Origin of the sequence: Pseudomonas sp. Irchel s3h14 (assembly GCF_900187425.1) — a bacterium.
Lineage (GTDB): Bacteria > Pseudomonadota > Gammaproteobacteria > Pseudomonadales > Pseudomonadaceae > Aquipseudomonas.
In genome coordinates this window covers 1-57,671 of sequence record NZ_FYDJ01000018.1, presented here as the reverse complement: position 1 = coordinate 57,671, position 57,671 = coordinate 1, and the positions used below count along the sequence as shown (strand labels likewise).

The 57,671-nt window shown below is 56.6% G+C and carries 52 protein-coding genes and 1 tRNA gene (1 of these 53 running past the window's edge); 31 read left to right on the top strand and 22 right to left on the bottom strand.

What is annotated here, in order from left to right; translation table 11 throughout:
- From iscU to trmJ, 5 genes are all read right to left on the bottom strand, one after another.
- Window positions 1-11, bottom strand: the 5' end (the start) of a protein-coding gene (gene iscU, locus CKW16_RS25205) for a Fe-S cluster assembly scaffold IscU (RefSeq protein ID WP_003443374.1). It extends 376 nt beyond the left edge of the window; only the first 11 of its 387 coding nucleotides appear in the window; the start codon lies at window positions 9-11; its stop codon lies off the left edge, out of view.
- Between the two features lie 84 nt (window positions 12-95).
- The gene (locus CKW16_RS25200; RefSeq protein ID WP_046046030.1) at window positions 96-1,310 is read right to left on the bottom strand and encodes an IscS subfamily cysteine desulfurase; all 1,215 of its coding nucleotides are present in this window, start codon (window positions 1,308-1,310) and stop codon (window positions 96-98) included.
- A gap of 50 nt (window positions 1,311-1,360) precedes the next feature.
- Window positions 1,361-1,852 carry a Fe-S cluster assembly transcriptional regulator IscR gene (gene iscR, locus CKW16_RS25195; RefSeq protein ID WP_007903581.1) on the bottom strand — a complete coding sequence of 164 codons (492 nt, stop codon included), beginning with the start codon at window positions 1,850-1,852 and terminating at the stop codon, window positions 1,361-1,363.
- A 264-nt stretch (window positions 1,853-2,116) separates the two neighbouring features.
- Window positions 2,117-2,893 (bottom strand): serine O-acetyltransferase, encoded by a 777-nt coding sequence (gene cysE, locus CKW16_RS25190; RefSeq protein ID WP_095131562.1) that lies wholly within the window; start codon window positions 2,891-2,893, stop codon window positions 2,117-2,119.
- A gap of 2 nt (window positions 2,894-2,895) precedes the next feature.
- The gene (gene trmJ, locus CKW16_RS25185) at window positions 2,896-3,666 is read right to left on the bottom strand and encodes a tRNA (cytosine(32)/uridine(32)-2'-O)-methyltransferase TrmJ (protein WP_046046028.1); all 771 of its coding nucleotides are present in this window, start codon (window positions 3,664-3,666) and stop codon (window positions 2,896-2,898) included.
- A gap of 145 nt (window positions 3,667-3,811) precedes the next feature.
- Here trmJ and suhB point away from each other — a divergent pair, with 145 nt between their 5' ends.
- Window positions 3,812-4,627 carry an inositol-phosphate phosphatase gene (suhB, locus tag CKW16_RS25180; protein WP_033061458.1) on the top strand — a complete coding sequence of 272 codons (816 nt, stop codon included), beginning with the start codon at window positions 3,812-3,814 and terminating at the stop codon, window positions 4,625-4,627.
- A 235-nt stretch (window positions 4,628-4,862) separates the two neighbouring features.
- On the opposite strand, the gene CKW16_RS25175 is transcribed toward suhB, so the two are convergent.
- From CKW16_RS25175 to queA, 6 genes are all read right to left on the bottom strand, one after another.
- Window positions 4,863-5,414 (bottom strand): glycine zipper 2TM domain-containing protein, encoded by a 552-nt coding sequence (locus CKW16_RS25175; RefSeq protein WP_095131560.1) that lies wholly within the window; start codon window positions 5,412-5,414, stop codon window positions 4,863-4,865.
- A 120-nt stretch (window positions 5,415-5,534) separates the two neighbouring features.
- The gene (secF, locus tag CKW16_RS25170; RefSeq protein WP_095131558.1) at window positions 5,535-6,449 is read right to left on the bottom strand and encodes a protein translocase subunit SecF; all 915 of its coding nucleotides are present in this window, start codon (window positions 6,447-6,449) and stop codon (window positions 5,535-5,537) included.
- Between the two features lie 9 nt (window positions 6,450-6,458).
- Entirely contained in the window at window positions 6,459-8,327 is a 1,869-nt protein-coding gene (gene secD / locus CKW16_RS25165; protein ID WP_095131556.1) for a protein translocase subunit SecD, read from the bottom strand.
- A gap of 63 nt (window positions 8,328-8,390) precedes the next feature.
- Complete coding sequence (yajC, locus tag CKW16_RS25160; RefSeq protein WP_008147715.1) at window positions 8,391-8,726, bottom strand: preprotein translocase subunit YajC; 336 nt, start codon at window positions 8,724-8,726, stop codon at window positions 8,391-8,393.
- Between the two features lie 43 nt (window positions 8,727-8,769).
- Entirely contained in the window at window positions 8,770-9,885 is a 1,116-nt protein-coding gene (tgt, locus tag CKW16_RS25155; RefSeq protein ID WP_161990833.1) for a tRNA guanosine(34) transglycosylase Tgt, read from the bottom strand.
- 14 nt (window positions 9,886-9,899) lie between these two features.
- On the bottom strand, window positions 9,900-10,949 hold the full coding sequence (queA, locus tag CKW16_RS25150) for a tRNA preQ1(34) S-adenosylmethionine ribosyltransferase-isomerase QueA (RefSeq protein WP_046046021.1): 1,050 nt from the start codon (window positions 10,947-10,949) through the stop codon (window positions 9,900-9,902).
- A gap of 107 nt (window positions 10,950-11,056) precedes the next feature.
- Between queA and CKW16_RS25145 the strand changes: the two genes are divergently transcribed.
- The 13 genes from CKW16_RS25145 to CKW16_RS25075 all read left to right on the top strand — a co-directional run bounded on the left by CKW16_RS25145 (window position 11,057) and on the right by CKW16_RS25075 (window position 28,632).
- Window positions 11,057-11,141 (top strand) — tRNA-Leu (locus CKW16_RS25145).
- 163 nt (window positions 11,142-11,304) lie between these two features.
- A complete protein-coding gene (locus tag CKW16_RS25140; RefSeq protein ID WP_095131554.1) occupies window positions 11,305-12,624 on the top strand; it encodes an integrase arm-type DNA-binding domain-containing protein in 1,320 nt (439 codons plus the stop codon).
- Between the two features lie 908 nt (window positions 12,625-13,532).
- Complete coding sequence (locus CKW16_RS25130) at window positions 13,533-14,513, top strand: integrase domain-containing protein (protein ID WP_095131550.1); 981 nt, start codon at window positions 13,533-13,535, stop codon at window positions 14,511-14,513.
- Window positions 14,510-14,785, top strand: a complete 276-nt coding sequence (locus CKW16_RS25125) for a hypothetical protein (protein ID WP_080932528.1) — start codon at window positions 14,510-14,512, stop codon at window positions 14,783-14,785. The genes CKW16_RS25130 and CKW16_RS25125 overlap by 4 nt, the downstream gene beginning before the upstream one ends.
- Window positions 14,786-14,982: 197 nt before the next feature.
- Entirely contained in the window at window positions 14,983-17,355 is a 2,373-nt protein-coding gene (locus tag CKW16_RS25120) for a DEAD/DEAH box helicase family protein (protein ID WP_095131548.1), read from the top strand.
- 681 nt (window positions 17,356-18,036) lie between these two features.
- Window positions 18,037-19,827: a MotA/TolQ/ExbB proton channel family protein gene (locus CKW16_RS25110; RefSeq protein WP_095131546.1), complete on the top strand. Its 1,791-nt coding sequence runs from the start codon at window positions 18,037-18,039 to the stop codon at window positions 19,825-19,827.
- 2 nt (window positions 19,828-19,829) lie between these two features.
- Window positions 19,830-20,537, top strand: a complete 708-nt coding sequence (locus CKW16_RS25105; RefSeq protein WP_176471600.1) for an OmpA family protein — start codon at window positions 19,830-19,832, stop codon at window positions 20,535-20,537.
- 2 nt (window positions 20,538-20,539) lie between these two features.
- Window positions 20,540-21,622, top strand: a complete 1,083-nt coding sequence (locus CKW16_RS25100; RefSeq protein ID WP_095131544.1) for an HNH endonuclease — start codon at window positions 20,540-20,542, stop codon at window positions 21,620-21,622.
- A gap of 62 nt (window positions 21,623-21,684) precedes the next feature.
- Window positions 21,685-23,835 carry a 3'-5' exonuclease gene (locus CKW16_RS25095; protein WP_095131542.1) on the top strand — a complete coding sequence of 717 codons (2,151 nt, stop codon included), beginning with the start codon at window positions 21,685-21,687 and terminating at the stop codon, window positions 23,833-23,835.
- Between the two features lie 500 nt (window positions 23,836-24,335).
- Entirely contained in the window at window positions 24,336-24,665 is a 330-nt protein-coding gene (locus CKW16_RS25090; protein WP_095131540.1) for a hypothetical protein, read from the top strand.
- Window positions 24,666-25,160: 495 nt separating this feature from the next.
- On the top strand, window positions 25,161-26,357 hold the full coding sequence (locus tag CKW16_RS25085) for a hypothetical protein (RefSeq protein WP_095131538.1): 1,197 nt from the start codon (window positions 25,161-25,163) through the stop codon (window positions 26,355-26,357).
- Entirely contained in the window at window positions 26,354-26,809 is a 456-nt protein-coding gene (locus CKW16_RS25080) for a hypothetical protein (RefSeq protein WP_095131537.1), read from the top strand. The genes CKW16_RS25085 and CKW16_RS25080 overlap by 4 nt, the downstream gene beginning before the upstream one ends.
- Window positions 26,806-28,632, top strand: a complete 1,827-nt coding sequence (locus tag CKW16_RS25075; RefSeq protein WP_095131535.1) for a DUF3732 domain-containing protein — start codon at window positions 26,806-26,808, stop codon at window positions 28,630-28,632. The genes CKW16_RS25080 and CKW16_RS25075 overlap by 4 nt, the downstream gene beginning before the upstream one ends.
- 172 nt (window positions 28,633-28,804) lie before the next feature.
- Here CKW16_RS25075 and ltrA read toward each other — a convergent pair whose 3' ends face one another.
- Window positions 28,805-30,355 carry a group II intron reverse transcriptase/maturase gene (gene ltrA, locus CKW16_RS25070; RefSeq protein WP_371918053.1) on the bottom strand — a complete coding sequence of 517 codons (1,551 nt, stop codon included), beginning with the start codon at window positions 30,353-30,355 and terminating at the stop codon, window positions 28,805-28,807.
- A 388-nt stretch (window positions 30,356-30,743) separates the two neighbouring features.
- Between ltrA and tnpB the strand changes: the two genes are divergently transcribed.
- The 3 genes from tnpB (at window position 30,744) to CKW16_RS25050 (ending at window position 33,510) form a co-directional block, all read left to right on the top strand.
- The gene (gene tnpB / locus CKW16_RS25065) at window positions 30,744-31,103 is read left to right on the top strand and encodes an IS66 family insertion sequence element accessory protein TnpB (RefSeq protein ID WP_256580545.1); all 360 of its coding nucleotides are present in this window, start codon (window positions 30,744-30,746) and stop codon (window positions 31,101-31,103) included.
- 18 nt (window positions 31,104-31,121) lie between these two features.
- Complete coding sequence (locus tag CKW16_RS25060) at window positions 31,122-32,654, top strand: IS66 family transposase (RefSeq protein ID WP_095131531.1); 1,533 nt, start codon at window positions 31,122-31,124, stop codon at window positions 32,652-32,654.
- Between the two features lie 544 nt (window positions 32,655-33,198).
- Window positions 33,199-33,510: a DUF3077 domain-containing protein gene (locus CKW16_RS25050; protein ID WP_095131529.1), complete on the top strand. Its 312-nt coding sequence runs from the start codon at window positions 33,199-33,201 to the stop codon at window positions 33,508-33,510.
- Window positions 33,511-33,674: 164 nt separating this feature from the next.
- Here CKW16_RS25050 and CKW16_RS32725 read toward each other — a convergent pair whose 3' ends face one another.
- From CKW16_RS32725 to CKW16_RS25040, 4 genes are all read right to left on the bottom strand, one after another.
- The gene (locus CKW16_RS32725) at window positions 33,675-34,001 is read right to left on the bottom strand and encodes an integrase core domain-containing protein (protein WP_256580544.1); all 327 of its coding nucleotides are present in this window, start codon (window positions 33,999-34,001) and stop codon (window positions 33,675-33,677) included.
- A 48-nt stretch (window positions 34,002-34,049) separates the two neighbouring features.
- Window positions 34,050-34,499 carry an IS3 family transposase gene (locus CKW16_RS32720; RefSeq protein WP_256580543.1) on the bottom strand — a complete coding sequence of 150 codons (450 nt, stop codon included), beginning with the start codon at window positions 34,497-34,499 and terminating at the stop codon, window positions 34,050-34,052.
- Between the two features lie 8 nt (window positions 34,500-34,507).
- Entirely contained in the window at window positions 34,508-34,810 is a 303-nt protein-coding gene (locus tag CKW16_RS32715; protein ID WP_252193898.1) for a transposase, read from the bottom strand.
- A gap of 327 nt (window positions 34,811-35,137) precedes the next feature.
- The gene (locus CKW16_RS25040; RefSeq protein ID WP_095131527.1) at window positions 35,138-35,497 is read right to left on the bottom strand and encodes a potassium channel family protein; all 360 of its coding nucleotides are present in this window, start codon (window positions 35,495-35,497) and stop codon (window positions 35,138-35,140) included.
- Window positions 35,498-35,931: 434 nt separating this feature from the next.
- On the opposite strand from CKW16_RS25040, the gene CKW16_RS25035 reads away from it, so the two are divergent.
- The 4 genes from CKW16_RS25035 to CKW16_RS25020 are packed head-to-tail and all read left to right on the top strand — an operon-like array spanning window position 35,932 to window position 41,058.
- Window positions 35,932-36,408, top strand: a complete 477-nt coding sequence (locus CKW16_RS25035; RefSeq protein ID WP_095131525.1) for a formate dehydrogenase subunit gamma — start codon at window positions 35,932-35,934, stop codon at window positions 36,406-36,408.
- Window positions 36,405-37,961, top strand: a complete 1,557-nt coding sequence (locus tag CKW16_RS25030) for an NADH-quinone oxidoreductase subunit NuoF (RefSeq protein ID WP_176471599.1) — start codon at window positions 36,405-36,407, stop codon at window positions 37,959-37,961. The genes CKW16_RS25035 and CKW16_RS25030 overlap by 4 nt, the downstream gene beginning before the upstream one ends.
- Window positions 37,958-40,840: a formate dehydrogenase subunit alpha gene (fdhF, locus tag CKW16_RS25025; protein WP_095131523.1), complete on the top strand. Its 2,883-nt coding sequence runs from the start codon at window positions 37,958-37,960 to the stop codon at window positions 40,838-40,840. The genes CKW16_RS25030 and fdhF overlap by 4 nt, the downstream gene beginning before the upstream one ends.
- Entirely contained in the window at window positions 40,837-41,058 is a 222-nt protein-coding gene (locus tag CKW16_RS25020) for a formate dehydrogenase subunit delta (RefSeq protein WP_095131521.1), read from the top strand. The genes fdhF and CKW16_RS25020 overlap by 4 nt, the downstream gene beginning before the upstream one ends.
- Before the next feature lie 186 nt (window positions 41,059-41,244).
- Here the strand turns inward: CKW16_RS25020 and CKW16_RS25015 are convergent, their stop codons facing one another.
- Window positions 41,245-42,615, bottom strand: a complete 1,371-nt coding sequence (locus CKW16_RS25015) for an ATP-binding protein (RefSeq protein ID WP_095131519.1) — start codon at window positions 42,613-42,615, stop codon at window positions 41,245-41,247.
- The gene (locus CKW16_RS25010; RefSeq protein ID WP_095131517.1) at window positions 42,612-43,322 is read right to left on the bottom strand and encodes a response regulator; all 711 of its coding nucleotides are present in this window, start codon (window positions 43,320-43,322) and stop codon (window positions 42,612-42,614) included. Before CKW16_RS25010 ends, CKW16_RS25015 begins: the two co-directional genes overlap by 4 nt.
- 147 nt (window positions 43,323-43,469) lie before the next feature.
- Between CKW16_RS25010 and CKW16_RS25005 the strand changes: the two genes are divergently transcribed.
- The 4 genes from CKW16_RS25005 to CKW16_RS24985 all read left to right on the top strand — a co-directional run bounded on the left by CKW16_RS25005 (window position 43,470) and on the right by CKW16_RS24985 (window position 47,184).
- Complete coding sequence (locus CKW16_RS25005) at window positions 43,470-44,261, top strand: VacJ family lipoprotein (protein ID WP_095131515.1); 792 nt, start codon at window positions 43,470-43,472, stop codon at window positions 44,259-44,261.
- Entirely contained in the window at window positions 44,251-44,514 is a 264-nt protein-coding gene (locus CKW16_RS25000) for a hypothetical protein (RefSeq protein WP_095131513.1), read from the top strand. Before CKW16_RS25005 ends, CKW16_RS25000 begins: the two co-directional genes overlap by 11 nt.
- 78 nt (window positions 44,515-44,592) lie before the next feature.
- The gene (locus CKW16_RS24995) at window positions 44,593-46,515 is read left to right on the top strand and encodes an alkaline phosphatase D family protein (protein WP_095131511.1); all 1,923 of its coding nucleotides are present in this window, start codon (window positions 44,593-44,595) and stop codon (window positions 46,513-46,515) included.
- Between the two features lie 165 nt (window positions 46,516-46,680).
- Entirely contained in the window at window positions 46,681-47,184 is a 504-nt protein-coding gene (locus tag CKW16_RS24985) for an adenylate kinase (protein WP_095131507.1), read from the top strand.
- 133 nt (window positions 47,185-47,317) lie between these two features.
- Here the strand turns inward: CKW16_RS24985 and CKW16_RS24980 are convergent, their stop codons facing one another.
- Window positions 47,318-48,493, bottom strand: coding sequence for an aspartate aminotransferase family protein (locus CKW16_RS24980; protein WP_095131505.1), 1,176 nt, complete (start codon window positions 48,491-48,493; stop codon window positions 47,318-47,320).
- A gap of 102 nt (window positions 48,494-48,595) precedes the next feature.
- Here CKW16_RS24980 and CKW16_RS24975 point away from each other — a divergent pair, with 102 nt between their 5' ends.
- Window positions 48,596-49,501 carry a LysR family transcriptional regulator gene (locus tag CKW16_RS24975; protein WP_095131503.1) on the top strand — a complete coding sequence of 302 codons (906 nt, stop codon included), beginning with the start codon at window positions 48,596-48,598 and terminating at the stop codon, window positions 49,499-49,501.
- 75 nt (window positions 49,502-49,576) lie between these two features.
- Window positions 49,577-50,590 carry a sensor domain-containing diguanylate cyclase gene (locus CKW16_RS24970; RefSeq protein WP_095131501.1) on the top strand — a complete coding sequence of 338 codons (1,014 nt, stop codon included), beginning with the start codon at window positions 49,577-49,579 and terminating at the stop codon, window positions 50,588-50,590.
- A gap of 19 nt (window positions 50,591-50,609) precedes the next feature.
- Here CKW16_RS24970 and msrA read toward each other — a convergent pair whose 3' ends face one another.
- From msrA to msrB, 3 genes are read right to left on the bottom strand one after another with little or no spacing between them, the layout of a single operon-like run.
- Entirely contained in the window at window positions 50,610-51,317 is a 708-nt protein-coding gene (gene msrA, locus CKW16_RS24965; protein ID WP_095131499.1) for a peptide-methionine (S)-S-oxide reductase MsrA, read from the bottom strand.
- 31 nt (window positions 51,318-51,348) lie between these two features.
- Entirely contained in the window at window positions 51,349-53,124 is a 1,776-nt protein-coding gene (locus tag CKW16_RS24960; RefSeq protein WP_095131617.1) for a cytochrome c biogenesis protein DipZ, read from the bottom strand.
- Window positions 53,125-53,167: 43 nt separating this feature from the next.
- Entirely contained in the window at window positions 53,168-53,686 is a 519-nt protein-coding gene (gene msrB / locus CKW16_RS24955) for a peptide-methionine (R)-S-oxide reductase MsrB (protein ID WP_095131497.1), read from the bottom strand.
- A 151-nt stretch (window positions 53,687-53,837) separates the two neighbouring features.
- On the opposite strand from msrB, the gene CKW16_RS24950 reads away from it, so the two are divergent.
- From CKW16_RS24950 to CKW16_RS24935, 4 genes are all read left to right on the top strand, one after another.
- On the top strand, window positions 53,838-54,554 hold the full coding sequence (locus CKW16_RS24950) for a response regulator transcription factor (RefSeq protein WP_095131495.1): 717 nt from the start codon (window positions 53,838-53,840) through the stop codon (window positions 54,552-54,554).
- Window positions 54,551-56,068 carry a HAMP domain-containing sensor histidine kinase gene (locus CKW16_RS24945; protein WP_095131493.1) on the top strand — a complete coding sequence of 506 codons (1,518 nt, stop codon included), beginning with the start codon at window positions 54,551-54,553 and terminating at the stop codon, window positions 56,066-56,068. Before CKW16_RS24950 ends, CKW16_RS24945 begins: the two co-directional genes overlap by 4 nt.
- A gap of 64 nt (window positions 56,069-56,132) precedes the next feature.
- Window positions 56,133-56,648, top strand: coding sequence for a hypothetical protein (locus CKW16_RS24940; protein WP_095131491.1), 516 nt, complete (start codon window positions 56,133-56,135; stop codon window positions 56,646-56,648).
- A 137-nt stretch (window positions 56,649-56,785) separates the two neighbouring features.
- Window positions 56,786-57,490, top strand: a complete 705-nt coding sequence (locus CKW16_RS24935; RefSeq protein WP_095131489.1) for a hypothetical protein — start codon at window positions 56,786-56,788, stop codon at window positions 57,488-57,490.
- Window positions 57,491-57,671: the final 181 nt, after the last annotated feature.

The window sequence follows — 57,671 nt, the reverse complement described above, 5'->3', positions numbered from 1 at the left end:
CTGTAAGCCATGATTCTTAATCCTCACTCATCAGAGAGTCGCTCTTAAGCCCTGAAAACCTGCGTTTTACAGGGCCGGGTTGCGGCGACTTGAAATCAGTGTGCCGCCCACTCGATTTTCGAAATGTCGACACCGTCTTTGTACATGTCCCACAGCGGCGACAGAGTGCGCAGCTTGGTAACGGCCTCGCAGACTTTCTGCGCGGCGTAGTCGATTTCTTCTTCGGTGGTGAAACGGCCGAAGGTGAAGCGAATCGAGCTGTGTGCCAATTCGTCGTTGCGGCCCAGGGCGCGCAGTACGTACGAAGGCTCAAGGGAAGCCGAGGTGCAGGCCGAACCGGACGAAACCGCCAGATCCTTGAGCGCCATGATCAGCGACTCGCCTTCAACGTAGTTGAAGCTCAGGTTCAGGTTGTGTGGAACGCGGGCGGTCATGCTGCCGTTGATGTACAGCTCTTCCAGGCCTTCGACCTGCTTGAAGAAACGGTCGCTCAAGGCCTTGATGCGGATGTTCTCGGCAACCATGTCTTCCTTGGCTACGCGGAAGGCTTCGCCCATGCCGACGATCTGGTGGGTCGCCAGGGTGCCCGAACGCATACCACGTTCGTGACCGCCGCCGTGCATGGTCGCTTCGATGCGAACACGCGGCTTGCGGCTCACGTACAGTGCGCCGATGCCTTTAGGGCCGTAGGTTTTGTGTGCAGAGAACGACATCATGTCGACTTTCAGCTTCGACAGGTCGATATCGACCTTGCCGGTGGACTGAGCAGCGTCAACGTGGAACAGGATGCCCTTGGAACGGGTCAGTTCGCCGATGGCCTCGATGTCGTTGATGGTGCCGATTTCGTTGTTCACGTGCATGACCGAAACCAGGATGGTGTCGTCGCGCAGGGCAGCTTCGATCATCTCTGGAGTGACCAGACCATCAGTGCGAGGCTCGATGTAGGTGACTTCGAAGCCTTCACGCTCCAGTTGGCGCATGGTGTCGAGGACAGCCTTGTGCTCAATCTTGGTGGTGATCAGGTGTTTGCCTTTGGTGGCATAGAAATGCGCCGCACCCTTGATTGCCAGGTTGTCGGACTCGGTGGCACCGGAGGTCCAGACGATTTCACGCGGGTCGGCGTTGACCAGGTCAGCGACCTGACGACGAGCGTTTTCGACGGACTCTTCAGCTTTCCAGCCGAACACGTGGGAACGGGACGCCGGGTTACCGAAGTTTCCGTCAACCAGCAGGCACTCACTCATCTTTTGCGCTACACGCGGATCAACCGGGGTGGTCGCAGAGTAATCAAGGTAAATCGGCAATTTCATGGACTATCTCCTAAATCAGGCTGGCTGGCGTGCCGCTAGCTCTTTGGCTGTCATTCGACGGCGGACGCTTCAATCTTGTCCAGGCGTGGCGCTTTGCTATTGCAACGGCGCTGATCCTGACGCTGGGCTACTTCTTGTACCTCACGGCGAGTGACAAGGTCAGCCAAGCTGATACCGCTGAGAAACTCGTGAATCTGCAGGCTCAGATCGCACCACAAGTGGTGGGTCAGACAGGTGTCGCCTTGATGGCAATCACCTTGGCCCTGGCATTTGGTGGCATCGACCGATTCGTTCACCGCATCGATCACCTGGGCGACCTGGATACCCTGCATGTCGCGCGACAGCTGATAGCCGCCGCCTGGACCACGGACGCTGGACACCAGATTGCTGCGGCGCAATTTGGCGAAGAGCTGTTCGAGGTAGGACAGGGAGATGCCTTGGCGCTCGGAGATATCGGCCAGGGACACCGGCCCGTGCTGCGCGTGCAACGCCAGGTCAAGCATGGCAGTCACGGCGTATCGGCCTTTTGTAGTCAGTCGCATGGACAATTACCACGGAGTTCGGAATGGGGCGAGTATGCAATTCCCGAGTATTTAAGTCAACTATAAGACCTAGTACTTTAGTCAGGATTACCCGCGAAAGAGCGGCCGCATCATAGCAAAGGCTGGCCATATACAGCCAGTAGTACCGCGCTATCGTTCTTCGCGAGCAAGCCCGCTCCCACAGGGATTTTCGGTGTCCACACAATTTGTGCATCACCCAAGACCTTGTGGGAGCGGGCTTGCTCGCGAAGGGAGCGACTCTGTTTAACTGGCCTGGCTCTGATCCTTGTCCTTCACACAGGCGAAGTCTTCTTCGCGCAGCTCAGGCAGATCTTTTGCACAGTAATTGCTGCCCAGATCCTTCAGCGCCCCGCACATACCCTCCAGACGCCCATCAACTGCCTGCAGATGATCGAGCAACTGATTGATGGCCCGCGCCACCGGGTCCGGCATGTCTTCGCCAACACCGTAGGCGTCAAAACCGATTTTCTCGGCCATGGCCTTGCGTTTGGCGTCCTGCTCTTCATCGGGCTTGACGATGATCCGACCAGGAATGCCGACCACCGTCGCACCCGCCGGAACCGCCTTGGTGACCACGGCATTGGAACCGACCTTGGCTCCGGCGCCGACGGTAAACGGACCCAGCACCTTGGCGCCCGCCCCGACCACCACGCCATCTTCAAGCGTCGGGTGACGCTTGCCCTTGTTCCAGCTGGTGCCACCCAGGGTCACGCCCTGATAAAGGGTGACGTCATTGCCGATCTCAGCGGTTTCACCGATGACGATGCCCATGCCATGGTCAATAAAGAAGCGACGACCGACCTTGGCGCCCGGATGGATCTCGATCCCGGTCAACCAGCGACCGAAGTTCGACACCAGCCGCGCCAGCCACTTCCAGCCCATGCCCCACAGGGCCGACGACAAGCGGTGGATCCAGATGGCGTGCATGCCCGGGTAGCACGTCAGAACTTCAAAGGCGTTGCGCGCTGCCGGATCACGATGGAAAACACTCTGGATATCTTCACGCAAACGCTCGAACATTTTTAATCCTTCCGCTTAAGAAGCTCACCACGGGCCGCTTTCTGGGTTTCCGTGAGGATGCCACGCAATATATTCATTTCCGCCCGGCTGACCGAGCTGCGTCCGTACAACCGGCGCAGGCGCGCCATCAAGTGCCGTGGTTTTTCCGGATCGAGGAATTCAATGGCCACCAGGGTTTGCTCCAGGTGTTCATAGAATCGCTCCAGCTCATCCATGGTCGCCAGCTCACCACTTTTGGTGGACGCCACTTCATCCTTCTCGACCTTGCTCGGCTGACCTTGGGCCGCGAGCCAGGACATACGCACTTCATAGCTCAACACCTGCACCGCCGCCCCAAGGTTCAGCGAGCTGAACTCAGGGTCTGATGGGATGTGCACGTGATAATGACATCGCTGCAGCTCTTCATTGGTCAGGCCGGAATCTTCACGACCAAAGACCAAGGCGATTTCAGCGCCCTGCGTTGCTTCCTCGACCACTTTTACACCGCATTCGCGGGGATCGAGCAACGGCCAGGGAATGCGACGGTCACGGGCGCTGGTACCGAGCACCAGATTGCAGCCAACCAAGGCATCTTCCAAGGTGGCGACGACTTGCGCGTTTTCAAGGATGTCACCGGCACCGGAAGCACGAGCATCGGCTTCGTGATGCGGGAACAACCGCGGTTCGACCAGCACCAGCCGCGACAGGCCCATGTTCTTCATGGCACGCGCAGCCCCGCCGATATTCCCGGGATGGCTGGTATTGACCAGGACGACACGAATGTTTTGCAGCAAGGGAGGCGCTCTCGAACACTTTAATGGGAGCAGAATCTTACAGCTCAACCTACCGTTAAGCTATGAAAGCGAACACCAACCTTCACCTGTAGAAAAGTTCTGATAGAATGCCCGGCTTTCTTTAACAACCTTAGGTGACACATCCATGCAGCCCATGCTGAATATCGCGCTGCGCGCCGCCCGCAGCGCCAGTGAATTGATCTTCCGCTCCATCGAGCGCCTGGATACCATCAAGGTCGACGAAAAAGACGCCAAGGATTACGTATCCGAGGTGGATCGCGCCGCCGAACAGAAAATCATCGACGCGCTGCGCAAGGCCTACCCTACCCACGGCATTCTCGGCGAAGAAACCGGTATGCACCCGGGTAGCGGCGAAGGCGAAGACTACCTGTGGATCATCGACCCACTGGACGGCACCACCAACTTCCTGCGCGGCATTCCTCACTTCGCCGTCAGCATTGCCTGCAAATACCGCGGTCGCCTGGAACACGCTGTTGTTCTGGACCCGGTTCGCCAGGAAGAATTCACCGCCAGCCGTGGTCGCGGCGCCCAACTGAACGGTCGTCGTCTGCGCGTCAGCGGCCGCACCAGCCTGGACGGCGCCCTGCTGGGTACCGGCTTCCCGTTCCGCGATGACCAAATGGACAACCTCGACAACTACCTGGGCATGTTCCGCGCCCTGGTTGGCCAGACTGCCGGCATCCGCCGCGCTGGCTCGGCGAGCCTGGACCTGGCTTACGTAGCAGCCGGTCGTTTCGACGCATTCTGGGAGTCGGGCCTGTCCGAGTGGGACATGGCTGCAGGCGCCCTGCTGATCCAGGAAGCAGGCGGCCTGGTGAGCGACTTCACCGGCGGTCACGACTTCCTTGAGAAAGGCCACGTCGTTGCCGGTAACACCAAATGCTTCAAAGCAGTACTGACGGCCATCCAGCCGCACCTGCCGGCCTCGCTGAAACGCTAAGCGAGCAGCCACAAAAAAGCACCCTTCGGGGTGCTTTTTTTATGCCCTCAATTCCGGAACCTACCCCCTGTAGGAGCAAAGCTTGCTCGCGATTGCATCACCGCAACCTGGCTGAAAAAACGCGCTGCCTGCATCGCGGGCAAGCCTTGCTCCTACAGGAGTCTATGAGCGCAAATCGCGGGCACAAAAAAAGCACCCCGAAGGATGCTTCTTTTTGAATCTCAAACCTGAGTATTTAGCGATTCTCTTCGTTCTGCCCCAGGATCAGCTTGCCTTCCTTGTCGACCGGAATCTGGTTGCCCGGGTCGCGATCCATCCGCACTTTGCCTTCCTTGCCGTCCAGCGAATAACGGACGTCGTAACCTACGACCTTGTCACTGATGTCATTCACGGTGTTACACCGCGTCTGAGTCGTGGTGTAGGTGTCGCGCTCCTGCATGCCTTCCTGAACCTTGTTGCCCGCGTAACCACCGCCAACTGCACCTGCTACTGTGGCAATCTTCTTGCCGGTGCCGCCACCGACCTGATTACCGAGCAAACCACCCGCCACGGCACCCAATACGGTACCGGCGATCTGGTGTTGATCTTTCACCGGCGCTTGCCGGGTTACTGCAACATCCTTGCATACTTCACGTGGCGTCTTGATTTGTGTCTTGACCGGTTCAACGGCCAGAACTTGCGCATACTCAGGGCCGCTTTTTTTGACCAGGCTGTAGGTGGCAACAGCACCCCCGGCCGTCACACCAACAGCACCCAATACTGCACCAACCAGCATCGACTTGTTCACATGAACCTCCTGACCATCACATGCGGGACATGCCCGCGCTTCTCCTAGCCTTGGAGCATAAAAAAAGGCGCGAGTTCAACACTCGCGCCTTTTCGGCTGACAGCTGGAAAACGATAGCCGTTATGGGCGGTCGTCGACTTCCTTATCGGTAGCCACTGTAGGAATCAGATCCTCAGTGCTCAGGTTCAGCCAGATCAGCACGACGTTGGCGATGTAGATCGACGAGTACGTACCCGCCAACACACCGATAAACAGCGCGATGGAGAAGCCGAACAGGTTGTCGCCACCAAAGAACAACAGGGCCGCGATCGCCAGCAACGTGGAGATCGACGTTGCCATGGTCCGCAGCAGGGTCTGGGTAGTCGAGATGTTGATGTTCTCGATCAAGGATGCCTTGCGCAGCACACGGAAGTTCTCACGAACCCGGTCGAATACCACGATGGTGTCGTTGAGCGAGTAACCAATAATCGCCAGTACCGCCGCCAGCACCGTCAGGTCGAAGGTGATCTGGAAGAACGACAGGATACCGATGGTCACGATCACGTCGTGGATCAGCGAAACGATCGCACCGACCGCAAACTTCCACTGAAAGCGGAAAGCCAGGTAGATCAGAATGCCACCCAGCGCCATCAGCATGCCGAGGCCACCCTGGTCGCGCAGCTCTTCACCCACCTGCGGGCCGACGAACTCGACGCGCTTGACCGTCGCCGGGTTGTCGCCGCCGACTTTCAGCAGCGCTTCTGCCACTTGATGACCCAGCTGCGGGTCTTCACCCGGCATGCGCACCAGCAAATCGGTAGTCGCACCGAAGCTCTGCACGATTGCCTCGTGATAACCCGATGTAACCAGCTGCTCACGCACCTTGGTGACATCGGCCGGACGCTCGTAGGTCAGCTCGATGAGCGTACCGCCGGTGAAGTCCAGGCCCCAGTTCATGCCCTTGGTGGCGACGCTGAACAAAGCCAGCACGGTAAGGAACAATGTGACGCCGAACGCAACGTTGCGAACGCCCATGAAGTTGATTGTACGTAACATGGCAGCCCCTTAAATCCACAACTTCTTGAAGTCACGACCGCCGAAGATCAGGTTGACCATCGCGCGGGTCACCATGATGGCCGTGAACATCGAGGTAAAGATCCCGAGGGACATGGTCACTGCGAAACCTTTGACAGGGCCGGTGCCCATCGCAAAGAGAATCCCGCCGACCAACAAGGTTGTCAGGTTGGCGTCGAGAATCGCGGTGAATGCCCGGCCGAAGCCTTCGTTGATTGCCCGCTGTACACTCATGCCCGCCGCGATCTCTTCACGTATCCGCGAGAAGATCAGAACGTTGGCGTCGACAGCCATACCCATGGTCAACACGATACCGGCGATACCCGGCAGGGTCAGCGTTGCACCCAGCAGCGACATCAGAGCCAGCAGCAGCACCATGTTCACCGCCAGAGCGACGGTGGCGATGATGCCGAAGAAGCGGTAGATGGCGATGATAAACAGCGAGACAAACAGCATGCCCCACAGCGATGCATCGACACCTTTGATGATGTTGTCGGCACCCAGGCTTGGACCAATGGTACGTTCTTCAGCGAAGTACATCGGTGCAGCCAGACCACCGGCACGCAGCAGCAGAGCCAGTTCGGACGACTCGCCCTGACCGTTCAGGCCTGTAATGCGGAACTGAGCACCCAGCGGCGACTGAATGGTCGCGAGGCTGATGATCTTCTTCTCTTCCTTGAACGTCTGGACCGGCACGTCTTTCTCAACGCCATTGACCACTTGCTTGACGTAAGTGGTAACCGGACGTTGCTCGATAAAGATCACTGCCATGCTGCGACCGACGTTGCTGCGAGTCGCACGACTCATCAGCTCGCCACCGTGACCATCCAGACGGATGTTCACTTCTGGCGTGCCTTGCTCGCCGAAGCCAGCCTTGGCGTCAGTCACCTGGTCGCCAGTGATGATCAAGCCACGCTCAATCTGTGCCGGAGGACGATTGCCTTCACGGAACTCGAAGGTTTCGGAAGTGGCTTTCGAAGCGCCTGGCTCAGCAGCCAGACGGAATTCAAGGTTGGCCGTCTTGCCGAGGATACGCTTGGCTTCGGCAGTGTCCTGCACGCCCGGCAGCTCAACCACGATGCGGTTGGCGCCCTGACGCTGAACGATCGGTTCAGCAACACCCAGCTCGTTGACGCGGTTACGTACCGTGGTCAAGTTCTGCTTGATGGAGTATTCGCGGATTTCCGCCAGCTTGGCCGGGGTCATCGCCAGACGCAGTACCGGTTGGCCATTGAGGTCGGCCGGAACAATGTCGAAATCGTTGAAGCTCTTGCGGATCAGCGTACGGGCTTGTTCGCGGGCTGCTTCATCAGTGAAACCCAGCTGAATGGCACCGTTGAGTTGCGGCAGGCTGCGATAGCGCAGTTTCTCTTTACGCAACAGGCTCTTGACGTCGCCTTCGTAGACTTTCAGGCGCGCATCGAGCGCTTTGTCCATGTCCACTTCGAGCAGGAAGTGCACACCACCGGACAAGTCCAGACCCAGCTTCATCGGGTGCGCGGCCAGGCTGCGCAGCCATTGCGGGGTGGTTTGTGCCAGGTTCAGTGCAACGACGTAGTCATCACCCAATGCCTTGCGCACGACGTCTTTGGCAGGTAGCTGATCTTCAGCCTTGGTCAGACGAATCAAACCGCCCTTGCCGTTTGCTGCCAGGGTGGCAGCCTTGACGTTGATCCCGGATTCCTTGAGCGCTGCGCCCACACGGTCCAGATCAGCCTGAGTGACCTGCAGCGAAGTGCTTGCACCGCTGACCTGAATGGCCGGGTCATCAGGATATAGATTGGGAGCGGAATAAATCAGACCGACCGCTAGCACCGCCAGGATCAGAATGTATTTCCACAGAGGGTATTTGTTCAGCATCACGCCGCCCGCTTATGACGCGGGGCGCCTTGCGCGCCCCGTCGATTGAGTAGAAGTTGAAACTTAGATCGCTTTCAGCGTGCCTTTTGGCAGCGTGGCGGCGATGGCGCCTTTCTGGAATTTCATTTCGATGGTGTCGGAAACTTCCAGAACAACGAAGTCGTCTGCCACTTTAGTGATCTTGCCGGCGATACCACCGGTGGTCACAACTTCGTCGCCTTTCTGCAGGCTGCTCAGCAGGTTTTTCTGCTCTTTGGCGCGCTTGGCCTGTGGACGCCAGATCATCAGGTAGAAGATGACCAGGAAACCGACCAGGAAAATCCACTCAAAACCGCCACCCATTGGGCCTGCAGCAGGTGCAGCAGCGTCAGCCATGGCATTAGAGATAAAAAAGCTCATTTAGCACTCCAGTTGCAAATGTTGAATCTTGGGGTCAGGAAACTCAGTCCAAAGGCGGAACAGGAAGCCCGCGTTTGGCGTAGAAGGCATCGACAAAGGCGGCCAATGTACCCTGTTGAATAGCCTCGCGCAAACCAGCCATAAGCACCTGGTAATGGCGCAAATTGTGGATGGTATTCAACATGCTACCCAGCATTTCGCCGCACTTGTCCAGATGGTGCAGATAAGCACGGGAGAAGTTCTGGCAGGTGTAGCAATCGCAGGTCGGATCCAGCGGCGAATCATCATGGCGATGGAACGCGTTACGGATCTTCAGCACGCCTGTATCAATGAACAGATGCCCATTGCGGGCATTACGGGTTGGCATCACGCAATCGAACATGTCCACACCGCGGCGCACACCCTCAACCAGATCTTCCGGTTTGCCAACGCCCATAAGGTAACGAGGTTTGTCAGCCGGCATCTGACCCGGCAGGTAGTCGAGCACCTTGATCATCTCGTGTTTCGGCTCGCCCACCGACAGACCGCCGATGGCCAGGCCATCAAAGCCGATGTTGTCGAGACCTTCCAGGGAACGCATGCGCAGATCCTGATGCATACCGCCCTGAACAATGCCGAACAGCGCCGCCGTGTTGTCGCCATGGGCTTCTTTCGAACGCTTGGCCCAACGCAACGACAGCTCCATCGAGACCCGCGCGACGTCTTCGTCAGCCGGGTAAGGCGTGCATTCGTCGAAAATCATCACGATGTCCGAGCCCAGATCGCGCTGGACCTGCATCGACTCTTCCGGGCCCATGAACACTTTGGCGCCATCAACCGGAGAAGCGAAGGTCACGCCCTCCTCCTTGATCTTGCGCATCGCGCCCAGGCTGAACACCTGAAAACCGCCGGAGTCGGTCAGAATCGGGCCTTTCCACTGCATGAAATCGTGCAGGTCGCCGTGCTTCTTGATCACTTCGGTGCCAGGACGCAGCCACAAGTGGAAGGTGTTACCCAGAATGATTTCCGCGCCCGTGGCGGTGATATCCCGCGGCAACATGCCCTTGACCGTGCCATACGTGCCCACCGGCATGAACGCCGGGGTCTCGACGGTACCGCGCGGGAAGGTCAAACGACCGCGACGAGCCTTGCCGTCGGTGGCAAGAAGCTCAAAAGACATGCGACTGGTGCGACTCATTCTGTTTCCTCAGGGCCACGTGGTGCGGGATTACGGGTGATAAACATCGCATCACCGTAGCTGAAAAAGCGGTAACCATGCTCAACGGCGGCTTTATAAGCGGCCATGGCTTCGGGATAACCGGCGAACGCCGAAACCAGCATCAACAGCGTGGATTCGGGCAAATGGAAGTTGGTGACCAGGGCATCGACCACATGAAACGGCCGGCCCGGGTAGATAAAAATGTCGGTATCGCCACTGAACGGCTTGAGCACGCCATCGCGCGCGGCACTTTCCAGGGAACGCACACTGGTGGTCCCCACCGCCACCACGCGACCACCGCGAGCGCGGCAGGCTTCGACGGCATCGACCACGTCCTGACCGACTTCCAGCCACTCGCTATGCATGTGGTGGTCTTCGATCTTCTCGACGCGCACCGGCTGGAACGTGCCAGCGCCGACGTGCAAGGTCACGAACGCAGTCTCGACGCCCTTGGCGGCAATCGCCTCCATCAGCGGCTGATCGAAATGCAGCCCCGCCGTCGGCGCCGCCACCGCGCCCAAACGCTCGGCGTAGACCGTCTGATAACGCTCACGGTCCGAGCCTTCATCCGGGCGGTCTATATAAGGAGGCAACGGCATGTGCCCGACGCGATCGAGCAGCGGCAACACCTCTTCGGCGAACCCCAGTTCAAACAGCGCATCGTGACGCGCCAGCATCTCGGCTTCGCCACCGCCGTCGATCAGGATCTTCGAACCCGGCTTCGGCGACTTGCTGGACCGTACATGGGCCAGCACGCGATGACTGTCGAGCACCCGCTCCACCAGAATTTCCAGCTTGCCGCCGGAAGCCTTCTGACCAAACAGTCGCGCCGGAATCACCCGGGTATTGTTGAACACCATCAAATCGCCCGGGCGCAAATGCTCGAGCAAATCAGTGAATTGACGGTGCGCCAGGGCGCCGCTGACCCCATCAAGGGTCAACAGACGACTGTTGCGACGCTCAGCCAAAGGATGGCGAGCGATCAGCGAATCAGGGAGTTCGAAAGTAAAGTCAGCAACGCGCATGATGGGGTTCGTCTAGCAGGGGCCGGAAGTCTAGCCGAAATAGTGAAAATTCTCTATGTACCTGATTGACCGACGGTAATCTCATCTCTATACTTCGCCGCCATTGAGCCCTGATGGCGGAATTGGTAGACGCGGCGGATTCAAAATCCGTTTTCGCAAGAAGTGGGAGTTCGAGTCTCCCTCGGGGCACCATTTGCAGTACATAGACGACTACCAGCGTCTACGCAACACCCCTAGAGCCCGCCAACTGCGGGCTTTTTGGTCTCTGGGGTTCCATCCCCGTCCCTTGCAAGCTAGCCTCTTTTTGGTACATTTTCTGTACAGATTCCAGTTCGAGAACCGGAGGTGTACAGCCATGCCCCTCACCGCCTTGCAAGTCAAAGCGTCCAAGCCTGCCGACAAGCAATACACGCTGAGTGATAGTTCGGGTCTTGCCCTTCTAGTCCAGCCGAACGGCCACAAGTACTGGCATTTCCGCTATTCGTATCATGGTCGCCCGGCGCGCATGTCATTGGGCGTCTACCCGAGCATCTCCTTGCAGGAAGCTCGTGAACGGGCTGCTGAATGCCGGAAGCTGCTCAAGGACGACATCAACCCTGGCGCCAAGCGGCGGGATGACAAGCAGCAGCAACGGGAGGCTGGGCTCAACACCTTCAGGCGAGCGACGGAGTACTGGTATCAGTTCAAGGCCGACTCCGGCCGCAGCCATGCGACGCTAAAGAAGATTCGCGACTACCTCGACAAGGATCTGCTACCGGCACTCGGCGAGATGCAGCTGGAGCACATTACTCGCGCCGACTGCGCGAAGTTGCAGGCCAGCATCGAAAAGCGCGGGGCGTTCAATGTGGCAGACAAGGCTCGGACCTGGCTCAAGCAGATTTTCAGTCAGGCGATTGCGCGGGGGTTGTGCGAACACAATCCAGCTTCAGAACTTCATGCCATCGCGTTGGCGCCGCCTTCCCCTGAGCACTATCCGCATTTGCGTGAAAGCGAGCTGCCGGAATTTCTTCAGGCGCTGAGCAAGACCACCAGCCGGTTGCCGTCGAGGATTGCTTCGTGGATGGCAATACTGACGGCGAGCCGACCCGGCATGGTTCGGTATGCGACGTGGGATGAAATCGATTTTGAAGAGGGGACGTGGACCATACCGGCTGAACGCATGAAGATGCGCCGGGACTATGTCAGTCCCCTGCCCCATCAACTGATCGCGATGCTGATCAAGCTGCACCAATGCACTGGACGCAGCCGCTACCTGTTTCCGGGTAGTGGTGAGAAACGGCCCGTCATCAGCGAGAACACGATCAATCTGGTGTTTGCCAAGATTGGCTATAAAGGGCGGATGGTGAGCCATGGCGTTCGCCACACCGCGAGCACGCTGCTGCGCGAACATGGGTGGCTGAAGGATCATGTTGAAAGTCAACTGGCGCATGTCGAGGGTGGCATTGCTGGGGAGTACAACCAGGCGCTGTACCTGACGCAACGGCGGATCATGATGCAGTGGTATGCCGATTATCTCGATGCGCTCAGGGTTGGGATTACGGCGAGCCTGCGGGATCAGTTTGATACGCGGGTTAATCAGTTTCTGTCGCGTAAGTCTTCGGAGCTTCTCGGGGTCAACGCGGTCGGTGGCGGCATCAGCACCTTGGAAGATGAGCGTGGCGCATTCCAGCACTAACACGTCAGTGAAATCTCCACAGCTTTGCCTTCCACGCGGGCCCTTCCAAGCGGGGCTGCAAGCCGCCCTGCTTGGAAGGACCTCACTTGAAAAATCTAAAAATCAGCGTAACCGTCTTCTAGAAACCAAGGATTTCCATAGACAGCTTATGTCATTCGCAGCCGCAGAATTCTCAAAAAATCGAGCCTTGACCCTGTCTATCGGCGAGCGTAGAAAAGATCGGGCAAAGCGCTGTCGTTGACAGCAACCCAGGTAGCCAGAACCTTCAAGGCTACGCCACTCCGTGGTGGTTCTCCCCAAGTGCGATTAGCGTCCGGCGGCTCGCACGGTCACAGCGATGTGATGGATGCCTACTTCTATCAGAGCGCCTACTGCGGCAACTCATTCCCTTTCATAGCTGCCCTGCAGCAACCTATCCGCTTGGTCATTTCATTGCGCCAACCTGCGCCCGTCTCTTTCTCCCGGAAAGAGACGGGCGCTCCTACCGCTGCTGCAGCCCAACTCGTACAAGGCTTTGCGGCACTTCCCCTCGCGACAATCGGCGTGACAAACACCGAAGTCACCAGCAACAGCGATGCAGATGATGGTGCCGCAGCCCAAGGAATGGACTGCACCTGACTGACAGTCAGGCATGTCCCGGTCATCGCATCACTGCCTTCACCCGACTCAGGATCTCGCGGCACTGGTCTCGTCAGCCAGTGCAGCCTCCACCCGCCCACTTCTTTGGAAGTGCTCAGGAGGCCAGATCATGAGATGCCCAAGCTCTCGGTCGTAAAGAGCCGCTAGTCCCGCGTGAGTGGACAACCCTCACAGGTCGCAGGGGCCTTGATCCCTGATAACACTCAACATTCGTGGCGGGATGACGTGGGGAAGATTTCAAAGGTTTTGGCTTCGAGAGGAGTTTGATCATGGCACTGGTGGGCAGGCGAGATGGGCGCAATTTTGGCTATGGTCGGCAACTGAGTTATGCCGGGCCGCAGGCATTGCGCGATCTGTTTGACGGCGGACATTACGGCACGGTCAAAGCGCACAGTGATCGCTGGCAGGCATTTGTACGTTGGTGCCGCTCGAAGGATGGGTCGGGGTTTAACGATGCGCGACAGATTGATCGGCAGACCTTGCTGGACTACGCCGGACATCTGCGCCAACAAGTTGAACGAGGTGAGCTGGCCCTCGCCACTGCGCAAAACCGGTTGTCCAGTGTGAATCGGACCATGGCTGCGCTTCGCGGTAATCAGTATGTGAAGGTCGTGAGTCCGAGCAAGGCCTTGGGAATGCGGCGCACCAGTGTTCGTCGCTCGGTACCGCAAGGCCAAGACCGCGAACAAGTGAAGCGGATCGTCGACGTGCTTTGCGAACATCAGTACCCGCGCGCCGCCGCCATCGCACAATTGGCACGTGCCACTGGCATGCGTTTACGCGAGGCGATTTTGGCCGACCTTCCTCGACTGCAACGCGAAGCCGAGCAACTCGGCAGGATCAACATCCAGGATGGCACCAAAGGTGGCCGCTCGGGAGCCTCGGCCCCTCTGTGGATCACGGTAGATGAGCACATCCGCGACACACTGGCATTCGCCCTTCAAGTCTCGCCTTTCGGTAGCCGCAACCTGCTGGCACCGAACGAGAGCTACCTCGATTTCCAACGGGAAATCGTCCGCCCCGCCCGAGATATCCTCCATACGCACAACCTCAAAGGCTTCCACGAACTGCGCGCGGCTTATGCGTGCGAACGCTATGAGCAGATCACCCATCACCTAGCGCCCATCAACGGTGGCACGTGCAGGCGCCTCGATCCACGCCTTGATCAAGAGGCACGCTTACAAATCAGCTATGAGCTGGGACACGGTCGAATCGACGTGGTATCGGCGTACATCGGTGGTCGGGTATGAATAAACCATTCGATATGGAGATCTTCTTGGCTGGGGCACTGACTGGAGCACATGCCACACGCGAACGTCACATCCGCCAGGCCAAGACTATTCAAGCAGCGATTTCTGAACGCTGGAACCGAGATAATCCATGGACATGGCAAAGAAAGCATCTCGTTTGGTTTTTGAACCACCACATGAACTCAAACTCGAAATCGACGCGCTACTACTACCTGCTGACCACAAGCCTGATCACTCTGCGCCTAGGAAAATCCTGGAATTTTCAACGTTAGCCGAATGCCAGCAAACTGCGCGCTCTGTATCCCTCACCGGCAGATTGAGCCAGCCAACGATTTGATTGGGATTAGGGCGGGCCTCTTGAGCCCCTGAACCTAACCTCTGTTGTTTGATAACCTCTATGTTTTACTGATGGACTGAGGGTTGTAGCTCGAGGCTACAGGCTTCACCTGAGACGTAGAGGCTGAAGGCGGTGATAGACACTAGTCTGGTGGCGAAGCTAAGGGCTGAGAATGCAAGATTGGTTGCCTTGCTGGATGCTCATGGCATCGAATGGCGCCCGCCTGCTGAGCCAGTCAAGATAGCGATTGTCCAAGCAGAACAATCACAGCAACTCGATACTGATGGAAAGCTTGCCCTATTCCGAAGCTTGTTTCGTGGTAGGACGGACGTTTATCCCAGCCGCTGGGAAAGCAAGGCAGGCAAATCAGGATACGCACCCGCTTGCGCAAACGAATGGAGGCCTGGCGTTTGTGAGAAGCCCCGAATTAAATGTGGCGACTGCGGTAACCGTCAGCTGCTTCCGCTGACTGATGAGGTGGTCTATCGCCATCTGGCGGGCGAAGTGGTCGTTGGTATCTACCCCCTACTCTCTGATGACACTTGTTATTTTTTGGCGGTCGACTTCGATGAGGCCGAATGGCGTGATGATTCCAAAGCTTTTGTGCAGTCATGCCATGAGCTGAACGTCCCGGTGGCGCTGGAAATATCGCGCTCAGGCCAAGGGGCTCATGGCTGGATTTTCTTTGAGCGTAATGTTCCTGCCTGCGATGCGCGCCGCCTCGGTGCCGCAATCATCAGTCATGCCTGTGAGCGCACCCGGCAGTTGGCGCTCAGCTCCTATGATCGACTGTTTCCAAACCAGGACTATATGCCCAAAGGCGGCTTTGGAAATCTCATCGCGCTCCCTTTACAAAAGCGGGCCAGGGCCCAAAACAATAGCGTTTTTGTAGACGACTCGCTTGAGCCTCATCCTGATCAATGGGCTTTCCTGGCATCGATTCAGCGCATGAGTCCAGAAGATATCCAGCCCGTTATTATCCAGGCGATGGGTAATCGGGACCCTCTAGGGGTCGCCTATGTCGATGACGAAGGTGATGCAGAACCTTGGAAAGGTCGTGAATCGAGATCACGTAAATTGACATGCCCGTTACCTGCTGCTGTCAACATCACGCTGGCTAACTTAATTTACTTTGAAAAGTCGGAATTGCCACAGTCATTGGCAAACCAGCTTGTCCGGCTCGCTGCCTTTCAAAATCCCGAGTTCTACAAAGCTCAGGCCATGCGCATGTCAGTGTGGAACAAGCCAAGAATTATCGGCTGTGCCCAGAACTTCCACAAACATATTGCGTTACCACGTGGCTGTTTGGATGCTGCGCTGGAGCTTTTAGGGGAAAACGGGGTTACCCCTATTCTTAAAGACGAACGCTTCGCGGGCGACCCCATCGACGTAAGTTTTCTCGGGACCCTGCGTTCTGACCAAGAGGCTGCTGTCAGCGCAATGCTAAGTCATGACACCGGTATCCTCTGCGCACCGACTGCTTTCGGTAAAACGGTGAGTGCTGCTGCGTTGATTGCCGCACGTGGCATTAACACGTTGGTGCTTGTGCATCGGACGGAACTGTTAAGGCAGTGGCAAGAGCGCTTGCAGGCGTTTTTGGGAGTCGGGAATGGTGTCGTTGGTACTCTTGGGAGCGGAAAAGCGAAGCTTACCGGCATCATCGACATTGCCGTAATGCAGTCGTTATCGCGAAAAGGCGAGATCAGCGATCAGGTAAAAAACTACGGCCAGATCATTGTTGATGAGTGTCATCACCTATCAGCAGTGTCATTCGAGGCACTACTGAGGAGCGCGACCGCGCGGTACGTGCTGGGACTCACGGCAACCCCAGTGCGCCGAGATGGGCAGCAGCCTATTATTTTCATGCAGTGTGGACCGATCCGACATTCTGCTGCTCGACCAGCGAGTGCGCCTCATGACCTATCTGTCGTGCCTCGATTGCTATCCAAACCAATAGTGGTCCCCGACGGCTTTGGGATTCAGGACGTTTTTCGGCATCTAGCCGACGACTCTGAGCGGACAGCCAAAATCGTCTCGGAGATTGAGCTGGCGTACAGCGAGGGTAGAAAAATTCTAGTGCTAACGGAGCGGACTGAACATGTAGATGCCCTTGAATTAGAATTGAAACAGCGCGTGCATAACCTTTTCACGCTTCATGGGCGAGTGCCTAAGAAACAGCGCATTTCCCGTATGCATGAGCTTGAGTCCCTTCCCCCTGATGCTCCACGAGTGCTGTTGGCAACAGGAAAACTAGTAGGTGAAGGCTTCGATCACCCGCCGTTGGACACGCTGGTGCTGGCAATGCCCATCTCATGGAAGGGAATCCTTCAGCAATATGCGGGGCGGTTGCATCGATCGCACGCCGATAAGGCCAACGTGCGAGTGATCGACTTCGTTGACGGGGGGAATGTCGCACTGCTGAGGATGTGGGATAAGCGCCAGGCGGGTTACAAAGCGATGGGCTACCGTATGGCTGATTCCATGGTCACCATGGACCTACTCTAACGTGGTTGACAGTTGACATTAACGCGGCGGTTTGCGAACAGATTGAGCACTCAGTGCGGCTTTGCCGCACCGAACACCGCCATGACTCGCGACAGCGCCGTGTCGGTGCCGGCGCACATGTCCATGGGCTCGATGGCGAGCCAGATGGAATCGATGCGAATCATCGCATCAGTCCGCGAACGAACTGGGCACAACCCTTGGGATCGGTAGCAGGCCATTTCACCGTCAGCGTTTTTTGCCCGGACGGCACCTCGATGCTGACTGACCTCTCTGCCTGACTTTTCGGTTCTACTTTCAACGGGATAAAAGCGGGCAAGTTTGCGAGCTGCTGCTCGCGGAAAAGTGGCAATCATTTGCGCACGACATTGGCGTTGATGCCGTGGTTCAGAGCGACTCTGGCTACAGAGGCTAAAAATGTGTCCACTTAAATTTAAGTGGACACCATCGCCTTAAGCGACGGCGTCAGGAAGGTGTGTTCCCGCCGGTGACTCTGTAATGCCCCCTCGCTTACTAAGACTTTACAGCTACGCTTCTCAGACTCCACCTCGATTGAGGCGCTTAGGAGTTTTGCTGAGCTGAAAAAGGCCTTCAAGGGCTAAAGAGAATGGGTTGTAGCTTGTGCTGCAATATGGGCCAGGTCACAACGAAAAACGAGTCGATGATTCCACGCTGGGGCATTCCATGGTTACGCAAGAGTTTGAGCGGTGGTTGACCACGTTATCCAGTAGTTCTGTGACGGAGATGTTTCTTTGGGTCACCATCGGGGTATTGGTCATCTCCCTCTTACAGGGAGCCAAGGGGCGTCACTCGCAGTTTCTTGAGTATGCCCCGACGTTGATGACGTCATTGGGCATACTCGGCACCTTTATCGGCGTGGTTATCGGACTTCTGCATTTCGATACGCAAAACATCGACCAGAGCATCCCTAAGCTGCTTGATGGGCTTAAAACGGCCTTTATCACCAGTATCGTGGGGATGTTGGCAGCTATGATTTTTAACGCGATGGACGCTTGGAAGTTTGCACCCAGGCGCCAGGCGAATGGGGTTAAACATGATGTAACTCCGAGCGATATCCATGCGGCGTTGGAGCAACAAACAGCACTTTTACAGCAGCTTTCTCAGGGGCTTTCCGGTAGCGAAGAAGGCTCTTTGGTTGGGCAGGTAAGGTTTCTGCGGGCAGATGTTGGTGATTTTTCCCGTGATGCTAAAGCCTTCAATGCCGAGTTCAGCCGCAAGCTATGGCAGGAAATGGCGAACTTTGCCGAGATGATGTCGAGATCTGCCACCAGCCTGATCATCGAGGCGCTCCAGCAGGTGATCCAGGACTTCAATAACAATCTGATGGAGCAGTTCGGCGAAAACTTTAAGGCGCTGGATGCTTCGGTCAAAAAGCTGGTGGATTGGCAGATCGAATACAAAAGTCAGGTTGAGCAGATGTCCGAGCAGTACCAGCAGAGTGTCGACTCGCTGGTATCTACACGACAGGCTGTTGCGGGCATTTGGGAGGAGTGCAAGGAAATCCCGCTGGCGATGGCTGAGCTGCGCGATGTACTGCTGGTCAACCAGCATCAGATTCAAGAGCTTCAACGGCACCTGGATGCCTTTATCCAGATGCGCGATGCCGCGGTGAATGCTGTGCCCACCATCCAGGCGAAAGTCGAGGAAATCGGCGATCAGCTGCTACGGGGTGCCGGCCAGATGAAGGTGGCGATGGAGGCTGGGGTTGATCAGCTAAGCCATGCGGTTACGGGGGCCTCCGGCCAGCTTGAAGCTTCGTCGCTTTCTGTGCAGGAGAAGCTTGAGGATGTAGGGCAGAAATTGCTAAACGGGTCCAATGAAATGCGGGTGGCCCTGGAAGACGGTGCAGAGGACTTCCGTAATTCAGTAAGCACTACTCAAAGTGCTTTCGCTGAGCTTTCTCATACGGTTAAAAACACTTCTGAGCAGCTGTCCGAAACCCTCAAAGACACGGCGATGGAAGTCTCCAATACCTCCCGCGACATGCTTGGCCACATGCAGGGCTCTGTGCAGGGTATGCAGAAGGACATCAGCCAAACTGCAAAGAACATGGAAGAACACTCACAGCAGGTTCACGAACAGTTCCGCAGGACCGCTAGTGAGTTCGAGAAATCCAACAGTTCTGTTGTGCTGTTGGTTGCGCAGACAGCTTCGCGCATTCAAGACGAGATCAAGCTGAGCTCGGAAAGCATGCTCCAGGCTGCTCGTCAACAAATTGAGCAGAGCATGTCAGGCCTTGATGCGCACATGCGGGATGCCGTGGGTAAAACGGGCACGACGATCAATAAGCAGCTTGAACAATTGGAAATGGCAACAGCTCGTGAAATCGAGAAGGCCATGACCGATATGGGCAGCTCACTTGTGCAGATCACCAGTCGTTTTGTGAAGGATTACGAACAAATGGTTGGGCGGATGGATGATGTAATCCGCATGAATGGCACTCAAGGCCGCTAACCATGGACGAAATCTTCGGCACTCACCAGAAGGCGCGTAAACAGGACAGCGAACACTGGATATCCATGTCAGACCTGATGGCGGGGCTGATGATGGTGTTTTTGTTGATCTCGGTGGCGTATATGCGCTACGTGCAGATTGAGCGCGACAAGATCAAAGAAGTCGCAGTGGCCTATCAGAACAGCCAGGTGGCGCTCTACGAGGCGTTGAATACAGAGTTTGCTGAGGAATTACCAAAGTGGGATGCGGAAATCGACAAGACCACCCTTGAATTTCGCTTCAAGTCGCCTGACGTGCTGTTTGATACTGGGCAGATCACCTTGAAGACTAACTTCAAGACAATCCTTGATGAGTTCTTTCCGCGCTATTTGGAGGTGCTGAATGGCTTCAACAAGAACATTACCGAAGTCAGAATTGAGGGGCACACCAGTCGCGTCTGGAGTGGTGCGGTATCCCCTGAAGCTGCTTACTTTAACAATATGGAGTTATCCCAGGGCCGCACACGAGCAGTGCTGCAGTATCTCTACAGTATGTCCGCAGTCACTGAGCAGCGTGACTGGATCAAGTCTGTTTTCGCCGCCGTTGGTTTTTCTTCTGCGCACCCTGTTCTCAATGCTGAAGGTCTGGAGGATGGAGAGCGCTCCCGTCGGGTGAGCTTCCGTGTGGTGACCAATGCCGAATTGCAGATCAGGAAGATCATCCAGGAGTAGCAATGCGGATCTTGATCAACTTTTCTGAGCTGAAACGTCTAGCACGAGTGCTCAATCCAACCCCTGTGGATTTTTCTCTGGTGAATCACTCGACCGACTTTAAGCCGATCGATGATCAACTCGGTGAAGGGATTGAGATTGATATCGAGACCATCGAGACTGAGTTCAATCTGCTGTCCTACCACGGTAGACAGGTGCTGCTGTACATCAAGGACCATACGGGAAAGCTACTTGCCACCCAAGCTAACCCCGAACACGGAAACCGTTTCCATATCGCGCACTGCCATACTCTAGAAGATATGAAGCAGAAGAATCGCTTCCAGCGTTATGTGGCTACCAACAAGCTGACTGGGCGGTTTCAGATTGAGGACTCTACGGTCTGGGGGGGGCTGAGCAAGGTCGAAGTAGAGTTAAAAGTCTGCAAATATTGTCTGCAGAAGCTGAATTATCTTGGATCTGCAGATTACCAGCCTCGTCAGAAGGCATTCAGTGAGTTCTCACTGAAAGACTTCTTCAGTCGCTACAGTTCATGCTTTTTATACATGCCGAAAGCCTGGGCCGAAGATATGAGCTTTGGCTACTCAAGCGACTGGAAGGAAACATCCAAACTCGTGCGCAAGGCAGCGAACTACACCTGTTCTGAGTGCGGGATCGGCTTAGCAAGCTACCCCGGCTTGTGCCATGTACACCATGTGAATGGCGTAAAGTCAGACAACTCCCCTGAAAATTTGCAGGTTCTCTGTAAAGACTGCCATCGCCGTAAGCCACTGCATTCCGGAATTTTTGTCAGCCACGGCGAGATGCAGATCATTACGAGCCTTCGTCGACAAGCCGAGAAGCTTGGAGTTGATGATTGGGGCGAGGTGACTGACCTAAGTGATCCGGCAGTGCACGGCGACCTTGAACTCATGCGCAAGCAAGGCTTTCGACCACCTATTGTTGGACATGAAGTCCAGAACGAACGTGGAGAGGTGATTGCAGAACTCGAAGTGGCCTGGCCAGAAAAGAGGATCGGTATTTCCATCAAGGAAATATTGGTTCCTGGTTGGAGGATTTATCGCGTTGGCGATATTTGTGGTCGCTAGAAAAAAAAGGGTGGGCATATGATGCATTGTGTGCCGCGCAGGGAAAGGCATAAGGACAAGTTATGACAATCAGCCAGGTCAAGGTTGCGTTGGGGGATGGGTTTCTTGAGTCCTTTGCCGCAATTCCTCGCAGCAAACAGAAGAAGGTGATGGAGTTCGTTTCCAAGTTCCGGCAAAACCCGACTTCCACAGGTATCAATTACGAAAGAATCAATGATGCTCGGGATGGTAATTTCCGCTCGGTACGTATCGATCAGGATTTCCGCGGAATTGTGCTCAAGCCGGACAGAGGCAAGGTGTATGTGCTGCTGTGGGTAGACAAGCACGATGATGCCTATGACTGGGCACGACGGTATCGCTGCAACATTCATCCGCAGACCGGGGTTTTGCAGCTGTTTGAAGTCCGTACTGAATATGCTCCTCTGGCTGCGACACCAGAACCAATATCAAAGCTGGCTGATGTGCCTCCGGTAGCGCCGCTGTTCCAGTTGGATGATGAAGTACTGCTGAGCCTTGGCGTACCCAAGGAAAGCCTGGGTCTGGTCAAGCAGCTTCGTAGTGAAGAGGCTTTGGAAGCTCTCGATAAACGCTTGCCGATTGAGGCATTTGAAGCGCTCTACATGCTGGCAGCAGGCATGGACATACAGCAGGTGCTCGACGACTATGCTGTGGCTAAGGATACTCCTGCTGTCGATACCGAAGACTTCGTCGCGGCCCTTGAACGGCCGGCTTCGCAGCGCCGGTTTTACGTCCTGGAAGACGAACTGGAACTGATTCAGATGCTGGAAGCGCCGCTTGAGCGTTGGCGGGTATTTTTGCATCCCTCCCAACGCAACCTGGTAGAGCGTAAGTGGAATGGGCCCGTACGGGTGCTGGGCGGCGCTGGTACTGGTAAGACTGTAGTTGCCATGCACCGTGCCCGATGGTTGGCGCAGAAGGTCTTGGAAAAAGATGAGCGCCTGCTATTCACCACATTCACCAGTAATCTAGCCATGGATATCAAGGAAAACCTGAAAAAAATCTGTTCACCAGATGTGTTAGAGCGAATTGAAGTCCGGAATCTGGATTCTTGGGTGAGTCAGTTTGTGAAGCGCCATGGCTATCCTTCAAGCATCGTTTATCCGGGGGGAAAGGACGGTAACTATGATCGGTGCTGGGATGCAGCAACTCAGCTGGTACCGGCGTCGTTAGGTCTACCCATCAGCTTTTACCGGGAAGAATGGGAGCGAGTTGTCTTACCTCAGCGGTTGATGGAGCGGCAGGCCTATTTATTGGCTAGTCGGGTTGGCCGCGGAGTAGCGCTCAATCGCAAGCAGCGAGCGGAGATCTGGCCCGTATTTGAAGTAGTGCGTGTTCAGCTTGCTCAGCGCAAATTGGCTACAGTCGAAGACGCTATTCACGATGCGATTGATCTGATCGAGCGCGGAGCAGAGGCTCGTCAGTATCGGTGTGTAGTTGTGGATGAGGGCCAGGACTTTGGACCTGAAGCTATGAGCCTCATCCGCCGTCTTGCCAAAGAGCAGGAGAACGACCTTTTTATTGTTGGGGATGGACATCAGCGGATTTATAAGCGTCGAGCCAGTCTGGGGCGCTGTGGAATCAACATCCGTGGACGTGGTAAGAAGCTTCGCATCAACTACCGAACGACAGAAGAAATCCGCCGATTTGCCACTGCTCTACTTGAAGGGACAGAAGTGGATGACCTCGACGGTGGTCTGGATGGTGTAACGGATTACCGATCTTTGGTGCATGGTGAGAAGCCGCAGATCTACCATGCACCTTCGCTACAAGCCGAAAGCGAGTGGCTAGCAGCTGAAATCCGCATCCTTCTAGAGGAAGGGTTTTGCCTGCAGGATATCTGTGTCGTAGCTCGTACGAACAACCTGCTTAAGGCCTATGAGAAGGTACTAGGCGAGCAGGGTATTGAAACTCGCTGGCTTTCTCGTCAGCAGGCCGATGATCGAAGCCAAGGTGGGGTGCGACTTGCCACCATGCATCGCATCAAAGGCCTGGAGTTTAAGTGCGTATTTATGGTGGGCATCAACGAGGGTGTTGTACCGCTAGCTATGGCCGTTCAGGCGACTGATGATCCTGTCGAGCATCGCTTACTGGATCTTAACGAACGAGCTCTACTCCATGTGGCGGCGACCCGTGCCGTTAGGCATTTGCTGATATCCAGTCATGGTATTCCTAGTCCCTACTTGAGCGCTTGAAAAACTCTGGCTAATAGATTTATAGGTGAAAGAATTAATGCATGTAGAGCAGGGCACGTGCAGGTCCCTATGCATGGATGTCCGCAGCAGGTAGAAAGTTTCTTGTAGCGACAGGTCAGGCTCCGCCAAACCCGATTGCTTTGTTAACAACAATGACTCACACAACATGCATCTCGTCGGAAATCAGAAAGGCGAAATCTGGAATCTTCCATCCACCAAACTCCATTGATGTAAATCACTCAAATTTACACTTTTCCGTATATTAAAAAGTGTACATGTGCTTTTATAGATATTAATCAAATGCTTAACCTATTTTTCGAGTCCCCCTCGGGGCACCAAAATTAAGAAAGGTCTTGCTTTGCAAGGCCTTTTTTTTCGTCTGTAGAAAAGTGAGCCAACCCCGCCGCCGCGTAGGAGCTGCCGAAGGCTGCGATCTCTTGATTTTGTCTTTTCGGTGCTACAGCCCCAAACCGCTCGCTAACGAACCAAGGATTCACACAATGGAATTGCCACTGGAAACCGTTGCCCTTTTCGCCCTCAAGCTGGCTTATGAGACGGAAGGTGAAAGTCCGATTCTGCGGGATGATCCGATCATGAGTGATTATGAGCGGGAGGTGTTTGGGTTGTTAGTGCGGCGGGGGGACGTTGAGGGGATTCGGTTTAGGGTGGCGCATTGTGTGGGGTTGGCGCTGGACGCTTTGGGCGGGGTTGAGACGCCGCTGGGGCGGGAGTTATATCGGTTGTCTGCTGATTTTGGCAATGCTCGGACGATGAAGCAGCTTGATGCCCCACTCATTGCGCTTAAGGATTACTTGAAAGACATCCAATAACAATAAATCAAAGGAGTTGCAAAAAAAACGCGTACGCCGGATTGGGGCTGAGACGTTGGCCGTCACGCATGGACGATTATCATATCTGTCCCTTTTCTCCATTCGCTCTTGTTGCCATCTCTCTTGCTCGACCTCTGAGATCTGTCCAAGCCCCCCCTCCGTAGAAAATGTGGATTGGACCAAAGTCCCTTACTGAAATGCTGACCGCTCGATGGTGCTTCCGCTCGCCGGTCGACATGGCATAATGCTACCAGCCGTGGCGGATGGAGGATGTCATCTCATGGCCCATGGAAAAATCAAGGACGAACTATTATGACTAAATTAAAATCCCCTCCTTCATCTAAAAATTGCTCAAAGCGCGGTTTTCCCAGTGCGCTAAACGAGTATCAAAAACATAAAACCTAAACTCTCTTCGATAAAGCTCAAAAGCTCTAATCTTTATGGAATGCATACTGCATACCCAATAGCTAGTAAAACAGTCTCGGACAGGTGCACATGGGGCATTTAGAAAAAACGGCTGCAGATAAAAGTTCATTAGGCTTTGAATATCAAGACTTAGTTCTGGTGGATATATTAATTAGCCTAAAACCCGGCGAGCAGATTGGCCTAGAGGTTTTTGATGATGTGCATACCGAAAGCATTAGTGATGAGCTTAATCTCATCCAAGTCAAACATAGCCTTTCAGGTGGAAATATAACTGAAAGAGATATTGATCTATGGAAGACCTTGTACAACTGGCTTAACTCTTTACCTGAGCTACCCAAAGAAAAAAATATAAAGTTTAAAATATACTCCAACAAAAAACTAAACAACCAAAATTTAATCACTCTTTTAAGATCCGCAAAAGACAACAAAAACGAAATCATTGTTGCAATCGAATCAATTTTCAAAGAAATGCAAAAAGTAGAGACTTTAAAGTCGAAAGACGACCCCCCAAACCCAATATTTAAATATGTAAAAGATTTAGCATCCGCCAAGCGAAAAGATGTTGATTTCATTTTAGATCGCTTCAACTTCGAAACTGACTCATCCAGCATTAACCAACAAATAAACGATAAGCTTTCTTATCTAGCCGTACCTCAATCCAAGCTTGATGATACGCGAAAGTTTGTGATAGGTGCTTACAAGGACTACAAGTTCAACAGTATTTCAAACTCCCAGAAAGTCATCATTTCGTATCATGTATTCCGCAATCAGATGGGTTTCGACAGAATCGTGAGGTCTTCAAGAAGTGAAGATATCGATTACGATCGATTCTATGATAAGTACTATGACTTTCAGCAAGTGGAAAATATATCCTTCTTGGGAAGCACCTTTAGCCACCAACTAGCTGACATTGGGGTTTCTCAAAGCGACGTAATTGATCACGGCATCGAAATGCTCGCAACAGAAAGCCTCATAGCCGATCTAAAATCGGAAGGAGATTTCACTTACCAAGATGATATCCGATTAGAGAAACAATGCGAATATAGTTGGAGCAGCATCCACAAGGATGCTCACGGGACATTTACGGAAGCCGATGCAGGAACTTTTATTGCAGCGAAGGCTTGTTATAAAGCAACATTAAACAAGGAATTAAAGCTTAAAAACATCCCCCTACCAGATGGCTTTAGCAAGGGTAAGTTTATAAAGCTTTCTAACACCCCATCTATTGGCTGGAAGATAGATTGGAAGGAGCTATACTCTAAATGAATTCGCTTATTAAAAACGAGGTACTTGGCACTTTAGCGATACAAGCGATTTTGTCGCATATTCCGGAGCAGCGCCTGGAACTAACAAAAGCTTTATTGATTTTGCCTTTCGCTTTCAATAAGCGTATTCGCTCCATCTTGAAAAACAAAAACGTTGTTTTTGTAGGCAGTCGCGACTTAGCACTTTCCTTCCCTAAAGATTTCGCATCTATCAATAATCACTACTTAGACCTTTCGACGACGTCTTTGAATACGATGCTATTATCCTGCGAAATGGACCTCACAAGATTTGATGAGAATTTTTTATTCTTAACAAAAGAAGTCTTTACCTCTGAAACGGCCAAATCGGTAGGAAAGGTCGGAAATGAAATTTTTCTCGCAGCCCCTCGAATAGCAAAGATACTGGAAGAAAGTGCTGCCGACCTGTATCAAAACTTTAGGATATCGCTATGAGCATTCAGATAAAGAATATTTTTCTGTGGCAAAAGAATGGAGTACTACGAAACCTTGAATTCCTAGAAAACCGTGTCAACGTGATTACAGGCGACTCAGGCAAAGGAAAGTCGTCAATTCTATACATTATAGATTACTGCCTATTAGCAAGTGAGACGAAAGGAATATCGAAAACTAACATCGACTCGAAGATAACTTGGTACGGACTAAAAATTAAAATACATGATCGGGAGCTTCTCATTGCGCGCCCATCAGAAGAAAATGAAGAAACATCTCAAGCATTTCTTTCGGAAGACGGTATTATCCCAGAAAGCCCGATTCTAAACATCAAAATTGACAACCTGAAAAAAGTTCTAAACGACGCGTTCGGTATCGACTCTGAGCTAAAAATACCATATGGTGGCAGACATATACGTACCGGCTCAAAAGTATCGTTCCGCAGCTTTCTACCTTATAGCTATCAAGATCAAAATGCGATTATTGCACCAGAGTATTTGTATATAAGACCAGCCGACGGTAGATACCAAGAGTCAATCGAAAGAACTTTCCGTATGGCACTAGGCGTTGAAAACGCTAAAACGTCTGCAGCAAAAACAAAACTTTTAGACCTCGAACAGCAACGAGCCTCTCTGGAAAGAAAGAAAGAAATATTTGAAAAAAACAAACTCGCCTTTTCAGATGAATTACGAGAACTGGGGCAAGAAGCTGCCACGCTCGGCATAATTGAAAATTCCTCTCTCGATGTTGACACACTCCTCCAGAGACTTAAAGAAGTTGTGATCGACTCAGACATCACACCGATTGGTAAAACTGAAATTGAAAGCATCGAGAAACGTTTATTCTCGCTTCGTACAAAAAATAAAAAATATGAAACTTTTGCAGAAAGAAAACTAGAATTATCTAGTTCATCCAAGCAGGCTGAAGATGCGCTGCGACCAGTTGAGTTTTTCAACGAGCATCCTGAGTTGGTCTTCCCCTCAGAGATGGCGAATAGCCTTATTCACCACCTACAGGTAGAGCTTGGACGTTTAAGAACAGTAATCAAAAATAAGAATCAAGCCCCTTTCCTAGCGGAAATAAAAGAGCTAATTTCAGCTAACACCTCTGAGATAATCAAACTCGAATCAGAGCTGAGCATTCTACAAAAAAACCAAAAGGTACGCTCAAGCCCAAAAGAATATTATAAATATATAGGCAAGCTAGACACAAAAATCCAACTTTTCAGCAATTCTGACAATAGTACATTCAACTATGATCCCGAGGAATTTGAGAACAAGGCAGCTCAACTTCGAGGAGCAATTGAAGAAGACAACCTGAAATTTGAGCTAGCGGAGCAAAAACTAAACGAATTCATAAACAACAAACTCCAACGATTGAAGCTTAAAGGATATGACAACTTCACCGCCCGATTTAGTGAAAAAGAACGCTTAATACACTTATTTTCTGAAGATCTATCCTCTGTCGAAAAAATGTCAGATGTTGGTAGTGCATCAAACTATCTATACCTACATTTGGCATATTTCCTGTCTATTCATGAGGTCGCGAAGCGACACAAAGTATCTTGGATGCCATCGTTTATGGTACTGGACCAACCAAGTACGCCTTATTTCTCCAATGAGGGAGAGCCTACGGATGATATTATCAGCCTTGACGCTGCACTTGTTGAAATGAATAATTTTGTAAAAGACATGGATAAAGAAGGTGGATTCCAAATCATATTGCTTGAGCACATCAAAGAGACCCACTGGAAAAGGCTGGAGCTGGATAGATTTCACCTAGTTGACAAAGAACTTCGTGGAAATTATGGCTTAATACTCGATTAGCCGAGCAGCATTACCAGCGGCACTACTTAAACTATTTTCCTAGAGCGATTTAAACGAGATAAATTAAATCTGACTTTAGATAAAAACCATAAAAACTCGCTATCGTGAATGATTGGTCGCGGTAGGAATGGCAGTCACCTGCCACCCCCCGCACAGATCCGTACGTGCGGAATTACCGCATACGGCTCCTGCCTTGGGTTTTGACGCCGAAGCGGGTTATGGGATGCGGATGCATTGGTAGCTCTCTTGGATAGGGTATGAATAGCCGGGCCAACGTAGCCATGCGTTCCCAGTTCAGACGGTGCCGCTGACTTCGCCGTTTAAGGGCATGCCTCCACGCACCGATCACTTCACGGCGAAAGGCATCCAGTCGCCGTGTGTTACCGGGTACGTGATAGTAGTTGCAGTAACCTTTAAACAGACGGCTCAACCATTGTCCGATTACCGGGACGGGCTCATGCCTGCGCTTGTGTAACTGCGCCCGTATCTCCCTGATTGTCGTTCTCATACGCTTGGCGATGGTCACGCGTCTAACCACAAACATCCCGTTCTTGGTTTGATCACAGATATGCGTGAACCCGAGAAAATCGAAAGTTTCCGGTTTTCCTTCTCCGCGCTTCTTGCGATCTTCGATCGCGAACCAACCAAACCGTAGCAACCGTGTTTTCTCTGGATGCAGTGTCAGGTTGAACTGAGCTAGTCGAGCCTCCAACGCCTGGCGAAAACTCCATGCATCTTCATGCTTTTCAAACCCAAGCACACTGTCGTCTGCGTACCGCACAGCAATCATCTGACCTCGTGCAGTACGCTGGCGCCATTGCCTGATCCACAAATCCATCACGTAGTGCAGGTAAATGTTGGCAAGCAACGGTGAAATGGGCGCACCTTGCGGCGTACCCTGCTTCGCAGGAATGCGCTTTCCATTTTCGAGAATACCTGTGCGCAACCATCGAGCTATCAGCGCTAACATTCGCCTATCCGCAATTCGGTGTTGCAGGAAGCACATCATCCATTCGTGATCGATGGTGTCAAAGAACGCTCGAATATCCACGTCCAGTATCCAACGAACACGCGAGTTCTGTATTCCTACCGATAACGCATCCAATGCATCGTGTTGCCCTCGACCTGGGCGAAAACCATACGAGAGTCCGAGAAAGTTCTGCTCATACATTGCGTTGAGCACTTGCACGACTGCCGCCTGGACGATCTTGTCTTCCAATGCGGTTACGCCCAGCGGGCGCTCGCTACCATCTGCCTTTGGGATAAACACCCGCCGAACAGGCTGGGCGCGATAGCGGCCACTGTGCACTTTGTCGTGTAAGGCTGTCAGCCTTGTGAGCAGACCTTGCTCGTACTCTCGCCACGATAGACCATCCACACCACTGGCCGCGTCTCGCTTGAGATTGTAGAAGCTCTCGTGCAATAGCTCGACCGTCACGTGGTGCAGTAAGCTCGTGAACTTTACCCGGCGATCTCGCCGAGCTGCTTGACGTACAGCGAGCAACCCTGACAACGCACTTGTCCGGCTCTGCGTCCGGGGTGCGGAAGGCTGTTCGCTGTTCCCCTTGGCTAACTCCCTTTCCTCCATTGTCTCCGCTGAGCAAAACCCATTGTTCGACAACTTCTCAGGTACTACGGAGTTATCCGACTTCTCATCCGCGTAGACGGCAGGCGTTTGGCTTGTGACCTTTCCTGCCCCGTCTGGCTTGTCACGACCAGACACGGATGAGATCTCCCAGCTTCCGTACAGTTGACTTCCCAGCATGCTCAGGGTCTACGACCGCGCAGGGCGTGAAACATGGCTTGCGATTATCGTCATGCACACTGTGGCCTTCCGCTTCGCTTAACAGCGTCGGCGCCCTGGACTCATGATTTCGCGGCTCAATGGCTGGCCTGCTGGTTTCCCCTGCCAACGCTTCGCCGTACACCTCACGGTGCACAACGCATGACTCGGGGTCGAGGTGTTTCGCCATAACTTCTCTCGTAGGGACTTTCACCCTTTATCAACTGCCAGCTTGGCTGGCGCACTAAGCGCTCCATGAACCCCACATTCAAAGCGGCCAGATGATCCCGGATGCTGTGCTCCCGATCCCTTCCGGAGCCAGCAACTCATGATGCGACCCGACGCCAAAGTCGAAAAAGTCTATCTCTACCCCAAACCCGTGGACTTCCGAAAATCCATTGATGGTCTGGCCGCGCTGGTCGAATTGGATATCAAGGTCGCCGTGTTCGACCCTGTGCTTTTCGTTTTCCTCAACAAGTCCCGAAACCGCGTGAAGATTTTGTATTGGGAACGCAACGGCTTCTGCCTTTGGCTCAAGCGCCTGGAGTCCGAGCGATTCAAAACATCGCCCGAAGCCAGCGACGAGGCGATTGTCCTGACAGTCCAGGAACTGAACTGGCTACTCGATGGCTTCGACCTCTGGCGCAACCGCCCTCATCAGGTTTTGACGCCTCGATACGTCGCCTGATTCGGTATAATCCGCGGCATGATTTCCATGCCCAAAGACCTTCCTGATGATCCTGTTTTGCTCAGGCAATTGCTTGAGCAAATGATCAGTGAGCGGGCGTCTGACAAAGGCAAGATTGTTCATCTTGAAGAAGAGAACGCGCTGTTGCGCCAAAGATTGTTCGGGCGTAAGTCCGAGCAAACGACTGATCCGGCAACGCCGCAGCTGGCGCTCTTCAATGAAGCAGAAAGTGTTGCAGAGCCTGTCGATGAAGCCTGCGAAGAAGAAGTTGTCGTGCCGACCAAACGTCGCGGCAAACGTAAGCCGCTGCCCACCGACCTGCCCCGAATCGAAGTCATCCATGAACTTCCCGAGCATGAGCTGACGTGTGCCTGCGGCTGCCGTAAACACGCCATCGGCGAGGAGGTCAGCGAACAGCTTGAAATCATCCCGATGCAGATCCGCGTGATCAAGCATGTACGCAAGGTCTATGGCTGCCGCGATTGTGAGTCGGCACCGGTGACGGCGGATAAACCCGCCCAACTGATTGAAAAAAGCATGGCCAGTCCGAGCGTGCTGGCCATGTTGCTGACGACCAAATACGTCGACGGTCTACCGCTTCACCGTTTCGAAAAGGTGCTGGGCCGTCATGGCATCGATATCCCGCGCCAGACCCTGGCCCGCTGGGTCATCCAGTGCGGTGAGCACTTTCAGCCGCTGCTCAATTTGATGCGCGATAGCCTGTTGGCCAGCCGCATCATCCACTGCGATGAAACGCGCGTGCAGGTGCTCAAAGAGCCGGATCGGGAGCCAAGCAGCCAGTCCTGGATGTGGGTGCAAACCGGTGGCCCGCCTGACAAGCCGGTGATCCTTTTTGACTATTCCACCAGCCGGGCGCAGGAGGTGCCGACGCGCCTGCTCGATGGCTATCGCGGCTACGTGATGACTGACGATTATGCCGGTTACAACGCGCTGGGCGCACAGGCCGGAGTTGAGCGTTTGGGCTGCTGGGCGCATGCACGGCGCAAGTTTGTCGAAGCGCAAAAAGTGCAACCCAAGGGCAAGACGGGACGTGCGGATATCGCGCTGAACCTGATCAACAAGCTTTACGGCATCGAGCGCGACCTCAAGGATAACGTCGATGAAGATCGCAAGACCGGTCGCCATGAACGCAGCCTGCCGGTGCTGGCTCAGCTAAAAAGCTGGATGGAAAAGACGCGGCCGCAGGTCACGGCTCAGAATGCCTTGGGTAAAGCCGTCGGTTACCTGGCGAGCAACTGGAACAAACTTGAGCGGTATGTCGAGCAAGGCTACTTGCCGATCGACAACAATGCCGCCGAACGTGCGATCCGGCCCTTCGTCATCGGTAGAAAGAATTGGTTGTTCAGCGACACGCCCAAAGGCGCGACGGCCAGCGCTCAGCTTTACAGCCTGGTCGAGACGGCCAAAGCCAATGACCAAGAACCCTATGCGTGGCTGCGCCACGCACTGGAGCGTTTGCCACTGGCGTCCTCGGTTGAGGATTACGAAGCCCTGTTGCCGTGGAACTGCTCGCCGGTATCACCTGGCTGAGCGCTCACCCCATCCTGAAATCGGTGGGGTTTATGGAGCGCTTACGAATGATTGACCTCGGCAGTCCCTACTATTAAACAAATGGGACTGGCCACGTTTTTTCTTGACAAACGTGGTTTCACCCTCGCCTTCGGTAGTCGGTTTGGACAACGACTTTGAAGTTGCAAGAGAAGGACCTGCACGATACCCTCCCACCGTCGCTGCCAATTCAGCGATCGGGTGTGGAAACCCGTGTAATTCAAGGCGCAACAGCGCCCCCATCACGTCTGCCGGCGCTTTTTTTATGCCTGCGGCGTGAGTTATGGCGGCTGTGCGTGGGACGTCTTCGGGCGTGCCGGTTTCCTTGATTCCCGGTTTTCCACCCTGCGCACAGCTGTCACCCATTCGTGTGGAAACGAATGTGGCAGCTCCCCATATCAAGGAGTCTGATAATGCGCAGCATCAATCCGTACAAAATTTGGCTTTTCTCTCTACGCAATTCCCAATCGCGTAACGCCCCACCATCCACCCTCTTCCACCGCCTCTCCCTCATCGGAGGTGGTAAATGACCGATCAACCAGAACTCAAAACCATCGGCCTCACACCCGCCATCTACTGCGCGAATCAAGCCCTGTTCCACGTAACTCGCGGCGTTCCTCTCGGTGATGCGTTATCAATGGCTTCTGACTTTCTGTTCCTCGCCAAGAAGCTGACCGAAGATGCTGCTTACGCCACAGATACCGACCGCCACGCCAGGGCCGCGCATTATTTGACGGCGATGAGCAAGGCGGTGGTGGATGATGCGGTGAAGGTGCTGAATCGGGATCGGGACAATGAGATGGCGTCTAAGCGGGCGGGGGCGAAGGCTGAGGGGTAGTGGGCGAAGCGCCGGGATAGCTTTTGGTTTCAAGAGTTAGGCGTGATGTTGTGGGGGCGGGTTTGGTTGCGGTGGGTGTGGTATTCATCGGGATAGGTGGATGCCTTGCGTTTTTCGCGAGCGAGCTGAACTGGTCCAGTAATTTCGGACATTCTTTTCGGTTCTCACGCCGCTAGCTTTTCTGCCGCTACTGGGGAGTGGTAACCGTTGTAGCTGTGGCGCCTTACGCTGTTGTAGCGCGCCACATATCGGTTGATATCTGCCCGAGCCTCGTACTCCGAGTTGTAACCTTCCTCGGGCACCCACTCGGACTTCAAACTGCCAAAAAAACGCTCCATCGGGGCGTTATCCCAGCATTGGCCTTTTCGACTCATGCTCTGCTTCAGCTCGTGCGCCTGCAGTTCAGCTCTGAATTTATGACTGGTGTACTGGCATCCCTGGTCAGAATGAAACAGCACCCCTTTAGGTCGCCCTCTCAATTCAACAGCCATCCGCAGTGACTCACTTGCCAGCGTCGCATCGGCGACCAGTGAATACGACTATCCCACCACTCGGCGCGCAAACAGATCCAAAACTACCGAGAAGTAGAGCCAACGCTTGCCGAGCTGGATATAGGTGATGTCCGCACACCAGACCTTGTTGATATCAGCTACGTAAAACTCACGATCCAGCTCATGCTCGGCCACCAAAGACTCAACACCTGACGACTTGTACTTATGGGGCCTGCGTTGTCGGCTGGCAATCCCAGCCTCCTTCATCAAACGGCGGGCCATGTAGCGCCCCACCTGATGGCCTGCGCCTCGCAGGTCTTCAGAAAGGGTTCGCGCCCCTGCCGATCCTCTTGAAGCCTTGTGATACTTAACTAGAACAACCTTGAGCGCTTCGCGCTCCAGGTTGGTTTTCCCCTGACGCTGACGCCAGGCGTAATAGCTGCTGCGGTTGACTTCAAATACACGACAGCAATCTGAAACGCCGTACTGCTCGCCCAACTCATTGATCAGAGGGAATGATCTTTGGAGTCCAAAAGCAGGAGAGCACTGGCCTTTTTTAGGATTTCGATATCCCGGTCTTTTTGCCTGAGCAGGGCTTTCAGTTCCTGGATTTGCTTCTGTTCGGCGGTGATAGCCTTTGTACCAGCCAGTGTTGATCCGGCACGCTCTTTACGTACCTGCTCGACCCAGCGGCGCAAAGCCGTAGGGCCGATATCCAAACTGGCGCAAATCTCGGGAACAGGCTGGTCTTCATCAAGCACCATGCTTGCGGCTTTGAGCTTGAACTCGCTGGAATAGGACTTTCGCATACTCATGCACACCTCAGATTTGGGCGCCATCATAGCGCCCTATTGATGTGTCCAAATTCATTAGGCCAGTTCAAGCTCGCTCCTACAAGGGATTGTGGTCACTTCAGGGTTTTGCGTTGGTTGGGCTGGCGCTATCGCGAGCAGGCTCGCTCCCACAGGGGTTGTGTGTGATGGCTGGCATTTGGGATTGGCCCCGAGGTTTTTCGGGGCTTTTTATTTTTCGGCTCAGGGTGAATGAGCTTCGGTTTACAGCGGGATAGATCAACGCATCTGCTCCCTGAATTGCCTACGGATCTGACACTCTCGGAGTCGATGACTTGCATGACTTCACGCCGTCGGCTTACCCGGCTCTTTCTGCCCCGACGCCCGCACTGCAACCTCAATCGCCCGAACACTGATCGCCGCAAATATCGCTGTCATCAGCACCCCGTTGAACCCCAGCAAAATCGCCAGAACCCGCGAGACGCCAAGTTTCGGCACGAGTTCTCCATAACCAATGGTCAAACCGGTCACGAAGCCGAAATAGATGCCGTCAAAAGGATCCCATCCCTCCAGGTGGCTGATGATGAGGCCGAACAGCACGATAGTAAAAAGCAGTATGGAAAAGATCGGCCAGACAACGCGAAAGTAGAACCCGACTGCTTTGAAGAATTCTCGACGGACGTGCGACGCATGAGTGGGGTTCATGTCATGGGCTTCCTGAGGTTTGCCTGAGCGGTAGGCGTATTAACACTCCATCAGCTTGGCACAAACGCTGGAAACTGGTGACCAACTGTGTAGTGGTCAACTAATTCCGGACACCTCGATAGGTGACTTCGACGCCATCGACCATTCAGGGACGACGCCTCAGGCCGCACTCTTCTAGACTCAATAGAAGGTCGTAGAAAGAACCGAACACGTCGCTTTGGTGCAGATGAATCAAAAGCAGCGTGGCAAGCTGCCTTAATGCCCTTTAAGAGGTGCGGCAAAGACCGCGCCGGGCACAACAAGATGCCCGCTCAGGGTGCCCTGGCCAACGGCCTGAAATTGCCACGATACCGTGACGTGGTGTGAGTGCCGCAGCCGACACTTTCGGACGACCGACGACCATCTGGTTTGTCCGTGACCGTGAGGAATGCTGAATGCCTGATGAGATGTTGCACCTGCCTATGGTCAACAGCCTGCTGGAGCGCCACAAACGCTCCCCGGGCGCACTGTTGCCCATTCTTCATGAGATTCAGGAGGGCATCGGTTACATCCCCGACGCCGCCATCCCCGAGATTGCCCATGCGCTAAACCTGAGTCAGGCCGAGGTTCGCGGGGTGATCAGCTTCTATCATGACTTCCGAACCGCGCCTCCGGCCCGGCATATCCTGCGTCTGTGCCGGGCCGAGTCCTGCAAGAGCCGCGGCGCCGAGCAGCTTGCGGCGCAGTTGCGCGAACGTCTGCAACTGGACGACCACGGCAGCAGCGCCGATGGCAACATCAGCCTGCGCCCGGTGTATTGCCTCGGCGCCTGCGCCTGTTCGCCCGCCCTTGAGCTGGATGGCCAGGTGCATGCGCGGCTCAGCGCCGAGCGTCTGGATGCCTTGCTCGACGCTTGCCGGGAGGACGCATGATGCCGCGTCTCTATCTGCCCGTTGATTCTCTGGCCCGTGCCGTGGGCGCCGATGAGGTGGCCTTGGCCCTTGCCAATCAGTCGCAGGAAAGCAATCTGGACCTGCAACGCACCAGCTCGCGCGGCCTGTATTGGCTGGAACCACTGCTGGAAGTGGACAGCCCGCAAGGCCGTATCGGCTTCGGCCCGCTGACTGCTGCCGATGTGCCGACCGTGCTCGATGCGCTGCAAGGCGAGCCGTCCGCTCATCCACTGGCCTTGGGCCTGGTGGAGGAATTGCCTTATCTGAAGACTCAACAACGCCTGCTGTTTGCCCGCGCCGGTATAACCCGGCCGCTGTCCCTAGAGGATTACCGGGCCCACGGCGGCTTTGAGGGCTTGACCCAAGCCATCGCCCTGGGCGGCGAGCAGACCGCGACCGCGGTGTTCGATTCAGGCCTGCGTGGCCGTGGCGGCGCAGCTTTCCCGGCTGGGATCAAATGGCGCACGGTGCGCGCGACCCAGGCTGCGCAGAAATACATTGTGTGCAACGCCGACGAAGGCGACTCCGGCACTTTCGCCGACCGTATGTTGATGGAAGGTGATCCCTTCCTGCTGATCGAAGGCATGGCCATTGCCGGCATCACCGTCGGCGCCAGCTACGGCTACATCTATGTGCGCTCGGAATACCCGGCTGCCGTGGCGACACTGCGCGAGGCGCTGGACATCGCCCGGACCGCCGGTTACCTCGGCGCCAATGTCGGCGGCAGCGGCCAGGCTTTCGATATGGAAGTGCGGGTCGGTGCCGGCGCTTACATCTGTGGTGAGGAAACCGCGCTGCTGGACTCGCTCGAAGGCAAGCGCGGGATCGTTCGCGCCAAGCCGCCGATACCCGCGTTGCAGGGCCTGTTTGGCTTGCCGACCCTGGTGCATAACGTGCTGACCCTGGCCTCGGTGCCGCTGATTCTGGCCAAGGGTGCGCAGTTCTATCGCGATTACGGCATGGGCCGTTCCCTCGGCACGATGCCCTTCCAGCTGGCGGGCAATATTCGTCACGGCGGCCTGGTGGAACGGGCCTTTGGCCTGACGTTGCGGGAACTGGTGGAAGACTACGGTGGTGGCACCGCGAGTGGCCGACCGCTGAAAGCCGCTCAGGTCGGCGGCCCGCTCGGCGCCTGGGTGCCGCCAAGTCAATTCGACACGCCGCTGGATTACGAAGCGTTCGCCGCCATCGGCGCGATGCTCGGTCATGGTGGTGTGGTGGTGGCTGATGACAGCCTGGACATGGCCCACATGGCGCGCTTCGCCATGCAGTTCTGTGCCGAGGAATCCTGTGGCAAATGCACCCCTTGCCGCATCGGCTCGACCCGGGGCGTGGAGGTGATCGACCGCCTGCTGGCCGCGCCGGACCAGAGTGGTCGCGATGAGCAGGTGATCATCCTCAAGGACCTGTGCGACACCCTGCAATACGGTTCGCTGTGCGCGCTGGGCGGCATGGTCTCCTTTCCGGTAGCCAGCGCCCTCAAGTACTTCCCCGCCGACTTCGGTCTGCAATCTTCGGAGGCCGACCAATGATCACTCTCTTCGACCCGAACACCGATATCGATCTCGGCACCCCGGCCCGCGACAGCGAGGTGCAGGTCACCCTGAACATCGATGGCCGCAGCATCAGCGTGCCCGAAGGCACCTCGGTGATGCGCGCCGCCGCGCTGTTGGGCACCACCATTCCGAAACTGTGCGCCACCGACAGCCTGGAAGCGTTCGGCTCCTGCCGCATGTGCCTGGTTGAAATCGACGGCATGCGCGGCTACCCGGCGTCTTGCACCACGCCGGTCACCGAAGGCATGAGCGTACATACCCAGACGCCGAAGCTCGCCACCCTGCGCCGCAATGTCATGGAGCTGTACATCTCCGATCACCCGCTGGACTGCCTGACCTGCTCGGCCAACGGCAACTGCGAGCTGCAAACTGTCGCCGGTCAGGTCGGCCTGCGAGAAGTGCGTTACGGCTATGAAGGCGACAACCATCTGGCCGATGTGAAGGACACCTCCAACCCTTACTTCGACTACGACCCGAGCAAGTGCATCGTCTGCAACCGCTGCGTGCGCGCCTGCGAAGAAACCCAAGGCACCTTCGCCCTGACCATTACCGGGCGCGGTTTCGAATCCCGGGTCGAGGCCGCCGGTGGCGAGAACTTCCTCGACTCGGAATGCGTGTCCTGCGGTGCCTGTGTGCAAGCCTGCCCCACCGCGACCCTGATGGAAAAAAGCGTGGTCGAACTGGGTCAGCCCGAACGCAGCGTGATCACCACGTGTGCCTATTGTGGCGTGGGGTGCTCGTTCCGCGCCGAGATGAAAGGCGACCAACTGGTGCGCATGGTTCCGGACAAGAATGGCCAGGCCAACCACGGTCACTCCTGCGTCAAAGGACGCTTTGCCTGGGGCTACGCCACCCACCCGGATCGCATCACCAAACCGATGATCCGCAAAAACATCAACGATCCCTGGCAGGAAGTCAGCTGGGATGAAGCGGTGACCTACGCCGCCAGCGAATTCCGCCGACTGCAGCAAAAATACGGCCGCGACTCCATTGGTGGCATCACCTCCAGCCGCTGCACCAACGAAGAAACCTACCTGGTGCAAAAACTGGTGCGCGCCGCGTTCGGCAACAACAACGTCGACACCTGTGCGCGGGTCTGCCACTCGCCGACCGGTTATGGCCTGAAACAAACCCTTGGCGAGTCCGCCGGCACCCAGAGTTTCGACTCGGTGATGCAGGCCGATGTGATCCTGGTGATGGGCGCCAACCCCAGCGACGCCCACCCGGTGTTCGCCTCCCAGCTCAAACGCCGCTTGCGTGAAGGCGCACGGCTGATCGTCATCGACCCACGTCGCATTGATCTGGTGGATTCGGTGCATGCCCGCGCCGAACTGCACCTGGCCCTGCGCCCGGGCACCAACGTCGCCATGCTCAACGCCCTGGCCCACGTCATCGTCACCGAAGGCCTGCTCAATCAGCCCTTCATCGACGCCCGTTGCGAGGGAACGGATTTCGCCCACTGGAGCGAGTTCGTGAGCCGTGCGGAAAACTCGCCGGAAGTCCTCGGCGCCATCTGCGGCGTAGACCCTGCCGACATCCGCGCCGCCGCCCGCCTGTATGCCACCGGCGGCAATGCCGCGATCTACTACGGTTTGGGCGTCACCGAGCACAGCCAGGGCAGCACCGCGGTGATGGGCATCGCCAACCTGGCCATGGCCACTGGCAACATCGGCCGCGAAGGCGTGGGCGTGAACCCGCTGCGGGGACAGAACAACGTTCAGGGTTCCTGCGACATGGGCTCCTTCCCCCATGAGCTGCCCGGTTACCGACACATCTCCAACGAGGTGGTACGGGCGCAGTTCGAACAGGCCTGGAACGTCACTCTGCAACCCGACCCGGGCCTGCGTATCCCGAACATGTTCGAAGCAGCGCTGGGCGGCAGTTTCAAGGGCCTGTATTGCCAGGGCGAAGACATCGCCCAAAGCGATCCGAATACCCAGCACGTCACCGCGGCACTGTCGGCCATGGAGTGCGTGGTGGTGCAGGACATTTTCCTCAACGAAACGGCCAAGTTCGCCCATGTGTTCTTGCCGGGCAGCTCGTTCCTGGAAAAAGACGGCACGTTCACCAACGCCGAGCGACGCATCTCCCGGGTGCGCAAGGTCATGGCCCCCCTGGGCGGCAAGGCCGACTGGGAAGGCACGGTGGCACTGGCCAACGCGCTGGGTTACCCGATGAACTACACGCACCCGTCGCAAATCATGGATGAAATCGCCAGCCTGACGCCGACCTTCACCAACGTCAGCTACGCCGCACTGGACAGCCACGGCAGCCTGCAATGGCCGTGCAACGCCGCGGCACCGGACGGCACGCCGACCATGCACATCGAGGAGTTCGTGCGCGGCAAGGGGCGTTTCATGCTCACCGGCTACGTGCCCACCGAGGAAAAGGTCAACAATCGCTATCCGCTTCTGCTGACCACCGGGCGCATCCTCAGCCAGTACAACGTCGGCGCCCAGACCCGGCGTACCGAGAACGTTGCCTGGCACGACGAAGACCGCCTGGAAATCCATCCGACCGACGCCGAGAGTCGTGGCATCAACGAGGGTGACTGGGTCGGCATCGGCAGCCGCGCCGGCCAGACCGTACTGCGTGCGCGGGTCACCGAACGGGTCGCCCCAGGCGTGGTGTACACCACTTTCCACTTCCCTGAATCGGGGGCCAACGTGATCACCACCGACAACTCTGACTGGGCCACCAACTGTCCGGAGTACAAGGTCACGGCCGTGGAAGTCAGCCGCGTCTACCACCCTTCCGAGTGGCAAAAACGCTATCAGGAGTTCAGTGACAACCAACAACGCCTGCTCGACGAACGCCGCCAGGCGCGTGGCTCTAAAGCCGAGGTACGCCGATGAGCACTGAAAATCTGATCAAAATGGCCAATCAGATCGCCCAGTACTTCGCCAGCCAACCGGACCAGCAACAGGCCGTACTCGGCGTGCGTAATCATCTGCAGATGTACTGGACACCCGGCATGCGCAAGGAATTGCTTGCCTGGCAGACGGAGCATCAGGGCGCAGACTTGCACCCACTGGCGCAGGCAGCGGTCAGTGGGGCGGGCTGGGAGGCTTAGGTCCACACGACTTAAGCCTGACCGAAAAATCCTGTGGGAGCGGGCTTGCTCGCGAAAGCGGTGTGTCAGTCAACGATGATGGTGACTGGTATATCGCTTTCGCGAGCAAGCCCGCTCCCACAGGAGTTGTGTAACTGGCTCGCATCTGGATTAGCCCCAATTTTTTGGGGCGTTTAATCGCTCAGTTCAAAGCAAATGCTGAGAGATCCGCTCTGAACCTGGATGCACCGGCAACACCACCAACGCCTCCAACCCGCCCGTCGACCGATTACGCAGTGTCAGCTCGCCTCCGTGTTCCAGCACAATCGCCCGCGCCGCCGATAACCCCAAACCAACACCCCCCGTGCTTTTGTTTCGTGAGCCTTCCAGTCTGAAGAACGGTGCAAAAACCTGTTCAAGGCTGGCATCGGGAATACCCGGCCCACGATCCAGTATCTTGATCCGCACCTCTCCAGCTCCGGGGATCAGTTCAATCGCCGGCTCACTCCCGTACTTGATCGCGTTATCCAGCAGATTGGTCATCACCCGCTTAAGCCCCAAGGGTCGCCCGAAATACACCCACCGCAGCGGCCCGCTGAACGTAATGTCGACTCCCTGATCCCGATAATCATCCAGCAACGTTTGCAGCAGTTCTGCCAGATCAAACTGGGTCGCCGGCTCAAGCCGGGCATCATCGCGGAAGAACTCTAACGCTGAGTTGATCATCGCCTGCATTTCATCCACATCACGAAATAACCGCTGCTGTTGCTCGCTGTCTTCGATGAATTCGCCTCGCAAGCGCATCCGCGTCAGGGGCGCGCGCAGGTCGTGGGAGATGGCGGCGAGCATTTGCGTGCGGTCACGGATGAAGTGTCGCAACTGGGCTTGCATGGCGTTGAAGGCGAGGATCGCCTGGCGGATTTCCTGTGGGCCCAGCGGTTCGATGGGCGGTGCGCGGAAGTCCACGCCGAAGCGCCGGGCACCTTCGGCAAAGTGCTGCAAAGGTGTGGCGAGGCGCCGGGTGGCAATCAGCGCGACCAGGGCTGTGGAGATCAGCACCAGCAGGATCACGATCAGGTAGCGTGGCGTTTCGTCGAGGCCCCAACTGCGCGAGGGCGCGGAGAACATCAGCCATGTCGAATCCGATAGCTCGATCAGCAGCGCGTAATGTGCGTCCGCCGTGTGCTCCGTCCAGTCGGCCGGCTCATAGGCTTCGATACGCCGGTCAGGGGCTCTGAGCATCGGCTGCAGGATGGCCGAGCCGATATCGGACTTCGGATCTTCCACGGCCGGCAGATTGAGATCGTGCCGATCCGGATGCCAACTGACGGTGAAACCGTTCTCGCCGGCAGCTTGCGCCAATGAGTTGCGCAGTGGCGCCGGCGCGGCCTCGATGACGCGGCTGATGGCGGCGGCTTTTTCCAGCAGGCCGGTTTCGGTCAGCGGCGGACGCGCCCAGACGCCGGCCAATTGGATAAACAGCCCGTTGAGTGCCAGTGAAATGAGCATGGCCAAAATGATCGTCAACGCGATCCAGCGCGCCACCGTATCCCGGCGAATCCGCTTCAACCAGCTCATCGCCGCGTCACGCTGGGCGTGAACAGGTAACCGCCATTACGCACGGTGCGAATCATCGCCGGCCGTTTGGTGTCGGACTCGAGTTTGCGCCGCAGGCGGCTGACCTGAACGTCGATGCTGCGATCGAACGCCTCATGACAATGCCCTCGCGCCAGATCCAGCAGTTGCTCGCGGGTGAGAATGCGCTGCGGGTGTTCGACGAAGACCAGCAGCAAGTCGAATTCGCCGGCCGACAGCGGAATCATCACGTTGTCCGGCGATCGCAGTTCACGACGGGTGACGTCCAGGTGCCAGTCGGCGAAGTCGATCAGTGGCCGTGGCCGTTCCTGCGATACCGGACGGCGCTCGTCCACGCGACGCAGCACGGCACGCACCCTGGCCAGCAGTTCACGGGCGTCGAAGGGTTTGGTCAGGTAATCATCGGCGCCCAGTTCCAACCCAACCACCCGGTCACTGAGTTCGCCCATGGCGGTGAGCATGATCACCGGTATTGTGTAGCGAATCCGCAGTTGCTGGCACAGGATCAGCCCGCTGTCCCCGGGCAACATCACGTCAAGAATGATCAGGTCTGGCGGCTGGCGCTCGATGGCCGCCCACAGCGACGGGCCGTCGGTGGCGACTTCGACGCTGTAGCCGTGCTGCACGAAGAATTTTTTCAGTAGATCGAGGACTTCAAGGTCGTCGTCCACAATTAAAAGGCTGTTCACCGAAGGTCACTTAAGGGGCGAATGGAACCGCCATCTAAAACCATTCACGGCAGCGCGTCATATATTTCAATCCTGCAATAAACCAGACATCTTTGCGCAAGTCTTGGGGCTCAGCATCTCGGCGAATTCCTCCCGAGAATCGCGTCCATGTTGCCTTTCAAATGTGCTCCCAGGCTGGCCCGCAACACCTCGATTGCCGTGCTGGCTGCCGGGTTGGCGGGTTGCAGCAGTCAGCCGCCGTCCACCACCGATGTGAGTTGCGCCGACATCGCCTATTCGGTGTACGACCCGGCGGAACCGTTCAATCGTGGGGTCTTCGCGTTTAACCGGGTGGTCGATGACTACGCCTTGGCGCCGGTCGCTCGCGGCTATCGCTACTCGCCGGACTTTTTCCAGACCGGTGTGCATAACTTTGTGGCGAACTTCGGCGAGCCCAAGGTCTTTATCAATGACCTGCTGCAAGGCAACCCGATGCGCTCGGCCAATACGCTGGGGCGTTTCGTGCTGAATACCACGGTCGGCGTGGTGGGCTTGATCGATGTCTCCGGCATGGCCGGTATCCCGCGTCACGACGCAGATTTCGGCCAGACGTTTGGCGTGTGGGGCATCGGCAACGGTCCGATCGTCGAACTGCCTTTGCTCGGCACCTCCAACAGCCGCGACGCCGTCGGCCGCGTACTCGGTTTTGTGATCGATCCGTTTGGCAGCAATAGCGATACCGTGGACACGCTGTCCACCATCAGCACAGTCGGCGGCATCGTCGATGACCGCGCAGAAGCCTTACCGCTGACCGACAGCCTGCAAAAACTGCCGGACTACTACAGCGCGTTACGCAACGTGGTCGCCGAGCATCGTGCCGCCTACGTGGCTGATGGCAAACAAGGCTCGGCGCAGACAACCAAACATCAATGCACAGGAGCACCGGCCGATGGTTTCTGAAGGCAATAGCCTGATGCTGCAGCAACGGGTCATCCAGCACGACCCGGCCACTCTGCACTGTCGGGAAATCACCCTGCGCCTGTCACCGGACTGTCGCCAACTGGTGCTCACCCGCTACACCGAACACTACGGCCCGGCGTTGGTGCGGTGGATAGAGCGCAGCCACACGGTGTCGGTGGCAGAGCTGTTTCGCTGGCTCGTGGCCAATGGCGAGACCGATGTAATGAAGGCTGACAGCGAGCAGTTGCCCTGACTGTCAGATTCGAGCCAGTTGCGTTTCATTGACGTCAGCTGCGTTATCATCGCGCGCTTCTCTGTTCCAAAAACCCGGATGTCCATGTCTTTGCCGCTGCCTGACGATCATCAATCCCTGCCCCCTGTCCTGGTCGGGCCGCTGTTGCGGCGTCTGGAGCCCACGCGGCTGGTGATGTGGCTGGTGGGGTCGCGGGCGTTGACGCTGACGTTGCGTCTGCAAGATCGCGACGCCATCCACCTCGACGCGAGTCAGTGCACGGTCATTGCGGTGGGCACCCAGGCCTTTGTTCATTTGATCGATGTGTCGCTGGACGCCGCCCTGCCCTGCGACACGTTAATCGAATACGACTTGCTGATTGACGACGCTGGCACAGGCATCGCCGATTGGGCCCCGCACTTGCTGTACGGCGACGCCCGCTGCCCAAACTTCGTCCTGCGTAAACGGGCTGATCATCTGCTGCACGGTTCTTGCCGCAAACCTCACCATCCGGCCCCGGACGGTTTGCTATGCGTCGATCGATTGCTGGAGGCCGAGCCGGACGCACACAAACGCCCGGCGCTGTTGATGATGAGTGGCGATCAGGTTTATGCCGACGATGTCGCGGGGCCGATGCTGCGAGCCATCCATGCCTTGATCAAGCGGCTTGGGCTGTTCGAAGAGCACCTCGAAGGTGCGGTGGTCAGCGATAGCGCCAAGCTCTACGAGCACCCCGCCAGCTACTACCATCGTGCGGATTTGTTACCGGCGCTGGAGAGCAACGAAACCCTGCGCGAGCGATTTTTCGGTGGGGCGCGTAAGCCGATTTTCACCAGCAGCAGTGCCGACAACCATCTGGTGACGTTCGCCGAAGTCATGGCCATGTACCTGCTGGTCTGGTCGCCAACACCCTGGACATTGATCGCCCCGCAACCACCGGCACTGACACCGGCAAGACGTGAGCGTTATGCGCTTGAGCAGACGCGCATCGATGGCTTCAAGGCCGGGCTTGGAGGCGTCGCCCGAGCACTCGCTCACCTGCCGTGCCTGATGATTTTTGACGACCACGATATTACCGATGACTGGAATCTTTCCGCGCAATGGGAGGAAACGGCCTACGGCCATCCGTTCTCCAGACGCATCATCGGCAACGCACTGATTGCTTACATGCTGTGCCAGGGCTGGGGCAACAACCCGGATGCGTTCGGCGCTGTGCTGAAGAAGGCCGGCGGCTTGAGCGCGACCGGGCATGACCACTACCTCGACAGTGACATTCAGGATGGGTTGATTGACGAACTGCTGAGATTTCAGAACTGGCATTACGTGCTGCCCACCAGCCCGGCCATCGTCGTGCTCGACACCCGCACCCGACGCTGGCGCAGCGAGATGAACCTCAAGCAACCCTCGGGTTTGCTGGACTGGGAAGCCCTCAGCGAACTGCAACAGGAACTGCTCGATCACCCTTCGGCCATCATCGTTTCGCCGGCACCGATCTTCGGCGTCAAACTGATCGAAACCGTGCAGCGCGTTTTCAGTTGGTGCGGTTATCCCCTACTGGTGGACGCCGAAAACTGGATGGCCCATCGCGGTGCGGCCCAGGTGATCCTGAACATTTTCCGACACTCGCGCACACCCGGTAATTACGTGGTGCTGTCGGGCGATGTGCATTATTCCTTCGTCTACGAAGTACTGATCCGACACCGCAAGGCCGCCCCGCGCATCTGGCAGATCACCAGCAGCGGCATCAAAAACGAGTTCCCGCCCGCGCTGCTCGAGTGGTTCGACCGCCTCAACCGCTGGCTCTACTCGCCCCGTTCGCCGCTCAACTGGCTGACCAAACGCCGGCGCATGCGCATTGTTCCGCATGTCCCGGAACATGCTGAAGCAGGTGAACGACTGTGGAATTCGGCGGGGATCGGGCAGGTGTTCTTTAATGAAAAAGGACAGCCGCAGGAGATCTATCAGCACAACTCAAACGGTTCGCCGAAGACGCGGATGGTTGCACCTGAGAATGACGACTGAAGGCTGATCGTTGATCGTTCCCACGCTCTGCGTGGGAATGCAGCCCGGGACGCTCCGCGTCCCTTTCGAGAGCTGGAACGCGGAGCGTCCCTTGAGGCGTTCCCACGCAGAGCGTGGGAACGATCGGAAGGGGGTAGCCATTTCATTATTTGATCGGTGTCGCTCATGAACCTCACTCGAACCCTGATCATCGGCAACTCCGGTTCTGGCAAAAGCTGGCTGGCCGAACGAATGGCCGAGCACCTGCAAGTGCCGTGGGTCGATCTCGATTCGATTCACTGGTTGTCCGACGAACACAGCATCGCCCGCCCCCGTGCCGAGGCGTTGGGCATGGCACGGGTGGTGGCCAGTGAAGAGCGCTGGGTGATCGAAGGCGTTTACGGCTGGATCATCAGCGAACTCTTGCCCCGGGCGACAGCACTGATCTGGCTGCGCGTTGAAGATGAGGAATGTGTCACCAATATTCGTCAGCGAGAGTCGCAGCGGGACAAAAATGACGAGTTGTTGATTGCGTTGCTCGCCTGGGCCGGTAGCTATCGTACGAGCGAAGACTCCAGTGGATTTGCCGCGCATCAGCGTCTGTTCGAAGGGTTTGGCGGTTCGAAACTCAAACTCAGGGATCGAACCGAAATCACAACATTCGCGAACACCGTGTTACAAGCCAACTAACTCACACTGTTGATCGTTCCCACGCTCCGCGTGGGAATGCAGCCCGGGACGCTCCGCGTCCCTTTCGAGAGCTGGAACGCGGAGCGTCCCTTGAGGCATTCCTTTGCTGCGCGTGGGAACGATCAATTGTGTATCAGGCCGCGCTCACCGCCCGGCAAACCCCTCTGACAATCATCTCCACTTCCCGCTCATCAATCGTCAGCGGCGGTAGCAAGCGAATGGTTTTGCCCCGTGTCACGTTGATCAGCAAGCCGTGATCCCGTGCGGCGATCAGGGTTAGGTCGCGAATCGGCTGTTTGAGTTCGATGCCGATCATTAAACCCTGGCCGCGGATCGCCAATACGTTCGGGTCGTCCGCCAATTCGATGCGCAATCTGGCCATCAGACGCTCACCCTGAAGCTTGGCGTTTTCCAGTAGCCCTTGTTCTTCGATGATCTCCAGCACGGTGCAACCGACCCGGCAGGCCAGTGGATTGCCGCCGAAGGTGCTGCCGTGACTGCCGGGGGTGAAGAGGTCGGCGGCTTTGCCCCGAGCCAGGCAGGCGCCGATGGGAATGCCGTTGCCCAGGCCTTTGGCCAGGGTCATGACGTCCGGAACGATGCCTTCGTGCTGAAAGGCAAACCACTGGCCGGTGCGGCCGATGCCGGTCTGGATTTCGTCGAGCATCAGCAACCACGAGCGCCGAGTGCAGAGTTCGCGAATGGCTTTCAGGTAACCGGGCGGGGCCATTTGGACACCGCTTTCACCCTGAATCGGTTCCATCAGGATCGCCACGATGCGCGGGCCGTGGGCTTGCTGCACCTTGTCCAGCGCCTTGAGGTCGCCGAATGGCACTTTGACAAAGTCCCCTGGCAACTCGTTGAAGCCCAGGCGCACGGCCGGGCCATCACTGGCGGACAAGGTGCCCAGGGTGCGGCCGTGAAAGGCGTTCTCCATGACCACCACCAGCGGTTGCTCAATGCCTTTTTGCCAGCCATACAACCGAGCGAGTTTCAGCGCCGTCTCGTTGGCTTCGGCACCGGAGTTGTTGAAGAACGCTCGCTCCATGCCCGCCAATTGCGTCAGTTTCTGCGCCAGCCGCTGTTGCCAGTCGATGCTGTAAAGATTGGACGTGTGCAACAGCAGCCCGGCCTGTTCGCTGATGGCTGAGACAATTTTCGGATGGGAGTGACCGACGTTGGTCACTGCCACGCCCGCCACCGCGTCCAGGTATTCACGACCCGCCTGATCCCACAGGCGTGTGCCCAGGCCCTTGCTGAAACTCAAGGCCAAAGGTTGGTAAGTGGTCATCAGGCAGGCGGCGGTCATGACATCAGGCTCCATCAATAGTCGGTGTTTTTGCAGTATGGTTAGCCACCTGAGCTAGATAAACGCTGCAACACTTCAATCATTTTAAAGCTGGGCTTGATAATGGATTTGTTCCAGGCAATGACCGTTTACGTCAAAGTGGTGGAAACCGGCAGCATGACCGCCGCCGCGTTGCAGTGCGAAATATCCACCACCATGGTTGGCAATCACCTGCGGGCGTTGGAGCAACGCCTGGGTGTGCGCCTGCTCCACCGAACGACGCGACGCCAACGGTTAACGGAATTCGGCACCGCTTATTACCAACGTTGCCTCGAAGTGCTGGGGCTGGTGGCCGATTCCGAACGGTTGGCCGAGCAGGCCCTCGACGAGCCGAGCGGCACCTTGCGCATCACCGCACCGCTGACGTTCGGCACCGAAAAACTGGCACCCGCCCTGAGTGAGTTCGCTCTGCTGTGTCCACGCGTCAAATTGGATGTGGTCCTCACCAATCGCCGTCCGGACCTGCTCGAAAACGGTTTCGACGTGGCGTTTCGCCTGGGCAATACCGAGGAGGCCCACCTGATCGCCCGTCCACTCCTCGACTACAGCCTGACCATGTGTGCATCACCGGAGTACCTGGCGCGCAAAGGCACACCGCAGAAACCCGATGATCTGCAACACCACGACTGTCTATCCTTTGCCTATCCGGCCGGCGATGACTGGCAGTCGGTGGAAAAACATTGGCGTCTGACCGGTCCCGAGGGAGAAGTGGCGGTAGCGGTCAATGGACCGATGTTGATCAACAGTTCGGCAGGACTGCATCAAGCGGCGCGAACCGGTATGGGCATCGTGGTGTTGCCGGATGCGTTGATGGAGCAAGATCTCAAGGACGGAAAACTGGTGGCATTGATGCCGAATTACCTGCCGCCGAGCCGACCGATGAACCTGATGTATGCCCAGGATCGCTACCGTTTGCCAAAACTGCGTAGTTTCGTCGACTTTGCCTTGCAGAGATGGGGCAAGCACTAGCAGGCTCAATACACCATCGACTAATCTCCTCGACAGGCGGGTCACTTAGATATCAGGGCGGCAGGGAGTGCGGAGATGGGTGAGGCGTCGAATATCGAGCCGTTGAAGTTCAATCTGCAGGATTTGAACGAAGACATGCTGCACACCATTCTGGAACTGGTCAGCGACGGCATCTGGGACTGGAACGCCAACACCGGGTTCGTCTATCGCAACCCCGGGTGGTACGAGATGCTCGGCTACCCGCCTCATTCCCTGAATAACAACGTGTTGACCTGGGAAAACGTGATCCATCCCGACGATTACCAGCACGTCATGGCACTGTTCGATGACTACCTGAATCAGCGCGCCCCCGGCTATCAGGCCGAATATCGCTGTCGCATGCAGGATGGCAGCTATACCTGGATCGAAGACCGTGGCTACGTACTGGCACGCAATACCGACGGCTCGGTGGCGCGGATGGTCGGCGCGCACCGCAGCATCGAAGACAAGAAACGCCTGTACGAAGCGCTTGAACGGCGCAACCAATCCCTTGAAGCGATCGTTGAAGAACGTACCCGAGAGTTGTCTCGCGTCAATCAGCAACTGCAAATCCAACTCGAAGAAAACCGCAAACTGGCGGAAACCGACACACTGACCTCAATCGCCAATCGTTATCTTCTGGAAAAAGCCCTGCCCCAGGCATGCGAACGCGCCCAGCGCTTTCGACAACCGCTGTCGCTGATTGCGATGGACATCGACGACTTCAAGAACATCAACGATCACTATGGCCACGCGCTGGGCGATGCGGCATTGGTGCGGGTGATCGATAGCGTGAAGCACTGCGTACGCGAGGGCGATCTGCTCGCGCGTTGGGGTGGCGACGAGTTCATCCTGATCCTACCCAATACAGCTCTCGCCGATGCCCGGGCCCTCGCCGAACGTATCCGCCATGGTCTCGCAAGCCTGCTGCCAGTGGGGGACTTTCAAGTGACCATGAGTTTTGGCGTGGTTCAGCGCTTTGACGAAGAACAACAGACCGGGTTGCTGGCCAGGGCCGATCAGGCGCTGTATCGGTCGAAGATCGCGGGCAAGAATGTGATTTCGTGGTAAAGGCTATGCCCTTCACTTCTCACATCCCCGCCTTCACCAATACCGGTTTCTCCTGATACCGATCCGGATAAAGCTTTTTCAGCTGCGCAACCTTCGGTAGATCGTTGATCACGATGTAGGGATAGGTCGGGTGCTCGGTCAGAAAGTCCTGATGCTCCTCCTCGGCCGGGTAGAAACCGTTGTAGGTCTCCAGCTTGGTGACAATGGGTTTGTTGAACGAACGGGCGGCGTCCAGTTGGGCGATGTAGGCCTGAGCGATACGCTGCTGCTCGCTGTTTTCCGGGAAAAGCGCCGAGCGATACTGAGTGCCGCTGTCAGGTCCCTGACGGTTGAGTTCGGTAGGGTTGTGAGCCACTGAGAAGTAGATTTGCAGCAAGGTGCCGTAGCTGACCTGACGGGGGTCGAAGGTAACTTCGACGGATTCCGCATGACCGGTATCGCCATTGCTGACCCGCTCGTACTGAGCAGTGTTGGCTGCACCGCCGGCATAACCGGAGACCGCTTTCTTCACCCCTTTGACATGCTGGAACACGCCTTGGACGCCCCAGAAGCAACCGCCGGCAAAGACCGCCCTTTCGCTGTCGGCCTGGGTGGTTTCGTCGAGGGTGGGTGGAGGAATAATGACCGCGTCTTCCGCCGCACCGAAGGAGAACGCCAGGCATTGGCCGATGACGCCGGCAGCGGCCAGGCCGAACAGGGTGCGGCGCCAGGTGAATAGGGTTTTCATGAGGCTGACTCCTGAATAAATGGGCTGACGATCAACCGAACGTAAACGCATACGCCGACACTCCGGGATCGAGAAACTCGATGCTGAAGGTCCGATCCGTCACGCTGCCGGTTTGGCGCACCAATTGGTACAAACGTTGTTCAGTCACGCTGCCGCTGCCATCGGGCGCCACGTCGGTACCGTGGTCATCGCCGGGGGCTTTTCCGTCAATCAACACTTTGAAACGCACCGGTTTACCGTCAGCACCAGGCCCCAACACCAGATGCAGATCACGGGCATGGAAGCGGTAAACGATGCGACTGGCCGGCGCGCTTGCAGTCGCCCGCTCCGAGCCGACATTCCATTGACCGTCCAGGCTCCAATCGTTGAGTGCCAATTGCGACGGAGCGCTATAGGCCGACACTTTGTCCGGCACCAGGCTGGTTTCAGGCACGAAATGCTCGGCACGCTGGTAGCCGACATAGGTTTCCGGCGATTGCACTTCGTTCATGTCCGGGGCCAGTTGAACACCCTCGGCGCTGGCATTGATCAGACCGTCTGCGACCTTCTCGGCACCCGCTTCGCGCAGCAGTTGCTGGATCACCCGTTCCGATTCGGCGTACTCGCCCTCACCAAAATGGTGATAACGGATGCGACCCTGAGCGTCGGCAAAGTAGTGGGCCGGCCAATATTGGTTGTTGAAAGCTCGCCAGACCTTGAAGTCATTATCGATGGCCACCGGGTAGTTGATGCCCAGGTCCTTCATCGCTTTGGTGACATTGCCTACGTCTCGTTCGAAAGCAAACTCGGGCGCATGGACGCCAATCACCACCAATCCCTGATCGCGGTACTTCTCGGCCCAAGCCTTCACATACGGCAGCGAGCGCAGGCAGTTGATGCAGGAGTAAGTCCAGAAATCCACCAGCACGACTTTGCCTTTCAAGGCCTGCGCAGTAAGGGGTGGCGAGTTGAGCCATTGCACCGCGCCATCCAGCGCTGGAAGGTTGCCTTCAATCGGCAGTGCGCCCGGCGTTTTGTCAGCCGCTTTCATTGCACTTCCAGAGGCCGGAACCTGCGCCATCATCGCCCCGCTAACGTTCGGTGATTGGCCGACCAACCGCCCCACCAACGCCTGCTCGATACCGCCGGTGGACGCCGTTGAAATCCGCGCCAGAATCCCGGTGTCGAGCCCCGAGGCGATCGCCGCGACACCGGCCAGCATTGCGGCGCCCAGGCCTCGACGCAGCCACTCGCCAGCGCCGATGGAACGTTTCATCGCCGCAAAGACTTTACCGCCCAGCAGCAGCGCCACCGCGAGGGAAGTTGCGGCGCCCGCGGCGTAGGCCAGCAACAACAAGGTGGTTGCGATGCTTGCCCCTTGTAACGCGGCTCCAGTCAGCAACAGACCCAGAATCGGCCCGGCGCACGGAGCCCAGAGCAGGCCCGTGGCGACGCCGATCAGGAACGAAGCGCCGGGACGCGGCCGGGGATCCGCGCCCGCGGCTTCCGACAGCCGGCTGCCAGCTGCCACCAGTGGCCGGGTCAGACGCTCAGCCAATTGAGGCAGCAACAGCGTCAGCCCGAACAGTGCAACGAACAGCAACGCGAGCCAGCGACCGTACTGATTGACTTGCACCACCCAACCACCGCCCACTGCTGCCAGCGAGGCGACGAGCGCGAACGTCAGCGCCATGCCCGCCAACAGCGGCAACCCGTTCTTCATAAACGGCTGCCCGGTGCGAGCGAAGACAAAGGGCAGCACCGGCAGGATGCACGGGCTGACAATCGTCAGCACACCACCGAGATAAGCGAGGACCAGAAGCCACATAACGTCGACCTGCATAAAGTGAGTGAAAGGGAGTACCCGCGGATCAAGTCTCCTGCGGCACAAACGTCATCGCCAGGCCGTTCATGCAGTAGCGCAAGCCGGTAGGTTTGGGCCCATCGTCAAAGACATGGCCCAGATGACCGCCACAACGCCGGCAGTGGACTTCTTCGCGCAGCACTCCGAAGGAGCGGTCCTGACGAGTGGCCACAGCTTTGTCCAGCGGTGCCCAGAAGCTCGGCCAACCGGTGCGGCTGTCGAACTTGGTCGCTGAAGAAAACAGCGGCAGATCGCAGCCGGCACAGGCAAACGTACCTTCCCGGTGCTCGTTGTTCAGTGGGCTGCTGTAGGCCCGTTCAGTGCCCTCTTCGCGCAGGATTTCGTACTGCTCGGCGCTGAGCATGGCGCGCCATTCACTGTCGCTGTGAGTCACCTCGAACACCTCCGCCGCGCTGGCATCACTGACCAGTGCAGAACTGGCGGAAAATTTTGGCAATACACCGATGACCAGGGCTGCAGCGCCTAGCCCGCCGCTTGCTACGAGAAACTGTCGCCGTGAAAACATGGTCGTCTCCGAAAATTCCAGGTGCCTGTCATGGAACACAGCCTAGGCTTGGGTTGATCGCCAAATCCTCACGAGAAGTTAAACAATTCGTGATAACTCAGGCCCCGGAAAACCCGCACAATGCGCTCATTGCGCCGAAGGATTGAGCTTGATGGAACAGACCAAACGCGTCCTCGTGGTCGAGGACGACCTGCATATCGCCGACCTTATCTGCCTGCATCTACGTGATGAGCAGTTCGAGGTGGTGCACTGCGCCGACGGCGATGAAGGCATGCGCCTGCTGCAGCAAGGAAGCTGGGACGCACTGATCCTCGACCTGATGCTGCCCGGCGTTGATGGCCTGGAAATCTGCCGCCGCGCCCGCGCCATGGCCCGCTACACACCGATCATCATTACCAGTGCGCGCTCCAGCGAAGTGCACCGGATTCTCGGGCTCGAACTCGGCGCCGACGATTACCTGGCCAAACCCTTTTCGATGCTCGAACTGGTGGCCCGGGTCAAAGCACTGTTGCGACGGGTCGACGCCATGGCCCGCAACCTGAAAATGGACGCCGGCAGCCTGATCACGGACGGCCTCGCCATCGACCCGATCACGCGCGATGTGTCCCTTGACGGTCGCCGTCTAGACCTCACGCCACGGGAGTTCGACCTGTTGTATTTCTTCGCCCGTCAGCCCGGCAAAGTGTTCTCGCGCATGGACCTGCTCAACGCCGTCTGGGGCTACAGCCATGAAGGCTATGAGCACACCGTCAACACTCACATCAACCGCTTGCGGGCAAAGATCGAAGCCGATCCGGCTCAACCGGCACGCATCCTCACCGTGTGGGGACGAGGCTACAAATTCGCGCCTAGGGAGGAGCAGCCGTGAGACTGACCCTGACTCAGCGCCTGTCTCTGGTGTTCGCCGTGTTGCTGCTGGTGTGCTGCGGCACGTCGGCCTGGATGCAGGTGCGGTCCAACAAGATGCATGAGCTGGAAGTGGTGCAAGGGTTGTCGCGGGATCTGGCCCGGCACATCGCCCATGACACCGTGCTGATGGACACCAAAGGCCTGATGCCCGACGCCGTGCGCGACCTGTTCAGCAAACTGATGCTGGTCAATCCCAGTGTCGAGGTCTATCTGCTCGACCCCGAGGGCCGGATTGTCGGCAGTGCTGCACCCGAGGGTCGGATACGCCGGGAGCGGGTCGATCTGGCGCCGATCCAGCGTCTGCTCAAGGGCGATGCCCTGCCGGTTCTCGGCGACGATCCGCGCAGCGTCGATGGCCGCAAAGTGTTCAGCGCCGCGCCATTGCAGGTCAATGGAAAACCGGTGGGCTATCTCTATGTGGTGCTGCTGAGCGAAGAGCACGACCGCTTCGCCGAACGCGGCGCCACCAGCGCCGCCCTTAATACCGCGCTGTTGTCCATCGGGCTGGTGGCGTTGCTGTGCCTGATTGCCGGTCTCACGGCATTCGCCCTCATCACCCGACCTTTGCGCCGCTTGACCGAAACCGTCAGCCAGTTCGACATCGATGGCGCTCCAGTAACACCCCCTGCGTCAGTCCCGGTGGAAAAAGCCGCCAGCCACGATGAAATTGCCATACTCGACGCGACCTTCCGGCAGATGCAGGCGCGCCTCGGCGAGCAATGGCGTTCGTTGACCCGCCAGGATCAGGAACGCCGTGAACTGGTGGCCAACATCTCCCATGACCTGCGCACGCCTCTCGCCTCGCTGCACGGTTACCTGGAAACCTTGTCGCTCAAGGACGCCACGTTGTCCCCCGCCGACCGCCGCCGTTACCTGGGCATCGCGCTGGATCAAAGCCGCAAGGTGGGTGGTCTGGCGCAATCGCTGCTGGAGCTGGTGCGCCTGGAACATGGCTTCGTGCAACCGGTGCTGGAGCGTTTCTCGCTGACCGATCTGGTGCAGGACATTTTCCAGAAGTTCGAACTGACGGCCGAGGCGCGCCAGGTCGAACTGAAGGCCACCTTCGCACCCAATGTTTCAGCAGCCTGCGCCGACCTTGGATTGATCGAGCGGGTGCTCACCAACCTGTTCGACAACGCCCTGCGCCACACCCCGCAAGGGGGAGAAATCGAGCTCAGCCTGCGCCCTGAAGGACCTTTTATCGAAGTTACCGTCAGCGACACCGGCCCCGGCATTGCTGCCGAACTGCGCGAAGGTCTGTTCCTGCGCCCGTTCAACATTGGCGGCGCACGGCGTGACGGTGGACTGGGATTGCGGATCGTGCACCGGATCCTGCAATTGCATGGCCGCGAGATCCAGCTGATTGACGTTCCCGGACGCGGCGCGACCTTTCGCTTTTCGTTAGCGGTGGATCAGCAAACGGCCGAGCAATTGGCGGTGCGGTCGATGAATCTGAATTCGCTGGGGAAATAGTCCACTGCCTGGGCCACAGCAACGGCTAATATCCCGGCACCCATTTCGGCAAGGACGCTGCGCGATGCTCAACACCCTGCAAAACACCCCATTGTGGGTTTACGCGATATTTCTGCTGCTGTGCTACTTCGGCGTCAAAGCCCTGTCCCCGACCCGTGAAAGCAAAACTTCATTGCTCGTCACAGCACCGATATTGCTGGGCTGGTCACTCTATTCGCTGAACCTGACGCTGAATCCGCAGCTATCGGTCAGTTGCTGGTTGGCCGCCGTCATCCTGGGCAGCCTCGCGGCGCTGCTGATTTTCCCACGCAAGGGCATTGAGCTGGATGATCCGCAAACCGGCCTGATCGTGCCGGGCACGCTAAAAACTCTGGTGCTCTATCTGCTGTTTTTTGCGGTGAACTATTACTTCGGCTACCAGGATGACGTTCACCCGGAAATGGCCGCCACCGTGGAGATGTTGCTGCTCAAGGCGTCGGCTTCCGGTTTTGTCTGTGGACTGATCAGCGGTCGGGCGTTGACGTTTTATCGGCTGCTGCTGACACTTCAGGCAAAACGCCCCCAGATAGCCGCCGGTTAAAAGCCGCTGTACCAAAAATGATGACCAGCCGCCTGTTCATCCGTGACAACGCCGCCTCGGTCCAATAGATTAGGCGGCCTGAAAAGGCCCAGAGCTTTCTCGCCTCAATCCAAGTTAAAAGAAGTAGTGAAATTTCAATGTCCGATTCCAATACCGCTGAATCCGTAGTCACCTTGTCGTCCAAAGCGGAATACGAAAACTCCATCAATCTTTCACAGCACGTGCCCCAGGCCAAGACCATCAGCGAGATGGTCCTGGACGCTTTCCAGTCCACCCGGGAAAGCGACCAGATCCGCGAGCTGCGCGCCGCGATTCGCCAGGCTCACGACAGCTTCGACGACGACAAAGCCTACCAATTGATGGGCGAACTCAAGCAGCTCAAGGACGCCGAGGCTGCCGACATTGCCGCCCTGGAAGACTTGAGCAGCAAATTCCCGATCAGCCGGATTCTCTCCAGTTTCAAGGACGACCCGGCATTTCAGGAATTGGTCTATGGCCTCGCACTGAAAGTGCTGAACCAGACTCATCAGGCCGTCAGCAACCCGAGCAGTGGCAAAAGCAAGGCTGCTCGCGCCAAGAAAGATGTCGAAGTGTTCACCATCAGCAAAGACGGCATCAGCGTGACGTTGCCGCTGCGCACCCCGCGTTCGCGACTGAACGTTGACCGTGAAGCGCTGGAGTTCCTGGGCTTCACCTTCGTCGGCGAAGGCGAAGAAGCCGAACTGGAAAGCGAGACCTTCCTGGACAATGCCGGGGCCGAACAAGCGGTTAACCGCAAGAACATCATCACCGCGCTTCAGCAGCAAACCGCGTTCGATGGCTACAGCATCGCCGCGCAGTAACACGATCCATCAGCGGCGCTTCGGCGCCACTGACCCAAGAGCCTCGCCCTAGAGCGTAATGCTGTTCACTTAAGCATTTGAGTCAAAGCCGGGCTTATCCGAAAATCCGATGCCAGACCTCTGGCATCGGATTTTTTATGTCTGTTCAACAGGACCTGCTCGACCTCGGCGACCTTTTCAA

Bases quoted from the DNA above. Each gene is read 5' to 3' on its own strand.
- CKW16_RS25200 (WP_046046030.1), bottom strand. From the start codon at position 1,310: ATGAAATTGCCGATTTACCTTGATTACTCTGCGACCACCCCGGTTGAT.
- iscR (WP_007903581.1), bottom strand. From the start codon at position 1,852: ATGCGACTGACTACAAAAGGCCGATACGCCGTGACTGCCATGCTTGAC.
- cysE (WP_095131562.1), bottom strand. From the start codon at position 2,893: ATGTTCGAGCGTTTGCGTGAAGATATCCAGAGTGTTTTCCATCGTGAT.
- suhB (WP_033061458.1), top strand. From the start codon at position 3,812: ATGCAGCCCATGCTGAATATCGCGCTGCGCGCCGCCCGCAGCGCCAGT.
- secF (WP_095131558.1), bottom strand. From the start codon at position 6,449: ATGTTACGTACAATCAACTTCATGGGCGTTCGCAACGTTGCGTTCGGC.
- secD (WP_095131556.1), bottom strand. From the start codon at position 8,327: ATGCTGAACAAATACCCTCTGTGGAAATACATTCTGATCCTGGCGGTG.
- yajC (WP_008147715.1), bottom strand. From the start codon at position 8,726: ATGAGCTTTTTTATCTCTAATGCCATGGCTGACGCTGCTGCACCTGCT.
- tgt (WP_161990833.1), bottom strand. From the start codon at position 9,885: ATGTCTTTTGAGCTTCTTGCCACCGACGGCAAGGCTCGTCGCGGTCGT.
- queA (WP_046046021.1), bottom strand. From the start codon at position 10,949: ATGCGCGTTGCTGACTTTACTTTCGAACTCCCTGATTCGCTGATCGCT.
- CKW16_RS25140 (WP_095131554.1), top strand. From the start codon at position 11,305: ATGCCCCTCACCGCCTTGCAAGTCAAAGCGTCCAAGCCTGCCGACAAG.
- CKW16_RS25130 (WP_095131550.1), top strand. From the start codon at position 13,533: ATGGCACTGGTGGGCAGGCGAGATGGGCGCAATTTTGGCTATGGTCGG.
- CKW16_RS25125 (WP_080932528.1), top strand. From the start codon at position 14,510: ATGAATAAACCATTCGATATGGAGATCTTCTTGGCTGGGGCACTGACT.
- CKW16_RS25110 (WP_095131546.1), top strand. From the start codon at position 18,037: ATGGTTACGCAAGAGTTTGAGCGGTGGTTGACCACGTTATCCAGTAGT.
- CKW16_RS25105 (WP_176471600.1), top strand. From the start codon at position 19,830: ATGGACGAAATCTTCGGCACTCACCAGAAGGCGCGTAAACAGGACAGC.
- CKW16_RS25100 (WP_095131544.1), top strand. From the start codon at position 20,540: ATGCGGATCTTGATCAACTTTTCTGAGCTGAAACGTCTAGCACGAGTG.
- CKW16_RS25095 (WP_095131542.1), top strand. From the start codon at position 21,685: ATGACAATCAGCCAGGTCAAGGTTGCGTTGGGGGATGGGTTTCTTGAG.
- CKW16_RS25090 (WP_095131540.1), top strand. From the start codon at position 24,336: ATGGAATTGCCACTGGAAACCGTTGCCCTTTTCGCCCTCAAGCTGGCT.
- CKW16_RS25085 (WP_095131538.1), top strand. From the start codon at position 25,161: ATGGGGCATTTAGAAAAAACGGCTGCAGATAAAAGTTCATTAGGCTTT.
- CKW16_RS25080 (WP_095131537.1), top strand. From the start codon at position 26,354: ATGAATTCGCTTATTAAAAACGAGGTACTTGGCACTTTAGCGATACAA.
- CKW16_RS25075 (WP_095131535.1), top strand. From the start codon at position 26,806: ATGAGCATTCAGATAAAGAATATTTTTCTGTGGCAAAAGAATGGAGTA.
- tnpB (WP_256580545.1), top strand. From the start codon at position 30,744: ATGATGCGACCCGACGCCAAAGTCGAAAAAGTCTATCTCTACCCCAAA.
- CKW16_RS25060 (WP_095131531.1), top strand. From the start codon at position 31,122: ATGATTTCCATGCCCAAAGACCTTCCTGATGATCCTGTTTTGCTCAGG.
- CKW16_RS25050 (WP_095131529.1), top strand. From the start codon at position 33,199: ATGACCGATCAACCAGAACTCAAAACCATCGGCCTCACACCCGCCATC.
- CKW16_RS32725 (WP_256580544.1), bottom strand. From the start codon at position 34,001: ATGGCTGTTGAATTGAGAGGGCGACCTAAAGGGGTGCTGTTTCATTCT.
- CKW16_RS32715 (WP_252193898.1), bottom strand. From the start codon at position 34,810: ATGCGAAAGTCCTATTCCAGCGAGTTCAAGCTCAAAGCCGCAAGCATG.
- CKW16_RS25040 (WP_095131527.1), bottom strand. From the start codon at position 35,497: ATGAACCCCACTCATGCGTCGCACGTCCGTCGAGAATTCTTCAAAGCA.
- CKW16_RS25035 (WP_095131525.1), top strand. From the start codon at position 35,932: ATGCCTGATGAGATGTTGCACCTGCCTATGGTCAACAGCCTGCTGGAG.
- CKW16_RS25030 (WP_176471599.1), top strand. From the start codon at position 36,405: ATGATGCCGCGTCTCTATCTGCCCGTTGATTCTCTGGCCCGTGCCGTG.
- fdhF (WP_095131523.1), top strand. From the start codon at position 37,958: ATGATCACTCTCTTCGACCCGAACACCGATATCGATCTCGGCACCCCG.
- CKW16_RS25020 (WP_095131521.1), top strand. From the start codon at position 40,837: ATGAGCACTGAAAATCTGATCAAAATGGCCAATCAGATCGCCCAGTAC.
- CKW16_RS25015 (WP_095131519.1), bottom strand. From the start codon at position 42,615: ATGAGCTGGTTGAAGCGGATTCGCCGGGATACGGTGGCGCGCTGGATC.
- CKW16_RS25005 (WP_095131515.1), top strand. From the start codon at position 43,470: ATGTTGCCTTTCAAATGTGCTCCCAGGCTGGCCCGCAACACCTCGATT.
- CKW16_RS25000 (WP_095131513.1), top strand. From the start codon at position 44,251: ATGGTTTCTGAAGGCAATAGCCTGATGCTGCAGCAACGGGTCATCCAG.
- CKW16_RS24995 (WP_095131511.1), top strand. From the start codon at position 44,593: ATGTCCATGTCTTTGCCGCTGCCTGACGATCATCAATCCCTGCCCCCT.
- CKW16_RS24985 (WP_095131507.1), top strand. From the start codon at position 46,681: ATGAACCTCACTCGAACCCTGATCATCGGCAACTCCGGTTCTGGCAAA.
- CKW16_RS24980 (WP_095131505.1), bottom strand. From the start codon at position 48,493: ATGACCGCCGCCTGCCTGATGACCACTTACCAACCTTTGGCCTTGAGT.
- CKW16_RS24975 (WP_095131503.1), top strand. From the start codon at position 48,596: ATGGATTTGTTCCAGGCAATGACCGTTTACGTCAAAGTGGTGGAAACC.
- CKW16_RS24970 (WP_095131501.1), top strand. From the start codon at position 49,577: ATGGGTGAGGCGTCGAATATCGAGCCGTTGAAGTTCAATCTGCAGGAT.
- msrA (WP_095131499.1), bottom strand. From the start codon at position 51,317: ATGAAAACCCTATTCACCTGGCGCCGCACCCTGTTCGGCCTGGCCGCT.
- CKW16_RS24960 (WP_095131617.1), bottom strand. From the start codon at position 53,124: ATGTGGCTTCTGGTCCTCGCTTATCTCGGTGGTGTGCTGACGATTGTC.
- msrB (WP_095131497.1), bottom strand. From the start codon at position 53,686: ATGTTTTCACGGCGACAGTTTCTCGTAGCAAGCGGCGGGCTAGGCGCT.
- CKW16_RS24950 (WP_095131495.1), top strand. From the start codon at position 53,838: ATGGAACAGACCAAACGCGTCCTCGTGGTCGAGGACGACCTGCATATC.
- CKW16_RS24940 (WP_095131491.1), top strand. From the start codon at position 56,133: ATGCTCAACACCCTGCAAAACACCCCATTGTGGGTTTACGCGATATTT.
- CKW16_RS24935 (WP_095131489.1), top strand. From the start codon at position 56,786: ATGTCCGATTCCAATACCGCTGAATCCGTAGTCACCTTGTCGTCCAAA.